Origin of the sequence: Bacteroides sp. OF03-11BH, assembly GCF_003604005.1 — a bacterium.
In the GTDB taxonomy this organism is placed as follows: Bacteria; Bacteroidota; Bacteroidia; order Bacteroidales; family Bacteroidaceae; genus Bacteroides; species Bacteroides ovatus.
Genome location: NZ_QTMW01000022.1, coordinates 57,672 through 101,366, shown reverse-complemented (window position 1 = coordinate 101,366; position 43,695 = coordinate 57,672). Strand labels below are relative to the sequence as shown.

The 43,695-nt window shown below is 46.5% G+C and carries 41 protein-coding genes and 1 pseudogene (1 of these 42 cut by a window edge); 25 read left to right on the top strand and 17 right to left on the bottom strand.

Annotation, left to right across the window (positions count from 1 at the left end; translation table 11 throughout):
- Positions 1 to 184: 184 nt before the first annotated feature.
- The 3 genes and pseudogenes from DXA54_RS16800 to DXA54_RS16790 form a co-directional block, all read left to right on the top strand.
- Positions 185 to 409: pseudogene (locus DXA54_RS16800) on the top strand (IS1380 family transposase); the annotation flags it as partial.
- Positions 408 to 1,229, top strand: coding sequence for a UvrD-helicase domain-containing protein (locus tag DXA54_RS16795; RefSeq protein ID WP_371682957.1), 822 nt, complete (start codon positions 408 to 410; stop codon positions 1,227 to 1,229). The pseudogene DXA54_RS16800 and the gene DXA54_RS16795, both read left to right, overlap by 2 nt.
- Before the next feature lie 81 nt (positions 1,230 to 1,310).
- Positions 1,311 to 1,523, top strand: a complete 213-nt coding sequence (locus DXA54_RS16790; RefSeq protein WP_005807174.1) for a hypothetical protein — start codon at positions 1,311 to 1,313, stop codon at positions 1,521 to 1,523.
- Positions 1,524 to 1,655: 132 nt separating this feature from the next.
- Here the strand turns inward: DXA54_RS16790 and DXA54_RS16785 are convergent, their stop codons facing one another.
- From DXA54_RS16785 to DXA54_RS16750, 8 genes are all read right to left on the bottom strand, one after another.
- Positions 1,656 to 6,641 carry an N-6 DNA methylase gene (locus DXA54_RS16785; protein WP_120080100.1) on the bottom strand — a complete coding sequence of 1,662 codons (4,986 nt, stop codon included), beginning with the start codon at positions 6,639 to 6,641 and terminating at the stop codon, positions 1,656 to 1,658.
- A 433-nt stretch (positions 6,642 to 7,074) separates the two neighbouring features.
- A complete protein-coding gene (locus tag DXA54_RS16775; protein ID WP_117775568.1) occupies positions 7,075 to 7,716 on the bottom strand; it encodes a hypothetical protein in 642 nt (213 codons plus the stop codon).
- An 81-nt stretch (positions 7,717 to 7,797) separates the two neighbouring features.
- Positions 7,798 to 8,010: a hypothetical protein gene (locus tag DXA54_RS28090; protein WP_133304692.1), complete on the bottom strand. Its 213-nt coding sequence runs from the start codon at positions 8,008 to 8,010 to the stop codon at positions 7,798 to 7,800.
- Positions 8,011 to 8,139: 129 nt separating this feature from the next.
- Entirely contained in the window at positions 8,140 to 8,364 is a 225-nt protein-coding gene (locus DXA54_RS16770) for a hypothetical protein (RefSeq protein WP_117775567.1), read from the bottom strand.
- A gap of 265 nt (positions 8,365 to 8,629) precedes the next feature.
- Positions 8,630 to 8,836, bottom strand: coding sequence for a winged helix-turn-helix domain-containing protein (locus DXA54_RS16765; RefSeq protein WP_117775564.1), 207 nt, complete (start codon positions 8,834 to 8,836; stop codon positions 8,630 to 8,632).
- On the bottom strand, positions 8,833 to 10,113 hold the full coding sequence (locus DXA54_RS16760; RefSeq protein WP_165863263.1) for a TolC family protein: 1,281 nt from the start codon (positions 10,111 to 10,113) through the stop codon (positions 8,833 to 8,835). Before DXA54_RS16760 ends, DXA54_RS16765 begins: the two co-directional genes overlap by 4 nt.
- Position 10,114: 1 nt before the next feature.
- Complete coding sequence (locus DXA54_RS16755) at positions 10,115 to 13,222, bottom strand: efflux RND transporter permease subunit (RefSeq protein WP_207903511.1); 3,108 nt, start codon at positions 13,220 to 13,222, stop codon at positions 10,115 to 10,117.
- Positions 13,219 to 14,265 carry an efflux RND transporter periplasmic adaptor subunit gene (locus tag DXA54_RS16750; RefSeq protein ID WP_057281939.1) on the bottom strand — a complete coding sequence of 349 codons (1,047 nt, stop codon included), beginning with the start codon at positions 14,263 to 14,265 and terminating at the stop codon, positions 13,219 to 13,221. The genes DXA54_RS16755 and DXA54_RS16750 overlap by 4 nt, the downstream gene beginning before the upstream one ends.
- 220 nt (positions 14,266 to 14,485) lie before the next feature.
- Between DXA54_RS16750 and DXA54_RS16745 the strand changes: the two genes are divergently transcribed.
- From DXA54_RS16745 to DXA54_RS16730, 4 genes are all read left to right on the top strand, one after another.
- Complete coding sequence (locus tag DXA54_RS16745) at positions 14,486 to 15,355, top strand: helix-turn-helix domain-containing protein (RefSeq protein WP_057281940.1); 870 nt, start codon at positions 14,486 to 14,488, stop codon at positions 15,353 to 15,355.
- Between the two features lie 491 nt (positions 15,356 to 15,846).
- Entirely contained in the window at positions 15,847 to 16,569 is a 723-nt protein-coding gene (locus DXA54_RS16740; protein WP_117707132.1) for a DUF6577 family protein, read from the top strand.
- A complete protein-coding gene (locus DXA54_RS16735) occupies positions 16,566 to 17,639 on the top strand; it encodes a nucleotidyl transferase AbiEii/AbiGii toxin family protein (protein WP_117707131.1) in 1,074 nt (357 codons plus the stop codon). The genes DXA54_RS16740 and DXA54_RS16735 overlap by 4 nt, the downstream gene beginning before the upstream one ends.
- A gap of 62 nt (positions 17,640 to 17,701) precedes the next feature.
- Complete coding sequence (locus DXA54_RS16730; RefSeq protein WP_371682956.1) at positions 17,702 to 18,544, top strand: phosphoribosyltransferase; 843 nt, start codon at positions 17,702 to 17,704, stop codon at positions 18,542 to 18,544.
- Here the strand turns inward: DXA54_RS16730 and DXA54_RS16725 are convergent.
- Positions 18,539 to 19,207, bottom strand: a complete 669-nt coding sequence (locus DXA54_RS16725; protein ID WP_008781607.1) for a M23 family metallopeptidase — start codon at positions 19,205 to 19,207, stop codon at positions 18,539 to 18,541. The two genes, DXA54_RS16730 and DXA54_RS16725, sit on opposite strands and share 6 nt — an antisense overlap.
- A gap of 218 nt (positions 19,208 to 19,425) precedes the next feature.
- Between DXA54_RS16725 and DXA54_RS16720 the strand changes: the two genes are divergently transcribed.
- The 16 genes from DXA54_RS16720 (at position 19,426) to DXA54_RS16645 (ending at position 35,157) form a co-directional block, all read left to right on the top strand.
- Positions 19,426 to 20,184, top strand: coding sequence for a DUF4099 domain-containing protein (locus DXA54_RS16720; protein ID WP_005816006.1), 759 nt, complete (start codon positions 19,426 to 19,428; stop codon positions 20,182 to 20,184).
- A gap of 12 nt (positions 20,185 to 20,196) precedes the next feature.
- A complete protein-coding gene (locus tag DXA54_RS16715; RefSeq protein ID WP_005807182.1) occupies positions 20,197 to 20,421 on the top strand; it encodes a hypothetical protein in 225 nt (74 codons plus the stop codon).
- A gap of 25 nt (positions 20,422 to 20,446) precedes the next feature.
- Entirely contained in the window at positions 20,447 to 21,946 is a 1,500-nt protein-coding gene (locus DXA54_RS16710) for a hypothetical protein (protein WP_117976835.1), read from the top strand.
- Positions 21,947 to 21,950: 4 nt separating this feature from the next.
- Entirely contained in the window at positions 21,951 to 23,102 is a 1,152-nt protein-coding gene (locus DXA54_RS16705) for a toprim domain-containing protein (protein ID WP_005807184.1), read from the top strand.
- Between the two features lie 12 nt (positions 23,103 to 23,114).
- On the top strand, positions 23,115 to 23,603 hold the full coding sequence (locus DXA54_RS16700) for a PH domain-containing protein (RefSeq protein WP_120080096.1): 489 nt from the start codon (positions 23,115 to 23,117) through the stop codon (positions 23,601 to 23,603).
- Positions 23,584 to 24,279, top strand: a complete 696-nt coding sequence (locus DXA54_RS16695) for a hypothetical protein (RefSeq protein WP_120080094.1) — start codon at positions 23,584 to 23,586, stop codon at positions 24,277 to 24,279. Before DXA54_RS16700 ends, DXA54_RS16695 begins: the two co-directional genes overlap by 20 nt.
- Before the next feature lie 11 nt (positions 24,280 to 24,290).
- The gene (locus DXA54_RS16690; RefSeq protein WP_120080092.1) at positions 24,291 to 24,974 is read left to right on the top strand and encodes a hypothetical protein; all 684 of its coding nucleotides are present in this window, start codon (positions 24,291 to 24,293) and stop codon (positions 24,972 to 24,974) included.
- Between the two features lie 12 nt (positions 24,975 to 24,986).
- On the top strand, positions 24,987 to 25,652 hold the full coding sequence (locus DXA54_RS16685) for a hypothetical protein (RefSeq protein ID WP_008781610.1): 666 nt from the start codon (positions 24,987 to 24,989) through the stop codon (positions 25,650 to 25,652).
- Positions 25,653 to 25,676: 24 nt separating this feature from the next.
- Positions 25,677 to 26,507, top strand: a complete 831-nt coding sequence (locus tag DXA54_RS16680; protein WP_071148960.1) for a M23 family metallopeptidase — start codon at positions 25,677 to 25,679, stop codon at positions 26,505 to 26,507.
- Between the two features lie 23 nt (positions 26,508 to 26,530).
- Entirely contained in the window at positions 26,531 to 26,815 is a 285-nt protein-coding gene (locus DXA54_RS16675) for a hypothetical protein (protein ID WP_025068803.1), read from the top strand.
- 7 nt (positions 26,816 to 26,822) lie between these two features.
- Positions 26,823 to 28,619, top strand: a complete 1,797-nt coding sequence (locus DXA54_RS16670) for a hypothetical protein (protein ID WP_005807190.1) — start codon at positions 26,823 to 26,825, stop codon at positions 28,617 to 28,619.
- Between the two features lie 25 nt (positions 28,620 to 28,644).
- Positions 28,645 to 31,029, top strand: a complete 2,385-nt coding sequence (locus DXA54_RS16665; RefSeq protein WP_005816000.1) for a zincin-like metallopeptidase domain-containing protein — start codon at positions 28,645 to 28,647, stop codon at positions 31,027 to 31,029.
- Positions 31,030 to 31,033: 4 nt separating this feature from the next.
- Complete coding sequence (locus DXA54_RS16660) at positions 31,034 to 32,584, top strand: glucosaminidase domain-containing protein (RefSeq protein WP_120080090.1); 1,551 nt, start codon at positions 31,034 to 31,036, stop codon at positions 32,582 to 32,584.
- Entirely contained in the window at positions 32,581 to 32,772 is a 192-nt protein-coding gene (locus DXA54_RS16655) for a hypothetical protein (RefSeq protein ID WP_005815998.1), read from the top strand. The genes DXA54_RS16660 and DXA54_RS16655 overlap by 4 nt, the downstream gene beginning before the upstream one ends.
- Before the next feature lie 79 nt (positions 32,773 to 32,851).
- Positions 32,852 to 33,463: a hypothetical protein gene (locus DXA54_RS16650; RefSeq protein WP_007215964.1), complete on the top strand. Its 612-nt coding sequence runs from the start codon at positions 32,852 to 32,854 to the stop codon at positions 33,461 to 33,463.
- Positions 33,464 to 33,468: 5 nt separating this feature from the next.
- Entirely contained in the window at positions 33,469 to 35,157 is a 1,689-nt protein-coding gene (locus DXA54_RS16645; protein WP_117707123.1) for a zincin-like metallopeptidase domain-containing protein, read from the top strand.
- Positions 35,158 to 35,277: 120 nt separating this feature from the next.
- Here DXA54_RS16645 and DXA54_RS16640 read toward each other — a convergent pair whose 3' ends face one another.
- The 6 genes from DXA54_RS16640 to DXA54_RS16610 all read right to left on the bottom strand — a co-directional run bounded on the left by DXA54_RS16640 (position 35,278) and on the right by DXA54_RS16610 (position 38,827).
- Positions 35,278 to 36,039, bottom strand: a complete 762-nt coding sequence (locus DXA54_RS16640) for a class I SAM-dependent methyltransferase (RefSeq protein WP_021891532.1) — start codon at positions 36,037 to 36,039, stop codon at positions 35,278 to 35,280.
- 41 nt (positions 36,040 to 36,080) lie between these two features.
- Complete coding sequence (locus DXA54_RS16635) at positions 36,081 to 36,518, bottom strand: DUF2867 domain-containing protein (RefSeq protein ID WP_068690227.1); 438 nt, start codon at positions 36,516 to 36,518, stop codon at positions 36,081 to 36,083.
- 192 nt (positions 36,519 to 36,710) lie between these two features.
- Positions 36,711 to 37,001 (bottom strand): hypothetical protein, encoded by a 291-nt coding sequence (locus tag DXA54_RS16630; protein WP_117991239.1) that lies wholly within the window; start codon positions 36,999 to 37,001, stop codon positions 36,711 to 36,713.
- Between the two features lie 52 nt (positions 37,002 to 37,053).
- Positions 37,054 to 37,248: a hypothetical protein gene (locus DXA54_RS16625; RefSeq protein ID WP_005815990.1), complete on the bottom strand. Its 195-nt coding sequence runs from the start codon at positions 37,246 to 37,248 to the stop codon at positions 37,054 to 37,056.
- Between the two features lie 85 nt (positions 37,249 to 37,333).
- Positions 37,334 to 37,819 (bottom strand): hypothetical protein, encoded by a 486-nt coding sequence (locus DXA54_RS16620; protein WP_005807200.1) that lies wholly within the window; start codon positions 37,817 to 37,819, stop codon positions 37,334 to 37,336.
- Between the two features lie 426 nt (positions 37,820 to 38,245).
- Positions 38,246 to 38,827, bottom strand: coding sequence for a hypothetical protein (locus DXA54_RS16610; RefSeq protein WP_005807206.1), 582 nt, complete (start codon positions 38,825 to 38,827; stop codon positions 38,246 to 38,248).
- Positions 38,828 to 39,237: 410 nt separating this feature from the next.
- On the opposite strand from DXA54_RS16610, the gene DXA54_RS16600 reads away from it, so the two are divergent.
- Positions 39,238 to 40,491, top strand: coding sequence for a pepsin/retropepsin-like aspartic protease family protein (locus DXA54_RS16600; protein WP_133304691.1), 1,254 nt, complete (start codon positions 39,238 to 39,240; stop codon positions 40,489 to 40,491).
- Between the two features lie 78 nt (positions 40,492 to 40,569).
- Positions 40,570 to 40,743, top strand: a complete 174-nt coding sequence (locus DXA54_RS16595) for a histone H1 (protein ID WP_005807207.1) — start codon at positions 40,570 to 40,572, stop codon at positions 40,741 to 40,743.
- A gap of 93 nt (positions 40,744 to 40,836) precedes the next feature.
- On the opposite strand, the gene DXA54_RS16590 is transcribed toward DXA54_RS16595, so the two are convergent.
- Both DXA54_RS16590 and mobV read right to left on the bottom strand, forming a co-directional pair.
- On the bottom strand, positions 40,837 to 42,261 hold the full coding sequence (locus DXA54_RS16590) for an OmpA family protein (RefSeq protein ID WP_120080086.1): 1,425 nt from the start codon (positions 42,259 to 42,261) through the stop codon (positions 40,837 to 40,839).
- Positions 42,262 to 42,313: 52 nt separating this feature from the next.
- Positions 42,314 to 43,695: the 3' portion of a MobV family relaxase gene (gene mobV / locus DXA54_RS16585; RefSeq protein WP_032529487.1), read on the bottom strand. 76 nt of this gene lie beyond the right edge of the window; only the last 1,382 of its 1,458 coding nucleotides appear in the window; its start codon lies off the right edge, out of view; the stop codon is at positions 42,314 to 42,316.

Below are 43,695 nucleotides of genomic sequence, written 5' to 3'. Positions count from 1 at the left end.
GTAAAGTGCTGACCCGTAAAACGAACGGGCAATTTCTTTTTTGTCATCCTTAATTCCGCAACACTATTATAAAATATTTTTTTTAAGTACCTGAGCAACAAAAAGTTGCTCAGGATTTTGCCATGTCAGAGGATTCACTTAACTTAGTGTTGCAAAAAAATAATCAAACAAAACCTCATCAGGCATGGCAAAAATACAAATAAAATCCGAGAAGCTCACTCCTTTTGGAGGAATATTTTCAATCATGGAGCAATTTGACTCCACATTGTCATCTGTAATCGACTCGACACTCGGTCTAAGGTGTAGCTCGTTCGGTTATCAGTACAGTGAAATCGTCCGTTCCCTCATGAGTATCTACTTCTGTGGTGGCTCATGCATTGAGGATGTCACTACTCATTTGATGAACCATTAAAAAAGACAATTATCGTAAAAAATATTTAACAACAGAAGAGCATAAAGTATTTAGTGATAAGTTATCTGAACTTGCAAATGAATTGTATCTTAAAAATCCCTCGGAACTTACTGAAAGGTTAAATTCGATTTTTGATTATTTGTATTTTGATGAGTGCCAAGATTTTGTCGGCTATGATTATGAAATTATAAAGTTGATACTAACAAGAACAGGTATAACTTGCGTATTTGCAGGAGATCCGCGCCAGCATACATATTCAACACATACATCATCTAAATACAAAAAGTACTCTGGCGACATAGCTTCATTTATCCAAGATTGTGTAAATAAAAAAAATAAGCGCTATGTTACTATAGACGAAACAACTCTTGTAAAATCACATAGATGTCCGAGATGTATATGTGATTTTGCAAGTTTGATTATGCCACAATATCCCGAAATGAAATCAGTAAAAGAAAATTCTCAACAAGAACATTGTCTATTAATTAAGAACTGTGATGTTGGGAACTATGTAGATAGATTTAATCCAGTTGCTCTAATTTGGAATAATAAAGCCTTGAAAAATATCCATCCAAATATTAAGCAGAGATATAACATGGGAGAAGTAAAAGGCTTGGATTTTCCTAATGTTATAGTTTATCCAACAGAAAACATGTTGACATGGATAAATAATACAACTAAACAATTGGCTGATGAAACACGCGCAAAACTATATGTTGCTGTAACAAGAGCTGAAATTACAATTGGGATAATTGTACCAGATGATTTTTGTTTACCTTCTGAATCTATACTTCAATTTTGGAGTAACCCTGATTGAAATGTAATAATTATAATTGATTGCTTTGTTATTTCACGACTATTATATTAAAGACTTATTGATAATAAATATATTTCTTAAATGAATGTGATAACGGCAACCGGACAAATCTGGCGACAGAAATACGCTTCTCCCCGAGAAGGAAGATTTCCGTCGGCCACCGCAGGCCGTGAGGATTTGCAAGGTGCAGCTGTTATCCGTTACTTTCGCGGAACAATAAGCCGGAAGGTCAGGACGGACTGCAAGGACAAAGATATAAAAGGATTGAAAGACAGATATAAAGGGAGGCGATAAAAAGGGAAAAGGAGGATAAAAAAGGCAGATGCCAGCCTACAAAAGCCAGCCGGCCCCGGCAGGACGAAACACAGGAAAACCTGCCCGATCATCACGACCGGACAGGCAAAAGGTTAAATCAATGAATCACGGTCAGGCAGCCCTGACAGTATTTTCTTCTTCGGGAACTTCGGACTGCGGACGCTCGGCTTCCTTGAGTGCCTCGTCAATCCGCTGCTGCAATTCCTTACATCCCTGTTTCAACCGCTCCAGTTCTTCCGCCTTGCTCCACTTCCGGGCGGTGATTTCCTGCAAGGTCGGTATTTCGTGCTGTAGCATGGCTATCTGCTTCTGCTGCTTCTCTATCAAAGACGGCATCCTTTCAAGTGCGGCCTGCGGGTATCGTGCCGATTCGGCAAATCCCAACGGCAGGGCTCCCGACACGCCACAGCGGTATTTCAGTCCGCTTACGCCCTCTACAAAGAAAGCGTTACGGTCGAACGAGCCGGAAAGGGTGTACTCGCTGCGGACAAGCAGATTCAGCCCCATATAGCTGCCAATGGTACGGTAAGCCTCGCCCCTGTATGTCTTGGCTATGCGGTGCAGTTCACGGCCTGTCTCTTCCCGGGTAGCCTGCTGCAGATTGAGCAACAGCGTTTCCCTGTTGCCGCTATAGGATGCGATATACTCCATATCCTGCTCGACCTGCGCCACGATGCGCTCTGCCTTGCCGACAGCTTCCGTGTTGGCCGCAATCTTACGCTCCGCACGGATGCGCTCTTTCTTGAATATGGCCTGTTCTTTCTCCAGCTGCATGATTTTGTTGTCGAGCTTGGCCTTGTTCAAAAGGTCAGTATTTCCTGAAAGGATAGCCACGAACTCGGCAAAGTTCATTCCGCTGTCCTCGTCCATGCAGTCCTCGTCGATGCGGCGCACGGCAATAGTGCCGTTGTTTATCTGGTTGATAAACATCTGCTTGTTTTTGAGCAGGTTGAACTTGTAGGCATCCAAAGTCTTCTCTGTTCCATAGATGATTATGTCCACCACGTTACCGCCCCAGAGTTTCACGGTGTTGCCCTTGCGTACCGCACGACCGTTGCGCTGCTCCATGTCGGCAGGTCTCCACGGTATCTCCAGATGATGCACCGCCACAGCCCGCTGCTGGGCGTTGACCCCAGTACCGAGCATCGACGTAGAGCCGAAGAGGACACGTACCCTGCCGCTGTTCATGTCTTCAAAGAGGCGTTTCCTTGCCCTCTCCGTGGTGGCGCACTGGATAAACTGGATTTCATCAGCCGGGATGCCGAGGCGTACCAGCTTCTCCTTGATGTCGGTATAGATGTTCCACTCGTTCGGCTTGTAAGTGGAAAGGTCACTGAAGACAAACTGCGTACCCTTATTGGCCGCCGAGCGTACATAATAGTCATAGATGGTTCGGGCGCAGATGGAAGCCTTGTTACCTGCATCATCGCTGAACTTCTCACCCAAAAGGCGCATGTCGAGAGCCATCTTGCGTGCCACATTGGTAGCAATGAGCATCTTTGCCTTGTCGAGGTTGTCCGGCTCGATCGTATCAAGCCCGAGGTCTTCCCAGTTTCCACTACCGGCAAAGGAAACGAGGCGTCCGATCATTTCTTCCTGCTCGATTGTCGGCGCATGAGAGAGGAAGCGGACATTTTTCTCCGGCACATCAAGATGTATCATGTCGGCTGTACGGTAGTCGGTGATTTCACGCAGGAACATCGCCAGTTCGGGCACTTTGATATAAGTGCGGAAACGCTCCTTGCGCTTGATTGCCCCTGTCACGTTCAGCTCATAGTCGGCTGTCTTTTTGGTAAATATGGCCGCCCAGGCATCGAAACAGCTAATCTGCTGACGCTTGAGTTCACGTGGGCGCAAATACTTGAACATCACATAAAGCTCTGTCAGCGCATTTACCACCACCGTACCGGACAAAAAAGTCGCCCCAAGGTCACGGCCCGTTCGGTGCTGGATGTCACGGATGGCAAACAGCAGGTTCATCGCCCTTTGCGAGCCTTTTGTATTGCCGATACCTGCTACCCTGTTGTGGCGTGTCTGGAACATGAGGTTCTTGAACATGTGGCATTCATCGACAAAGATGTGGTCTATACCCATTGAATGAAAGTCCACGGTATCATCCTTGCGGTCGTCCAGCTTTTTACGAAGCTCTGACAGCTTCGCCTTCAAATTTTCCTGTCTCACTTCCAGCCCTTTCTGCATCTTGCGGCTACGGTAGCGCATGGTGGACTGTTCCAACACTTCAAGGCTTCGCTCCACATCGTAAAGCTCTTCTGTGAATATCTCTATCATGGTTTCCTCGGACTGCGGTATCTTGGCGAACTGGTCGTGCGTCAGGATGATGCAATCCCAGTTGTTGTTCTTGATTTTGGAAAACACCTCTTTGCGGTTGGCCGGTGTGAAATCTTCCTTGCCCGGGTACAGGACTTTTGCGTTCGGGTATGCCTTGCGGAACGTGTCGGCAATTTCGTGTACATTCGCTTTCAGGCCGATAATCAGAGGCTTCTGTACCAATCCCAGACGCTTCATTTCATAGGCCGAGACGCACATAATCATGGTTTTGCCTGTGCCTACTTCGTGCCAGCAGATGCCGCCGCCGTTCTGCTTAATCATCCAGATTGCGTCTTTCTGCGACGGGTAGAGTTCGTTGTACGGGAACTGCTCAAAGGAAAGCTGCGGAAAGGTCTGTGCCGAACCGTCATAGGCCGGACGGACATAGCAGTTGAAACGCTCGTTGTATGTGCGTACCAGTTCATCCCTGACTTCCAGAGGACGGGCATCGAGCCACTGGTTGAAATTGCTGCGGATTTCCTGTATCTTGGTGGCCGCTTCCTGAATGGCTTCCTCGTCGGGCACACGTACCTTGTCGCCGTTGCGATACACTTCTTTGGTTATCTCCGGCACTGTGTCATGCAAGGCATGGACAAACAGGTCTTCACCGTTGAAATTACGCACGGAATAGGTGTTGTATGCTGCCGGGGAGTAACCTTTCAGACGCACTACATAGGTATCGTTGACATCAAAGTACATCACTTCGGCTTCCACCCCGAAAAGTTCTGCCGCAAAGTCGGCGTAAAGCTGCGGGTCAATCCAACGCTCGCCCATATTGATATCCAACTCTTCATAAGGTATCGGTTCGGGCGTTGCGTTCTCCAGTGCCTTGACGGATATTTCCGTCCATTGCTGCTGCCTTTCCGAAAGGTCGGGAATGCAGGAAACAAATTCCGTGCATTTAGCTATCACGTTGCCTGCAATGAACTTGCCTTTGTGTTCCCATTCATCCGTAACAGGATTGTAGAATATCTCGCCCTGCAACGCTGCGATTACATCTTCATCAGACAGGCCGGTAGAGCGCATGATGTAGTCCATTTCCACCTTGCCGTAGAAATTGAGGCTGCTTGCCAGTGCTTCCGACGGCTGTAAAATACGGTCGGTCGTAATCTTCGTGAAAGCCACAGGCTCACGCATGATGTCGGCCTTGACTATATCGCCGCCAAGCTGCATTTCGATAGTGAACACCTCGACACCGAGGCTGTCAAGCATGATAAACTCCTTGTTGTCGTTCTCATGGAAAAATCCCCATTTGGCTACAAAGGCATCATACAGCGTGTTCAGCCGCTCACGTATGGCCGTCTGTTCGGTCTGCAGATCCCTTTCCCTGACAGAAAGCATGAAATACGCTTCACGGACAGGGAAATAGTCGGCTGCACGCTCCATATTGACCTTTCCCTCGTCCACCGGAACGAAATCCACGGCCACATCGGCATAGTGGCTTGATTTGCGGAACACGACCGTACCAATCTGCCCCTCGAACATTACCAATGTACCGCTTTTCATCCAGTCCTCGAGTTTTTCCGTGTAGGCTCTCCGTCCTCTGTTTACGGAGAGTGCGGTCGTCTCCTGCATCCCGAACAGCGACATCTGCACGGACGCTTCGCCCTGCTGTCCGAAAAGGTTTTTACGGAAATACCGGTCAAAGTCGTATTTCAGAAGTGCGGAAAGGTATTGTGCCATGGCCGCATCAGAGCCGAGCCACTGGTGTTTGCGTACATATTTGCCGTGCTGGTTCATCACAATACGGCTGTCGGTCGCCAGTACGGTCTTCGGCATGGAAAACAGCCTGTTGGCATTTTCGGTCATCGTTCCGTTCATGTCGTACATTTCTTTGCCCACCTGCAAAAACATCTGTTCACGTGCGGAGAGTGCCGCCTTATTGGTATGTTTCTGGAATATGAGCAGGTCGCTGCCCACCTCGATACCGCTTGTCTGCATGAAAAGAGCGTCAGGCAAACGTACTGCGCTGACAAGGTCGGCATGGTTCACCAGATACTCACGTACAAACTTATTTCCTGCCGTGTCGGCCACACCTCTTGAAGTGACAAAGGCAAGCAGACCGCCCTCGGAAAGCAGTTCCATAGCTTTGACAAAAAAATAGTTATGAATGGTCTTTGTGGCCTGTTCGTAGATACCGCCCTTTTTCCACAGGTCGGCATCGAAGACACGGAAGTTGCCGAAAGGAATGTTTGAAGCAATGACATCGAATTTCCGATGCTCCAGCTCCTGTGTGCCTATCGTTTCAAACCCTGCCGTTACGGCGGTTGCGTCCTCATGCAGCAGCGAAAGTACAAGCCCTGTAATGGTGTCTTTCTCAAAAGCATAGCTGCGTGTGCTGGGCATGGCTACAGGCAGGAAACCGCCGATGCCTGCGCTCGGTTCAAGAAAACTTTGCATCTGCAAGCCGTTGGCAGAAAATGTCTTGTGTATCTGTGCCGCCACTGCGTCAATCAGGAATTGCGGCGTATAGAACGCTGTCAATACAGATGACTTGATGCTTTCAACAAGTGAACGGCAAGCTGCCTCGTCACCCCCTGCAAGTGTCCTTAACGCATCCAGCAGACGGTTCAAAAGCCCGGCAACCCCTTTGTCAAGCGGCTTGTCCGTACCCAAGTCCAGTACATCCTTGATACCGCCGAAACCTGAATACTGCGCCAATACCTGTTTTTCCTCTTGCGTGGCTGTCCTGCCCTGCGAGTGGATAGCTACTGCTGTCTCTATGGCCTTGATGTTGGCCGATAATGATGTCAATTTGTTGTAACCCATGATTTAACCTATTTTTTTTATTTCCCTTTTTTCGGCCCGTTTGCGGCCGCAGGGATTATTTTTCTGCCTTGAAAGGTGGCGGTGGACATCCGCCATGGCCGGTAAGGAAAAATACGCTCGACAGCCGGAGAGGAAGATTTTTCCGAGACCCCACGGGCAGAATGCCGGCATTGGCAGGAATGGAAACCGGCGGTTACCTTTGCTGAAAAATCCAATCCCCCGAGGTCGCACGGCGGAGAACGGAAGAGCAGCTACAAGAGGGATGGATAGAAAAGGATTGAAAACAGGCGGATGGAAAAATAGAAAAGGAAGATCTGAGGTAAAAAAGGAACGGTGCATGGCAATGCCGTCGATAAAAAGGGACTTTGCCGTCGGCAGACCGAAGCCGGAACAGACCCTGCCGGGGCCCCCGGTAAGGTCTGTCCGTGGATTATCAGTCAATATCGTAACCAATCATGAACTCGTCATTGATTAGCAGATAGTAATAGCCGTTGCCGCAATTCCGGTACTCCTTGCTGAATCCGGCAGCCATGTCACCATTGTCCCGCGGCTCGCACCAAAGCGTACCGTCATAACCGCAAAAGTCGAAACGAAGCGTCGAGAATTTCTCCTTATTCTTCATGGCCTGGCGGAACCGCTGCATGTCCCAGCTTCCGCAATACTTCTCAATCGTGGAGAGTCGGATGCACTTTCCGTCAATAGCCGTTCCCGTGGTGATACGGTTTTCGTACAGGGACTTCTCAAGGTCTGCTGCTGCAATCTTGCGGAGCCAGTCGTTGGTATGCGTGGCAAGGCGTGCGAGCTTCTGGTATTTGAGAATCATTTTCCTGTCCATATCCTTTTCGTCTTCCTTTTCCTGTGACGGATAATAGATTTTTTCGATATGGCTCCAATCTGAAAAAATGTAGCCATGCTTGCGTTTGCCTTTCGCAATAATACCGACGACGTTCTCTCTGCCTCGGTTGATAAACAATTTCCTGCGCTCCCCGTAAATTCTGACATACAAGACCGGTGGGTTCTGTTCGTTACGGAGATATTCTTCTGCCGGATGCATTGTTGCTGCTGTTGTGTCCATACCTGTATTTTTTTTAGTTGTTAATTTCCCTTGGTTCGAGCCGCTTCGGACTCTCATGCCGGGATTGGAATTTTCGAGCAATCAAGACTGGAAAAGCGGACGACAAAAGCAGGTAAAGCGGCTGCGGATTTTATGGAATACCCAAATCTCCGATTTGCGGAAGGCTGCCGTCAAATCCGTACCCGATTGGCATAGCGGTATCTGCGATTCGGACCGGCCAGTAGATTCGCGAAGAAAATCAATGCCGGTGATGAGTACCGTATGTGAGGCGTAACAGGAAATGAATCGGAACATGTGACGGTACAAAAGGGAACCGCCCTGCCGGGAAAAAAGGGAAAATGCGGTAACTCATGAATATAAAAGTGATACGGAGCTAAAAAAAACAGACGGATATGCTGTCTGCATATCCGTCCTGACTGCTGTTCAGGGTTCGGGAAGTGTTCCTGTCCTGACTTTCTTTCCATCGCAATAGAATTCGATTGTACCCGGTCTGAATCCCATTTCGCCGAAGGCTATGTTTCTGACATAGTCTCGGTACTCCTTTCCGGAAAAGTTCTTTCCACTCAGATTATTGAAAAACATACGGATGCTGTATCCGTCTTCGCTTGACAGTATTGTCCTGCCGTCCTGTCTGATTTCTTCTTTCATTTCTTTCCGTTTTAATTGTTTGAAAATCTGTTTTTTATTTCCCTCTTTTTGAACTGAGGGCTGGATATTCAACTTTTTGAGGCATAAGGAGGATGAAGCAGCTGGTATCATAAGCCAAATCCGGATAGAAAACCGATTGTGCAGCAGTCTGTTTTCGTCATCCGAATGGAATGCGGTTTGGCATTGATACGTTTCGTCCTATATTCGCCGACGAAAAGAGAACGGAAGCCCCATAGGAAAAAGGATAAGTATCCACTAATTAAAATCAGAAATAAAATGTTTTATACTCAATAATCATATACTGCTCATTAAAGTATATACTGTCCTCACGTAAAAGATAACCTATTGCGATAAGTACCATGTCATGAGGATAATGAATTGTTTTCATTATATCATTAATACTTATCCTGTTTTCTTTATATAGAAGCCTTTTTATTTCAGCTGTTATTGTTTCAATTGAATCTGATTTCATAAGCCACCAATAGAATTTAAGTATTTAGATTTTGCAATATGGTAATTGGTTTTTGCAGATATAACCTCAAAATATGCTTTCTGCCAACTGGCTTGTGCTTCCAGAAAATTAGCCAATGTTTCCATACCTGTTTCAAAGCTTTTGCTGCTTTCCTGCAAATTCTCCTCTGCATAACTGAAAGCATTTTCAGTAAGTTCGACCTCCAGTTCAGCTTCATTCAGAATATTATAGTTTCTTGTAACTTCCAATTGCATCTTTTCAATCATTTCATCCCGCATGACCTCTGCTTTCTGCAATTCAATTTTTGCAGATTTTATTTTTCTGTGTCCTTCTCCCCAATGGAAAAGAGGAATCTTTACAGCCAACATTACAGAAAATATGTCATCTTTCAGAAACTTATGTCCGTTCATTCTAACTCCATCTATATAATTATATCCGGCTACAAGTCCTATTCTTGGCAAATAATCACTTCTTACAGACTTTATCTGCTCTCTCTTCAGATTGATATTTTCAGACAACAACTTATATTCAGAACGGTTTTCTATTATGAATTCATCATTTCGGAATACTGCCGGTTCAAATTCTATGGTTCCTGAGATTTCAATATCATCACTCAGAGGAATTCCCATTATATGACATAAAGCCATTTTCGACAGTCTGATTGCATTTTCGCTTCTTTTCATGGAAAGATTGGCTTCGTTCAGTTTCACCTGTACTTTGAGCAATTCATTTCTGGGTGACATACCAGTTTTATTCATCTTTTCAATATTATTAAAGAGCTCTTCCACAAGGTTCTTGTATTTGATTGAAACCTCATATAGTTCCTTGGCCTTAATTACATTCCAGTATGCTTCTTCCGTTTCTATACGGATTTCGGAATCGTTCTTTTTCCGGTTCAGTACAGCCATATTTGTGCCAATTTCCGACATATTCCTTGCCGCAATAATTTTGCCACCCATATAAACTGGCTGTTCAAGCTGTACACCTGCAAAATAAGTATTGCTTATATCAAGGGCCGCAGATAAAGAAGGGGCAAGTTCCATCGAAAAATCCTTATTGGCATAAAGATAGCCTCCCGATGCGGACAGTTTCGGAAGAAAACCTGCTACCACATTCTTTTCTTGAAGTTCTGCCTGCTTTATCGAAAAATCTGACAGTTTCATCTTTTTATTGTTCTCTACCGCAATCCTGCAACAGTCATCAAGAGTGAATACTCTTTGAGCATAACTGAACGATGATAGCAGGATTATAAATATGCCTGATAAAAGTCTTTTCATTTTAATCACATTTAATATTGAAGAATAAAGCATAGAATACAGGAATAATCATTAATGTAATGATTGTACCAACAAGAAGGCCTCCCATAATGGCTACAGCCATAGGACCAAACATAGCATCTGAAATCAGAGGTATCATACCAAGGATAGTAGTTCCTGAAGCCATCATTACCGGTCTTAATCTGGATGAAGAGGCTGACAACAGGGCTTCAACAGGCTCAACGCCAGTCTTGATCTGAGCAGCTATCTCATCTATAAGTACAACTCCATTTTTTATCATCATACCTATCAATCCCAAAGCTCCTACAACAGCAACAAAACTGAAAGGCTTTCCACTGACGAAAATGCCCATTACAATACCTATGTATGCAAGCGGAAGACACAGAAAAATAATTAACGGTTTCTTGAAATCCCTGAATAGAAATACCAAAACCGCAAACATGAATATGACCGCTATGGGCAGACTTCTGAAAAGATACTTGTTAGAATCTGTACTTGCCTTATACTCACCCAGCCATTTCATGGAATAGCCGTCAGGGAAGTCAATTCGTTCATTAATTTTCTTTTCAAGAGCAAGGCGTGTATCTTCAGCGGTAAATCCGTAGGCATTATTACACTGGACTATGACAGCACGCTGTCCGTTATAACGGTAGGCGACTGGATCTTTCCATTCAAAGCTGATACTGTCCGATATTTCTTTAACAGGCCTTCCGGATGTCAACCTGTCTATCAACAACTGTTTCCGTTCAGGGTCCATAAGCATTCGCTGGATACTTTCCTCTTCTGTCACAGCAGTAATATTAGGCAGCATAGAATTGACAGTAACATCTTCGAGACTGTTATATCCTATGTTCTTCAGGTAAATATTTTTTAATATACTGCCATCATATAAAGAACCTACAGGAATACCCTCTGTTACTGAGAGCAATGACAATCCAATATCTGTTTTTCCAAGTCCTGCTCTTCGGGCATTATGCTGGTTGAAGTTAATGTCCATGTTGATGACTGGATCATCCCAATTATCTGTAATAAGCATTGCAGAAGGTTCCTCCCGCATAATATCCTGAATTTTGTTTCTCAATTCCTTCAGAACTCCCGGATCTGGGCCGGAGACCAGAATTTCTATAGGAAATTCCATATACATAGTGTTATATTTCTTTAGCCGGATAAAGGCATCAGGATAATGACGGTTCATATATTCCTGTAAATCCTGCATACAGTTGTCTATGTCCTTATGGCTTTTGAAATCGATAATCAATTCTCCGTATCGAAGACTTGGATCAGCTACTGAACGTACAAGGTTGTATCTCGCCGGCGTGCCTCCGAGAGATGTGGTTACGTGCGTTATGGCCGGATTTGTCTTGAGATACCTCTCTATTTCTTCCAGATCTTTTTCAACCTTCTCGATACGTGTTCCCTCCGGCATCTTATATTCCATATAAATCTGGTTGTATGTCAGATCCGGGAAAAATGTCTGTGGTAAAAAACTGAAACAGCAAACACTGACAATTAACAGCAGTACAATTCCGATAATAGTCCCGGCTTTATGATGCAGCAGGAAAGTAAGCATACCGCGAAATTTTCTGTATAATGGTGTATTGAAAATATTTGTATTGTCATCTGCCGTCTTAATCTTCAAATAATGTTCTGAATGAATCGGGACATGTACCAGTGCCAGAATCCAGCTGAGAAGCAGAGATACGGCCAATACGATAAATAAGTCGCGGGCATATTCTCCGGCCATATCCGGGGACAGCGAAACCGGCATAAAAGCTATGATAGCAATAAGGGTAGCTCCCAAAAGCGGACGTGCCGTGATATTAGCCGTGTGAACAAGTGACTGAGGCTTTTTCATACCACGCGCACTGTCAACCAAAATACCATCCACAACCACTATTGCGTTATCCACAAGCATACCCATGGCAACTATAAATGCCCCTAAAGACACTCTCTGAAGAGTTCCATCAAAGAAATATAGGACTACAAAAGATCCCAAAACTGTAATTACCAGTCCTGTTCCTATGATGACACCACTTCTGAATCCCATGGTAAGCATAAGAATAACTATAACGATAAGTACTGATTCTATAAGATTTACAATAAATGTATCAATGGCATCACTTACACGCTCAGGCTGGTAAAAAACCTTGTTGAACTTGAACCCTGACGGAAGTCCGTTTTCCAGCTCTTCAATCTTTTCGGTTACAGTATTTCCGATTTTTAGAATATCATAGCCTGATTCCATGGCTATTGCAATACCATAAGCCCTTTTACCGTCATATTTCATTTTGTTACGCTGCGGTTTCTCATAGTCCTCCTCGATATCAGCTATATTTCCAAGAGTGAACGTATTACCGTCATGACCTTTCAGAACCAGATTTCTAATATCTTCCAGATCTCGAAAGTTTCCGGGTACCATAACCTTCATACGCTCATCGCCACTATTAAAGAAGCCACTATATACTGTCCTGTTCTGATCTTGCAGTGTCATCAGTATTTCAATTGGAGAAATTCCCAGACGGGCCATTTCTTTACTATCTATATTGATATTTATACAAGGTGTTGCAGTTCCATATATCTGGACATTTCTTATACCTTCTATGTTAATAAGTTCACGCTGAATGAAATTTGTGTATCGTATCATATCACTGTCTGAAAAACCATCAGCCGTTAACGTATAGAACATTCCATAGACAGCACTGAAGTCATCAAGTACCATTGGTACTGAGGCACCGGTAGGCAATTGGGTATGAACATCGACAATCTTTTTTCTCAATATATCCCATTTTTGTTCCAATTCGCCATTGGGTACAGTTGTTTTCAGAACTACCTTTATAAGAGACAGGTCGTTCAGTGATTTTGATTCAATATAGTCTATATCTCCCATCTGACGTATTGCCTTTTCCAGCTTGTCAGACACTTCAAGTTCAACCTGATGCGCAGTTGCACCAGGATACACAGTCATGACCAAAGCCTGTTTGACCGTTATTTCCGGATCTTCCATTTTGCTCATGGAGTAGAAAGACCATAGACCGCCGATAACGAGGAAAGCTATAAACAGCTTGATCAGGGCCTTGTTTTCCAAGGCATATTCCGCCATACTTTTCATAGCATTCCTCCTATATTGGTTGATGACACTTCTTTCATTTCTTCCACGGTCTGCCCTTCAGACAAACTATGGATTCCGGTTATGGCTATTCTGTCGTGAGGTTCCAACCCTCTTACAAATGCCGTTTCTCTTTCTATCCGTATTAATTTAACGGGTGTACAAGCAGCCTTCCCATTATTGATCTTCCATACGCATGTGTTCCCTTTATCCTGAAATAAAGCCGATGCAGGCAATGATAATGATGGGGTTGTGCTTGAATATGCTAATCTTATATCTACATTCATACCGACTGACAGGACTTTGGAAAATTCTGATGGTATGTCAAAGGAAACATTGTATAGTTGTCCGTTTGATGCATTGCGGTTTTGGGCTTTTAATGTTATTGCGGTAGATAGATTACCGCACACAAGTTCTGCATATATAAGATTTTTCAATCTGTTATAATCTTTTAATGCCATACTTATGTCCGCCTTGTACCCACCTTCCTGTTTCAGAAGCAAAACGGGCATTCCGGCAGAAACTATCTCTCCGCTGTTTTTGAAAATATCTGATATAAAGCAGTCAAATGGAGCTTTTATTTCCGTGTATCTCAAAGCATCTTCAGCAGCATTGAACTTGGCCTCTGCCACTTTGTTTGCAGCAATGACTTTCTCATAATCGTTTGGAGAGACTGTGTTATTCTCAAACAAGGCTTGTATGCGTTTCGTCTCTTTTTCCGATTGTTCGAATACAGCTTTTGCAGCATTATACTGGACTTCAAAATCATGCTTGTCCAATGTTGCTATAATACTGCCTTTACGGAAACTCATTCCTTCATTTTCAGGTAAGAATGCAATCTGGCCATTGACCTTAAAAGCTATGGTCACTTCTTTCTCCGAATTTATAACTCCAGAGTATTTGACATACTCAACGCTGTCTTTATTTCCTACTGTTAATGTTTTAACCAGTACAGAAGAGCTTTCTTTTCTTCCTGAATCTGTTTTACAGGAGGCTGATGCAAGAATAATAATTCCCGCACTCAAATACATAAATAATCTTTTCATTGTCTTAAACTTTAGCTTTTGCAAATTTCATCAAACCCAATGAGAAACACGTTTCCATTTACACATGCGGAATGTTCTAAAACCCTTTTTTACTATGTGGTTTAGAATAGTAGTTGCTGGATAAGGGAATATTATATTCGTTTTTCCATCAAAAATGTTCTATTAGTAAGAAATTCTTTGATGGAAATATGGATACAATTATATTTGTAATAAAAAAAATATGAACCAATTTAAGAACCTGGATATAAGAATAGCAAAGAATCTTATAGGCGATATAGATTATGTAGATAACGATTTTATTGTACTAGATGATCTCTCTAAATTCAATATTCCCAATGATTCACCCATCAGACTTGGTGCATTTACAATAAGTTTGTGTCTTAACGGACATATAACTACTGATATCAACATGATAAGGTACGACGTACAGCCGGGAGATATGGTAATAACACTTCCTAAAGATATAATAGAACACAAGGATGTTTCGTCTGATATCAGAGGAATTTTCTTTATTGTTTCACAGCGTTTTATTGAAGAAGCTTTTCCGAAAATAGGAGAAATACTTCCAATTTTTCTTTATATCCAAAAATACCCTAAAATTGAATTGACAGCAAATCAATGTTTCAATATACAGCAGTTTTATGATTTCTTTATCCAAAGACTTAAAGACCAGTCAGTATATAGGGATAAAATGATAAGTTCTATACTGCAGGCTCTGATTTATTATATCGCCGGATTATTGATAAACTCTGATAAACGGGAAAAAAAGGAGAGAAAAGAAGAATTACTGAGTAAATTTATTCAGTTGATAATAAAACACTACAAGGAAAACAGGACACTGGATTTCTATGCAGAAAAACTGTTTATTTCAACAAAATATATGTCAGATATTATAAAGAAGACCAGCGGACTGACGGCTCATGACTGGATAGACAGATATACCATTCTGGAAGCTAAGATTTTGTTACGGTCAACCAATAAGACAATACAGGAAATATCCAATGAGCTGAATTTCCCTAATCATTCGTTCTTTTCAAAATACTTTAAGCATCACATGGGTATGACTCCTAAGGCTTATAGACAATCATAAGCTCAAAATACTTTGAAATGAAAATTATATCTGGGAGAAATCAAGCATATTGTTTCTGAGTACCGTAACGGCAGGAAAGTAAATTCGTGTTATTCCCGTAAAATTTAAGGCCAATATCTTCAGATTTGTGGAAAAATCATACTTACCCAAATGGTTTGCGGTACTACCGACCGCTTCACGTAGTCGAATGATTCTGTTTCCACTATCCTAATAACGATGTCATATGGTAATTATGCACTTAGAAAAACACCATTCAATCATATAATAGCGAAATACCATCTGCAAATTATCGGCACTATCTCGGATTAGTGCCGATAATTTGTCAATAACAACCTTATAAATGACAGTGAAATTTGTTTTATTAATGTATAATAAACCAAAAAAACAGATAAATCAAAGCAAAAATACACATATATCAGTTACAAATTATCGGCACTATTTCATATTAGTGCCGATAATTTGTTATATTTGCGACATAAAACGAATATGATATGAGTAACGAAACAACATCAGCCATACTGAGTTTTGCCGAAAAACATCATGACTTTAATATAGAAGATTTGTCTGAGAGTCTCTGCAAGAGCATGGACATCAACAGATCTTCCCTGCTGTGGCATTTGTTCAAACTCGTAAATAGCAACGTGCTTATCAGAACAGGCCGAGGAATGTATGCCAAAGTGACGAAACCGATATTCTCGCCCCAACCAGCAGACGATATAATAGAGGTATTCAATCTGTTGCAGTCCAATTTCCCGTTTGCCAAGTTTTGTATCTACCAAGGTGAAATCATTTCCCCCCTGCAACACCATCTTTCATCCAACCGCATAATTTATGTGGAAACCGAGAGGGATTCGGCCGAAACCATTTTTGATTTTCTAAAAGGCGAAGGCCGACCGGTTTTTCTGCGTCCCGGTAAAGATATAGTATATCGCTACGTGGATATGGACAGCAGGACCATCTTCGTGAAGAACCTTGTTTCAGAAGCTCCGTTGCAGGAAGTATCCGGCATTCCAATGCCCACGTTGGAAAAACTTATGGTAGATATTCTGAGAGATTCTGATTTCTTCTACCTGCAAGGGAGTGAAAGCGAACACATCATAGAGAATGCCTTCAGAATGTATTCCGTTAACCGCAGCCGTCTGTTCAGATATTCCAACAGAAGAAAAGTCAAAGATGAATTATTGTCCATCCTGAATAACTTGAATTTACAATGATAAAAAAAGAGTGCTTTACGAAAGAATGGATTGACCATGTGTCCACTGAACTGCATTACAATGACAAGAACCTGATTGAAAAAGTCATCCGTGCGTTGTCTTTGCTTGAGATGCTGGTCAAAGCAGGATGTCCTCTGATTTTCAAGGGAGGCACATCATTAATGCTGATAATCGGCAAGTCTGTCCACCGTCTGTCCATAGACATTGATGTAATCTGTCCTCCAGGAACAAACATAGAAGATTATCTGAAAGAATTCGTCGATTTCGGATTCATCGATCTGGAGCTTGTAGAACGCAAACAGAGGAATGATGCAAATATTCCCAAGAGCCACTCCAAGTTCTTCTATAAAATAGCATACCGGAATGATACGGAAGCCCAGTCGTATATCCTGTTGGATGTACTGTATGAAGACATCCATTATTGCCGGACCCAGCTGGTAGCCATAGACAGTCCCTTTATATCTCTTGACGGCGATCCGTTAATGGTAACTGTTCCGTCGGCAGATGATATTCTCGGCGACAAATTGACGGCTTTTGCCCCAAACACAACCGGAATACCTTACTATAAAAACGACAAGTCCTGCTCTATGGAGATAGCCAAGCAACTGTTTGATATTGGCAGACTGTTTGAAAATGTCACCGACTTGCAGATAACCTCGACTGCATTCCATCGGATTGCACAAGTAGAATTGTCATACCGATCTTTGGGTACCGATGTAGGACAAGTTTTCAACGACATCCGACAGACCGCACTCTGTATATCTACACGCGGTAAAGCCGGAGAAGGAGATTTCGGTTTGATACAGGACGGTATTATACGGGTAAAATCATTCATGTACAAACAGCGTTATACGATTGAGAATGCCATTGTCGATTCTGCGAGGGCGGCCTATCTGGCCACACTGATTGAAAAAGGGATTTCACAAATTGAACCTTATTCAAATAATCCTGCTGACGTAAAAGATATGGTAATCAGACCTTCATTAAGCAACAAACTAAATAAGTTGAAAGCCAATTCACCGGAAGCGTTTTACTATTGGGCAAAAACAAGTGAGATTTTAGGTGGGTGAAAGTAAATAAATAATTCCATATCCTTTCCAGATGAATTGTAACAATTCTGTAGAATAAAAGCATGGTGGGTGAAAGGTTTGTATTCGTGTCACTGATCATCCTTACAGTAGGACTGCTGCATGTCATCGCTTTCTGGCGGCGGAAAGCCGGGGAAGCGGCGTATGCAGCCGCACGAAGCACAGGCCGGGAAGACGAAAGGGAACGCTATTGCCGTATGGCGGTGATGGCCGGACATCGAGACGCCTGCCGTATGTTCTGCTGCATGTATCCCGACCGGTTCGACGACAGGCATCCGCTCAAACCGTTCAAGTTCCGTGGAATCCGGATTGCATTTTACGGCTATTACTATCCGTCCCGGTACAATGATTTTCTCAATGAAGCACAACGGACATTCTGCCGTTCCATCTACCGGTTCAAGCAGGGAGAGATACACGGCATCGAGTTTTTCAAGGCATGTATGACCGCCATACAGGCGGACGGCAAGCCTTATCATATCATGTTCATGCCGTGCAGCAACTGGATAAAGTATGAACAGCGGTTCAAGCGGCTGAACTGGTATATGGGCAAGCACAGGCCGGATCTGACATCAGGACTGTACGATACGGTGATCTGCGATGCCCGGGAAAGCCTACATGAAGCGGACGGAGCGGACAGCCGTGTCCTTGAGCGGAATTACGAGATTACCGGTGATATAAAGGGAAAAGAAATCATTATCATTGACGATGTGCTGACGACCGGACAGAGTGTGTCCGACTACAAGGAGGAAATAGAAAGGCACGGCGGCAAGGTGGTGGCCGCCATTTTCTATGGAAAGACGTTTTCCATGCCGCCGATGTCCGTCGTCCGGATGTCGGTATGGGGCGACAGTATCAGCCATGCAATCAAAGGGAGAAAAAAGTCATAGTTCGGCCAGTGCCGAAACACATTCCTGCTGTACTCTCCTGACATGTTCAAAAAGGATTGCGGGATCGACACTCTTGCCATTGAGGCGGCAGGTGATATGCAGGTGTTCTCCCGTGCTGCGTCCTGTAGAGCCGGTAATACCGACCGCATCACGCGGCCGGACGGCTGTTCCCCTGGCTACGAGAATCTTTGAAAGGTGGCAATAGCTGATCATGCAGTTCCCGTGCTGCAGCGTAACATACTTGCCGGAAGTCTTGTCCTGCCCGACCTTTACGACAGTTCCCGCCATCATCGCCAGCACCTTGTCGCCACGTGCCTGCAAATCGATTCCCCCATGAAATTTACGCTTGCCGGTAAAGGGGTCTTTCCTGTAACCGTATGGAGAAGTTACCTTGATTCTCGGTAACGGATAACTGACACTCAGGTAACGCTCAACCACCATCTGCCTTTGCACATCGCCGCGAGCTCCGGATTTGCCGGTGTTTTCCGATACACCTTTCCCGGAACCCGTATTGTCTGAAGCTGTTTCCTTGTCCTTGGTGGCCGCCTGCACACTTTCCTCCCGATAGTAATCGGAAGCGGAGGAAACTGTATTGAATTGTGCCATTGCCGGTATCAGACTGAGCGAAATGCCTGATATAATCATCCATAAAATTTTTCTCATGCTGCAAAATTAGCATGGTCTGTCTATGTTCGACATGAACGGCCATACATTCTGCTATTAGTTTGCATATTTTATCGCAATTAGTACGATTATTCAAAGAAAATCGTACTAATGTTATAAAAATGGTATATTATAATCATTTATATATCTGTGTTTTTGTTTGAATTTACAAGGTCATACTATATTTGCCGAACATAATTTTACAAACTTGATATAGTATGAAAAAGGCGCATTTTGAATTTGAAGAGATTCCCTTTTCGACGCTTGCCCGATTCGGGCTCACGCAGGAGATGATCGAGGATCTGCCGATGCACGTCCTTGATGATATTTACAACGGACGCCATTCGCCCGTTCTTCCCGTGCGTGTCACCGACGAGCACGGAGAAACGGTGGAAAGCCGTACCCGATTCGCTCTTATCCGCATGGAAGGTGGCCAGACGGACGTGGTCTTCTATCCGGCATTGAAATCTTCGCCGCTGGAACGCTTTGACGAAACGCAGCAGAAACAGTTGCTTGAGGGCAAGGCCATCATCGCGGATGTGGAAACCGCTGACGGCAGGCACAACAAGGCTTTCGTCCAGATTGACACGGGGACGAAGCAGGTCATGTATGTTCCCACGCCCATCATCGGGCGCAATCTGCAGGTGCTGGCCGAGGAGCTGCATCTCGGTGCAACAGAGGTGAACGGAATGCAGCACGGAGATCCGCTGACGCTGGTCGTGGACGATGAGCCCGTCACGGTAGGTATTGACCTTCATTCCAAGACCGGTATCCGTTTCTGTTCCGGCGACGAGCAGCGATGGAGGGAACAGTCCAAGCGTGAATGGGACAAATACACGTTCGGCTGTTACGGTTGCTGGGTCATGGATGATGACGGAAACCTCGACTATGTTCCGGAAGAGGAATATACCGAAGAGTTGTGGAACGAACAGAAAAAAGCCGGGGAACGCAACCGCTCGGCAGCTATTCACAAATAAAAACCGATTGATATGGCACAGCACCAGTATTATCCCGAAGAGGTATTGATAGAGAAAATGCAGAGCGGCGAATACGGCTGGCTCGACTATGTGAACCATTTTTCCGCGGAGTGGCAGGAGGAATATGCCCGTTACTGTGAGGAACGCAACCTCGTTATCGGGAATGATTCTGCCGCCGAATTTGTCCGCTACAAGGACGAACAGCTGGAAGCGGCGATGGAGGAAGGAAACGCATAGCGGATAACAATCATAACATCAGACTATGGCAATACGAACCAATACAAACCCCAGAGCGATGGACTTGCAGCCTGAAATGCGCGACATACTGATGCGCAACGGGCTTCAAGCCCATATCGCATTTGACGGTGGCGGCTACAAGCTGATCGTACAGGGACACGATTCGCCGCTGCTGACCTATCCGATTACCGAGAAACAACTGTTGGCGCTTACGGACTGGGGAACGAACACCGCCAACAAGAAAGCCTACAATGTGCTCACGAGCATCCTTGCAAAGGATTTCTATCTGCCCAAGAACTTTGTCCATGCCCGCAATGCTAACGGACGTGTGGCGATGGGTCTGCACGGCTACCGTATCGGAATGGGTGAATACGGGCGTACAGGCCGTTGGGGGCTGTTTCCTCCCATACTCGGATGGACACCGCGCCAGCAGGGCGGTTTTCATCTGCGCAGGGTCGGCGGACAGCTCTTTTTCCCCGGAGCGCCCATTGTCCCCGAACGTCCTGACGGACGCATGAAGCCCGGCGAGCTGCAGTCCGGAGGCTACGGCTTTTATTACAAGGGAGGACAGCCGGAACAACCCGTACAACCCCGTGATGTCCTGCAGGACTTGCAGGCTGCCATTACACCGATGGTCAGCCGTCCCCGCAGCCAGGAACCTGCCCGCCCGTACAGGGAGCTTGTCGCTTCGCCAGTCTATTTCTCGAACGAAAAATGGTCGGAGTGCCTTGCTTCGCACGGGCTTATTGTCGATGCGGAGAACAGAACCCTGACCGTGCAGTCCGAGAATGTCAACGCGGACATGGTCTATGACCTGACGGAAGAGGAAATCAAAACGCTTACATCGAATTCTCTTGAAGAGCATTCCATTGAGCAACGTCTGGAGCTCCTGAACGGGGTCATTGCCGGAGATTTCGCGGATAAAGTGACCTTGGATGATCTGAACAGTGACAAGCATATCGCCATCGGCCTCCATCCTGAAGTGCACGAGGAACTGGCCGCAAGGCATTACCAGGAATACGCACAGGCGAACGGGCAGACGGAAGACTATGGCAACAGCCTGCAGCTGTCGGATGAGATCGGCGGGCATGGAACCGAGATAAGCCGGATTGCCGTGGAACCCGGACCGGAAGAAGGAAAGTACAGGATGACCGCCGTCATCGACGGGCAGACCTACAGCCACGAGATTACCCAGAAGGAATACGACAAGTTTCTCGCCACGGACGATTACCATCGGACGAAACTTTTCGCGAAGATCTTCAGCGAGGCAGACCTGCGCCCCCGTCCGGAAACAAGCAAAGGACTGGGCATAAAGATTCTTGCGGCCCTTTCAGCAGGTGCCGTGGTGGTTTCCGAGGTCGTGCATAATCTCAGATGCCATCACGGGCCGGAGTGTTATGAGGAACATTACCTTGGGCCGCGTCCTTATTTCAAACCCGGTGTTGACACTCCGAGGGATGTTGCCATCCGGAATTTCGAGGCACAGATGAACCGGGAAATCGGTGATATGAGAATGGGGAGGTAAACTTATGAGGAACGGAGACCTTACATACGATGATTTTCTACAGAGACTGAACATTCAGGACATACTCATTGACGCGGGCTATCATCTGAACAAGCGTGACGGTCTGCGTTATCCGTCGTATGTGCGGATGGACAGCGAAGGCCGTCGTATCCGTGGCGACAAGTTCATCGTGATGCCGAACGGCAAGTGCTGTTTCAAGGCACAGGAACAGAAAGTCTATAACATCATATCCTTCATCAAGGAATACCCGCAGTTTTTTGCGGAATACCGGGCAGGAGTATCTCCGGACCGGCTTGTCAATCTCGTGTGCAACCGGTTGCTGAACCATCCCATCGAGGAACGCAGTACACGGATTATCCAGCCGAAACGGGACGTGAAACCGTTCGACATAACGGATTACGAGATTCACAGGTTCAACCCTCAGGACAGGGATACGCAGAAGAAGTTCTATCCTTTCTTCAAACACCGTGGAATCGACCTCTACACGCAGTATGCCTTCCACCGTGATTTCTACCTGGCGACAAAAGTCCGTGAAGACGGGACCCGATACACGAACCTTGCCTTTCCGATGTCTTTGCCCAAAGACCCGGGGACGGTTGTCGGCCTTGAGGAACGAGGCCGCCCGCGTCCGGACGGCAGCGGCAGTTACAAGGGCAAGGCTGAGGGCAGCAATTCGAGCGAGGGGCTGTGGATAGCCAACCTTAAGGGTGACCTGGATTCCGTCGGCGGAGTGGCATGGTTTGAAAGTGCCTATGACGCGATGGCCTTCTATCAGCTCAACCGGGAACAGATCAAGAGCAACCCGGACCTATCCAGGAAGAGCGTGTATGTATCTACCGGCGGTACCCCTACAGAGGGTCAGATCAAGGGTATGCTTGCCGCCACACCGGAGGCACACCATTACCTCTGTTTCGACAATGATGCCGCCGGACGGCTGTTCGTGGAAAAGTTCAAGGCAATAGCCGGACAGATGAACATTTCCCCGGAAAATATCAGAGAATTTCCCATTCTGCCTTGCTACAAGGACTGGAACGATGCGTTGCTTGGCAAGACCAATCCCGAGTACCTCAAAGAGACCGAGGGGCTGGTCAATCCGATTGAAGTACGGCATTCAGGACAGGACGAGGAAGAACGGCAGACCAGTTATCACAGATAAAACGAAAACATCATGCAGACAGACCGTTTATTCCGCACTCATGTGTTTGTGCCCCACACCGGACAGTTCGTCATCAACGAGCTGCCCTTTCTTGTGTTATGCTGTGCAGGATGGGTCTTTGGCGGAATTGACGGCTTGCCGTTCACGACTCTGTCCATGTGGGTCGCCCTTCTGCTTTCCCTGTTCCTGGTGTACAGGTTCATCTATCTACGACGCATACGCTATCGCATCGGGTCCGAACAGCTCGTGTGCGAGCATGGCATCATCTGGCGTAAGACAGATTATATGGAATTATACCGTATCGTGGACTTCACGGAAAATCAAAGCCTGCTGCAGCAGCTTTGCGGGCTGAAGACGGTGAGCATTTTCTCGATGGACCGGAATACCCCCAGGCTTGATCTGACCGGTATCCGGCGCAGGGATGACATAGTAACACTTGTCCGCGAACGGGTGGAATACAACAAAAGAAAAAAGGGAATATATGAGATCACGAATCATTAACTGGAGTCTGGCCCTCGTTGCCGTCCTGCTTCTGCCGCAGGTGTCCAAAGCCCAGATAGCGGCTTCCAATCCGCTGGAGTGGATTGCTCTGGCGGAGGGCAACGAGCTGATAAACGGCCAGATTGAAAAACAGATCAAGGGACAGACGCAGACGGCACTCCTGCAGAACAGCATCGCCGCCGAATTCAACCGCATCCATGAATGGCAGAAACAGTACAACGGCTACCTGAAGACGGTGAACGGATACGCTTCGTCACTGAAAGCCTGTACGCATCTCTATAACGACGGGGTCCGGATCTTCCTGACTCTGGGTAAACTGGGCAAAGCGATAAAGGACAACCCGCAGGGTATCGTTGCCAGTATGGGCATGAACAACCTTTATATCGAGACGGCCACGGAACTGGTCTCCGTATATACACTGCTGAACGATGCCGTTGCCAAAGGCGGTGAAGAGAATATGCTGACCGGTGCGGAGCGCGGCACTACGCTATGGGCGCTGAATGACAGGCTGTCGGCTTTCAGCCGGAAGCTGCATCTGCTCTACCTGAGCATCCGGTACTATACTTTCAATGATGTATGGAGAAATGTGACGGCAGGTATGCTTGACCGCAACAACGGTGAAGTGGCCCGCATGGCCATGTCACGCTGGCGCCGGGCAGCCTCCCTGACACGATAAAGAATGACGCGATGAAACGGACGATTTTGATAGTTATGCTGCTGACGGGCATCTGTATCGGCAAGATACAGGCACAGAACGATCCGGTTCTGGCCGGAATGATACTGCTCTACACGGACAAGGCGCAGAAAGAGCTGAAAAACCAGGAGAAGGTGATGATGCTGCAGACTACCGGACATATATGGACGAAAGAGGAAGTACAGGCTACGGCCGACCTGCAAAGGGAGTTCAACAAGTATCTGGATTCTTTCCGGTCCATCGTCTGCTACGCCGCACAGATTTATGGCTTTTATCACGAAATCTCAAGGCTGACAGACAATATGGAAGATTTTACCAGGCAGGTTAGCCGGAGCACGACCAACGCATTGGCAGTAGCCCTTTCCACGGAGCGCAACAGGATTTACCGGGAGCTGATGCTTGGCAGTGTGGAAATAGTAAATGACATACGAATGGCCTGTCTTGCGGAAAACAAGATGACGGAAAGGGAACGCATGGAGATAGTCTTCGGGATCAGGCCGAAGCTCAAGCTGATGAACACCAAGCTGCAACGGCTGACCAAGGCCGTGAAATATACGACTATGAGTGACATCTGGTATGAAATCGACGAAGGCGCACGCCCTGTTGCGGACAAACGCGACATTGTGGAAGCCGCCAAACGAAGATGGAAGCAGATCGGAAGAAATGTAAGACCTTAAAAAGAACGAGATATGGGAGTATGGAGTACAATATTGAAGTATGGCGGCAAGGCGGCCAAAGGTACCGGCAAGGCTGTTTTGGCAACCGGGAAAAACGTGGGTGAAGCGGCACTTCATCCGTCGCAGACGTTACGGGGCGCCGGACAAGCCGTCAAGACTGCCGCCGTCGGAGGTGCGATCGGTTATGTCGGCTGGGAAAAGCTGACGACAGACAAGAGCGTGGTGCGCATCGTGAGCGATGCGGTCATCGGAGAACCGGCCACGGATGCCTTGGCAGATACCGCCGAGGATGTACGGGGACTGACGGACAAGGCCGGAGAAGCCGTCGGCACGTTAAGCGGAGCTGTGGCGGGAATAGATTCCAAACTTGACGGGGTATCCAATTTCCTGCGGCAGGCTTCGAGTGGCGGAGGCATGAACATGCTCGGCAATTTTGTCCGTAACCTCGGCCATGGCAACGTATCTGGATTGAGTATCGCGGGCCTTATAGCCGCCGCTTTTCTCATTTTCGGACGTTTCGGGTGGTTGGGCAAGATCGCCGGGGCTTTCCTCGGCATGATGCTCATCGGTAACAATGCCGGCGTCTTCCGTGACACGAACACGGAGAGCGTGGCAAGGACACAGGCTTCCCCCGGCCAGAGCGAGGAACAGACCTATAACGGAGGAATGAGAAGATAACATTATGAACCAATACAGAACGAAATGAAATATACAGAAGAAATGATACTTCACTCCGAGAGCGGCTACTGTATGCCTTTCGAGGAGCCCCAGGGCAAGGAGGTGGAAATGACTCTCGGTTACGGCGAACAGACCGACCCGGGAACGGGCAAGCCGTTTTTCCACCATGGCATTGACTTCAACGCCCGATATTACAGGCTGTCTGCCGTCGCGAGCGGAATCGTGTCAGGGGTCGGCAATGATCCGGTACACGGGATATGCCAGACTATCCGGTACGGGGAATATGAGGTGACATACGGACACCTGTCAAATGTCTTTGCGCAGTTCGGGCAACGCGTGAAAGCCGGTCAGACTGTGGCCTTGAGCGGTGACAGGCTGCACATCGAAGCCCGGTTCAAGGGAGAGGAACTGAACCCGCTGGAGTTCCTGACCATGCTTTACGGCAACATCCGTGCGCTTCGTCAGGCGGGAGGACATGAAACGGCGGCATTCCCGGATCTGGAAATGACCGTGAAGACCGATTACGACAAGGACAAACGGGAAATAGAGGAACTGATGCTGCGTTTCCTGCCGTACTACATGGAGGATCTGCAACGCGGAGCCTACGTGTTGCCCGAGCACACGGAGCAGTCCCTGCGCCACATCTTCACCATGGGGGCGATGAGAGAATATTTCTACGAGAACATGCCGAGCATGGCCAATCCTCTCGGACTGGGACATAAATCCATCCCGCTGGTCAGCAAGGTACAGAACCTGCTCATCGCTGATTTCCTGCATTACCTGGCCCTGCGTCACAACGTGTACCTCTCCACCATGAGCGGAGACATAAAAAAAAACTCCATGACGAAGCCGTAAGCTACAGCGGCATCATAGATCCGCTGGCTGAACTCGACATCGACATCCAGAGCTTCGACATACCGCGTATCGTGTCGGTATATCCGGACCGGGCCGGTGTCCGCTGGTGGACAAAGGCATGGTTCAACAACCGGGAGGAAGGTGAAGCCTCCGTGGAGATAGAGCGTGAACAGGCGATACGCTTCATCCATGACAACATCGAGAAAGACGCATGGCTGGAGGAGTTCTTCCCCAAACAGATGGAAGTGTACCACAATGCGATTGAACAGACAAAAGAACAACTGTTGAAACAGATAAATATGATATAGGATACTTATGGACGGAACTATAAAACAAAGCAGACGATTCGCGGAACTGGAACGTCTTTCGGATGACTATTTCCGTTACCACCTTGCTTCCGTCATGGATGAGACAAGAGATTATCTTGCCCGGAAACAAGGTGAGGAAATGAAGGAATATTCCACCTCCCTTGGCGGGGTTCTCAGCATGATGGCTTCTTCAGCCCAACCTTTGAACGACCCGTACCAGCTGCTCAAAGTTACCGGCGAATGGAACTCCAAGACAACGGAAGATTATGTAGAGATGTGCAAGGAGAAAATCGCCGCTTCGGAAGACATACAGCACGACCTTGCGTATATGGCCGGGCAATGGCGTGATGCAGTCGTGAAGGAAATCGGCCGCGAACGGTACGACGAACTGTCGGAACAGCTTGGCGGCGATCTCGCCTATGCCTACATGGACTATCGTCTGGAACAGCAGATGATAGACAAACTGGTGAAAGACCGTATGCCCAAGTCTTCGGCTGATTATATCATCCGCAAGGCCGCGGAATCAAGCCTGTTCGGCCTGCCGCAGATGTTGAGCCGTTCCCCGCTTGCCGAGGAGATCGAGAAGCGTGGCGAGGCCGCTTACCGGCCGAGCAAGGTCGAGCAGGGTGCGGGATGGCTGTTGGGTGCCTCGGCGGATACCGTCATGCTGGGCGGTGCCGGTTCGTGGGCGGCATTCGCCAGATTCATCGGCGTGGATGCTGCCGTCTCCGCCACCATGGCACATTTGGAGCCGGAAGACCCCAAGTCGATTTCAGTCGAACAATGTATCAGCCAGGGTGTATTCGGCAGCGAACACAATGTGTTTGAAGATTTCCGGCGTGAAGCAGCCACCATGACCGCAGACAAGGACAGTTTCACAGCGACCGCCAATGAGCAGCTGAAGAAACAGATACCGGTCTGCAATTTCAACTTTACGGACTGGATGAAGAAGCAGCAACCGTTCCCGTTCCTGAAAGGCTTGCAGGACAAGCTGAAACAGGAACGGCCGGAACGCTACAAGGATGTGCCGCTGGTCGTCGCACCGGGGCAGGAAGAAGCCTACCTGAAAAGTCTGGAGGAAAAGAAACAAACGGATGCGGAAGAGCCGGAACAGGTACATCAGGAAACGGTACAACCGGAAAAAGAGCCGGAGGTCATGCAGGAAACAGGGGTACATCCCGTGAATGACCTGTCTGAAACGCCGGCATCCAACGGCAACACGGGCGGATGGGAAGATCTGCTCGGCACCCTTGGACTGAGCGGCATGGGAGACATTGCCGGCAATCTCGGTTATGTGATGGCGATGCTGCCGGATATTCTGCTGGGAGTATTTACAGGCAAGACACAGTCCCTGAACATCAAGGACAACCTGCTGCCTATAGCCAGCATAGTGGCCGGTATGTTTGTGCGGAATCCGCTGCTGAAGATGCTCCTTATCGGTCTCGGCGGGGCGAACCTGCTGAACAAGGCCGGGCATGAAGTGCTGCGTGAACGGTCAGAAGGCGAAATGAACACGGCCAATAGAGGCGCAGCCCAATACCGCCATTATCCTGACGAACCGCTCAATCCTCGCATCACGAATCCCGTACTTCAAGGCAACATGCTTGTCGCGACAATTGACCGTGTACCCTGTACTATCCAATTATCGCAGACCGTGACTGACGCTTACCGGGCCGGAGCCTTACCGCTCAACACGCTGGCAAACGCCGTACTCGCCAGAAGCGAACAGCTCCGTCAAAGGGCCTCGGACAATTACGACAACGGACAACAGGAGACTATCGTGCGTACACGAGGTATCCAGTAGCATATAACCCCAAAACATATACTGTATGAAAGAAAAATCCAAAATAGAGAAAAATGCAGAGGAAAGGCAAATCAGTCTGCTTTCCACTGCTTTGGGAGAGGCTTCGAAGGCCAATGGTTACTGGCTCAACGCTTCTGGAAAGAGGTATCCGAGGCTGTACCCGCACGGCGTGTCGGCCAGCCCGTTCAATGCACTGTTCATGGCATTGCATTCCGATCGGAACGGATGCAATACGAACCTGTTCACCTTGTTCAGTGATGCCAAGGCCCGCGGCACGTCGGTACGTGAGCATGAACAGGGTGTGCCGTTCCTGTACTATAACTGGAACAAATATGTCCACAGGAACAATCCTGAAGAGTTCATCAACCGGGGAACCTACCTCACATTGGACGATGAGCAGAAGAAACAATATAAGGGAGTACATAACAGAGAGATACGCACTCTGTTCAATATAGACCAGACGACATTTCCCCATGTGGACGAAGAGGCTTACAGGGCCGTTCTGCAACAGGATGGGAATGCCATGGAACGAGGATATTCGGAGGCAGACACACGGCGTATGCATATCCGGTTCAATGATTTCTTGCTGAAAATGCGTGACAACCTTGTGCCGGTCCGTTACGATGGCAGCGGAATGCCCCATTATGAAACGGACAAAGATGCCGTCTATATGCCCCGCCAAAAGAACTTTGACCATTACAACGATTATGTGCAGGAAACCCTGCGCCAGATAGTGAGTGCAACCGGACATCAGCAGCGGCTTGCCCGCGAGGGAATGGTGATGAAAAACGGTATGCCGCCTTCTGACGATGCCGTCAAACAGGAACGGCTGGTCGTGGAAATAGCATCGGGAATCAAGATGCTGGAGCTGGGACTGCCTGCCCGCTTGTCCGACGAAAGTCTCAGTTTGGTGGAATATTGGGACCGGGAACTCAAAGAGAACCCGAATATGATAGATGCCCTCGAGAGTGACGTGAACAATGCTCTCGAAGTTATCCGTAAAGCGGAACGTGGAGAGAAAATCGAATATGCCACCTTGCGGAACAGGAAACAGACATCTGACATGCAGGACCAGCTGCCCAAGCATTATTTCGTGGCCGATGAGTTACGGAAACGTCCGGACAAGGACAAGAAAACCATTGTCCTTGTCATAGATCCCGTATCAAAGTCGGCTGATGTGATCCTTCCCGCCGGGGCATCACCGGAGGTGGACAACGAGATTCCCGGCATGAACAAAGCCCGTATCGGACGTGCTTTACGTCGGGAAGGCATCGAGACTGTGCGTTTCTTCAATCCGGACGGAGCCTTGGGCTACAGACCTGATGACAAGTATTTTGCCGAGAAGCAGGTCTCTCTGGCACGGTTGAACAACTGGGCCCTGGAAGTGCTTTCGACCCTGAACGTGAGCCCTGCAGTAAAACGGGCCAACGAAGTAGGATTTGACAAGATCCAGATGATTCAGGACGACAAGAACCGATGGGCTCTCTATATAAAGCCGGAGCATCAGAGAGGTTATAGCATATACCCCGACAAGGAAGACATAAACCGCTTCTTTTCCACACTCAAGCAGTCCATGGATAACATAGACAAGGTCCGCATGGAACTGGCTCATAAATATTACGCGCTTGCTGAAATCAAGCCCGACCTGAAAGTCGATCTGTTCAACAGCGGGACACAGGACGTGGACCTGAACCGGATACAGCGTGTGTCCGTGTTCAAAACCAAGCAGGACGGTGTACTGTGTGCCGTAACGATTGACGGGCAGAAACTGCAGCCGCGCAGTGTATCACCGCAACAATGGCAGCGCATGTGGGTGGCGGAAGACCGTGACAGCTACAAACGGCACCTGGCTGCCTCGCTGTTTGCCGATATACTGCAAAAGGGACAGTCGCAGGAGGAACACGCCGGGGAAAAGCAGGAGAAGGAAACCGAGATACGGCAGGGAGAAGCTGTCAGCCGACAGAATGGAGAAGAGCGTACCGTTGAATCCGTCAGTCCGCAGAGAGAGGCTTGGGACAAGATAAAGGCCAAACACCCGGACGCTATCCAGTTTGTAAGAACCGGTGACAACTATACGGCTTATAACGAGGATGCCGTCAAGGTAACGGAAACGCTTGCCTTGAAAATGGAGAAGCACGAGGCTGACATGAAAAAAGGCTTTACGGCTTCCGTGACATTCCCAGTCAGCCAACTCGATACTTTCCTTCAGAAACTTGCGAGAAGCGGTGCAAGAGTGGTGATACGGGATGCAGAAGGACTCGCGGATGCCCGGAACAGAACAACGGGCATAACAGAAAGGACAGCCGGAAACGGCCAGACACGGACTCTCTTTGATACGGCACAGGAGAAACAGTCCGAACGCAGGATTGAGCCGGAGGAAAATGAACAGCGTTCAAGCATGAGGAGGTAATGATATGGCAGGAAAAAATAAAGAATATGCAGACAAGTATGCGGAGTACGCCATGGAGCAGATGCGCCGGTATGGCATCCCCGCTTCGGTAACACTTGCACAAGGAATCCTTGAGAGTTCCAACGGACAGAGTGAACTGGCCCGCAAGGAAAACAATCATTTCGGCATCAAGGCCACACAGTCATGGATTGCGGAAGGCGGCCGGTACAGCCTGTATTCGGATGACAAGCCGAACGAGAAATTCTGCAGCTATGATAACGTAGGAGACTCCTATGAACACCATTCGAGGTTCCTTAAGGAGAACAGCCGCTACGCGGAATGTTTCAATCTCCGTCCCGATGACTACAAAGGATGGACGGAAGGTATAGCCAAAGCCGGTTACGCGACCGGGGGCAACTATGCCGGGACTCTGCAGAAGATCATCGAGCAGAACGGCCTGGACAAATACGACCGTCAGGTCATGCAGGAAATGGCCGCGCAGGGCAAGCAGTTCGGTCTGGAAAGCAATCCTCTCCAGGAGAAAGAAAAGGCAGAAGCCTATTCATTTCCGGTGGAACGCAAGGAATTTCTCTTTGTCACTTCCGCTTTCGGAATGCGTCAGGACCCGATGGACAAAGAAAAGCAGCAGATGCACAAGGGGCTTGACATACGATGCAAAGGCGATGCGGTGCTGGCCACGGAAAACGGCGGAAAGGTCGTTTCGGTAAACGGCAATGCCAACTCTGCCGGAGGCAAGAGTGTAACCGTCGAATACAGCCGCCCGGATGGAAGCAAGGTGCAGTGTACCTATATGCACCTTGGCGATATCGCAGTCAAGGCGGGAGACAGTGTCAAGGCAGGACAACGCCTTGGAACCTCGGGCAACACGGGGACACGGACCACGGGAGAGCACCTGCATTTCGGGGTGGTGAACATCCATTCGGACGGGACGCGCCGTGACATCGACCCGGCTGCATATCTGGCCGAGATTGCGCAGAAAGGCAATATCAAGCAGCAGGTGCTGTACAACGGCAATGACCTGCTCGCGAAATACCGTAGTACGGAAGAACCGAAAATCGAGAAACCTCTTTCTACCGAAGACTGGATGAAAAAGCTGCTGTCCTCGGAGGACAGTGGCGTCGGCTTGTCCGGATGCAATGACCCTGTCATGGAGATGGCCATGACGGCCTTTACCTCACTGATGGTGCTGGCCGTTCAGATTGACAGCAAGAACGAGGAAGAGCAGAAAGCCGCCGTTTCGGGGGCCATGGATAGCGGAAAGATCGACTTGAAACCACTGCTGCCTGACATGAAAAGCTGTAGTCTGACCATGAAAGAGAACGGGAAAGCCGTCCTTCAGGCGGATAACGGCGAACAGCATATATCGCGCGAGTTGAGTTCCGCAGAATTGAGCCGGCTGTCGGCCGTGCTGAACAACAGTAGCCTTACGGATGAAGCCAAGCGGATGCGCGTGACGGGATTGCTGAATACTGCCATCCTTTCGGAAATGGCTTCACAGAATTTCGAACAGGGCATGTCCGAGCAGCGAGGACAAACGGAAAATCTGAAAAGATGAAGCATGGCGATATGATAAAATGCGTGATGATACAGCTATGCAAGTATCTGGCAGGATTATCCTACCTGGCTTTGTATGTCCTGTCCTGCTACAAGCTGTTTGGCTTGACGGCAACATTCCTTATCGTGGGAGTGCAGCTGCTCGTTGCCGGATGGCTTGTCTGGGCGATGATCCGTGCGCCCGATTAGAATATGCTCTCAGACCTTCAACATCAATATAACCAGCATTTGCCGGATGATATGTACCATTCTAAAAACAAAACGAGTTATGATTAAATGTAATGTTACTGTATGCGGTATTATCAACCGCGATGCTACTACACGCACAAACAAGGAGGGAAAACCGTTTTTTACGTTCCCTCTCCAGATAATGGTTCCTGCAACTGACGGTCAGGAAAAGCCTGTCGAGATCGATGTGAGCAAAGATGGCGGTCAGGAGGAAGCCTCCTGCTACAGGAAAGGCTCACGTGTCGAGATTGACGGTACGATGTACCTGAAGCACAGGGGCGACAGGACCTATTTCAACCTTTTCGCAAACGAGATCCGCGATGTGGCTGCCGATGCGGCCAATACTCTCAAAGGAGAGATGGTTTTCTGTGGAAAGGTCGGAAAGAACATCGAGGAAAAGAAGGACAAGAAAGACCAGTCCTACACGATGTTCTCGGCATTCAGCACGGAGAAAGTCGCTGACGGCTTTGAGTACCAATGGGTACGTTTCTTCTGCTTCAACAGGCAGCGTGAAGAATGGCTCCAGCCTGGTGTGAAGATCGATGCCAAGGGCGAGATGGGCCTGACTGTCCATAACGGTAAGCCTAATGTATCCTGCCGTGTAGAGGAACTTACACAATGTGTCGCAGATTCGTCTAACTCCAATCAGTAACGGTTATGGCAGGCTACAGGAGACAAAATACAGATGGGCCGAACAGCGAAGACAAGGCTCTCGACCTCTTTGCGGAAATGATGATTGAAAAGCTGGAGACTATCAGCAAGGACTGGAAGAAGCCCTGGTTCACCGAGGGCAGCCTTCAGTGGCCACGCAATCTGTCCGGACGCGAATACAACGGTATGAATGCGCTTATGCTCATGCTGCACTGCGAAAAGGAAGGATACACTATTCCGAGATTCTGCACATTTGATTGCGTGCAGAGACTGAACAAACCGGGCAAGAACGGCGAGGAACTGCCGAGGGTATCGGTACTGAAAGGCGAGAAATCGTTTCCCGTCATGCTGACCACATTTACCTGCATCCACAAGGAGACCAAGGAGAAGATCAAGTATGACGATTACAAAAACTTGTCCGAGGACGAAAAGAAAGAGTATAACGTGTATCCCAAGATGCAGGTATTCCGCGTGTTCAACGTCGCCCAGACGAATCTGAAAGAGGCTCGTCCTGAACTGTGGGAGAAGCTGGAAAAGGAAAACGGCCGTCCATTCGTCCATGAAGGTGAAATGTTCAGCTTCGAACCGGTGGAGAGGATGATACGCGACAATCTATGGATATGTCCCATCAACGTGAAACATCAGGATGATGCCTTTTATTCGATTAGCAAGAATGAAATCACCGTACCGGAGAAGGTGCAGTTCAAGGACGGGGAAGCATTCTACGGAACACTGTTCCATGAGATGGGACATTCGACTGGAGCGGAAGGTGTGCTAAACCGTTTCCAACCGACCTCTTTCGGTTCAAAGGAGTATAGCGATGAAGAACTTGTGGCCGAATTGTGCGGTGCATTGATCTCCCAACGCTACGGAATGGCCAAACATATAAAAGAGGACAGTTGTCCGTATCTGAAATCGTGGCTGGATAACCTGAAGGAGTCACCCCAGTACATTAAGACCGTACTTATGGACGTGAAGAAGGCATCATCCATGATCACGCAGAAAATAGACCAGATAGCCAGGGATATAGAAAGGGAAAAGACCGAAAATCAGGAACGGACGGAAACCCCGAAGGAAAAGGTATATTATGCTTCTGTAGCCTATCTGCAAATGGCGGACGATACCAACCGACTTGACGCACTGAAAGACAAAGGGGACTACAACGGGCTGCTCACTCTTGCGAAAGAGTATTACGACGGGAACGGAATGGATGAACAGTACACCTATGCCTCTCCTTTGCAGAACCGTGGCGATGACCTGCTGATTGAAGACCAGCATTTCGCTGTCGTGTATAACGGTAGTGTAGGAGGAACTTATGACGTGATGCTGAAATACACCGAACAGGAAGTACGAGACCATATCCGAAGATATGGAGTTGACAGGGCCAGCGAGGATGTGAAGGCATTGGCGAGGGAGATGGCTGCAGAACAGTTTGCGGAAATGACGCGGCACAAGATGCCGGTCTTCGAAATGCCGAACGGTGACGTGCTGCATGTCAATTACAACAGGGACAGGGACTCGCTGGATGTGGGGACGATGACCAACGCGGGCATGACCGTGAAGCATCATTACCCTTATGACCACAACATGACACTGGATGCCAATCTCCAGGGCGTGAATGAGCAACTGAACGACCTGGAAGAATACAGGGAGGAACAGCAGGAGGCCGAATATAGCGGTGGAATGCGACGATGAATGAAAAGGATTTGGGGCTGGTGTGAATGCCAGCCCCTTTGCTATACAATAATCATTTTCAGGTTACGACATACGTAACAGTGCAGGTTAATTTAGATGATATAATTCTATTGCTCATCACTACTTCTTGAGTTCCAGTATATATATTTGTTTTTCCGAATTGTCATTAAACTCACACTCTGTAAAATCACCGAATTTATGGACAACATTAAATCCCGCTTGATGAAGATATGAATTTAACTCTTGTGGAAAGAACAGTCTCATGTCCATATTCTGGACTGAGTGAAATGCACCGTCAATAAAATACTGCCACTTTATACGATTGATTTGAGATGCACTTTCGTAATGCATACTTTGTCTTATCAATACACTTCTTCCATCATTTGTAGTATATTCAGCCATAACATGTTGTTCCCGTTCGTTTTCGACAATATATTGGATATTGGGATTGAAGCAGTCCAATAAAAACAAACCGTTATCTTTCAGGTGTTTTTTTACAGTGTTCAACGCCTCAAACAAATCTTCATTTTTATACAGATGATGAATAGAATTGAAAGGAATAAAAATAAGATCGAATTTCTCTCCCAAGTTTAGTTCTCTTATATCCGCTTCAATGAAATCTATTTTTAATCCGGCTTGAAGCGCTTTTTCCTTTGCCCGTTCAAGCATGGATGAAGTATAATCAACGCCCTTAATGTCATAGCCATCCTTTGCTATTGGAATCGTAAGTCTTCCCGTTCCACAGCAAAGTTCAAGTATTTTGGCCTCTTTATTTTTGGGTAACCATTTTTTGTAAAACTCTAAATCGGACAGAAATTTATTCAGTCCATCATAAATATCTGCATCATAGATAAAATCTCCGACTTTATAATCTGTATTCATATTCCTTGATTTCTTTATTGATTGCAGGTGCATTATAATGCTTATCTGCAAACAGATTTTTCAATGTTGTTTTTTGCTCGTAGCAAGAGTGTTTTGCAAATTAAATTGTGGAACGGTTTGATTATGGCAAAATAACATTTTCCAAAACGATTATGGAATCTGACTTTTGTACTTACAGATATGCGTTGACTGTCACATTCCACACGCCCAGTCATAAAAGCAATTTCCAAATCAAGATGCTTGTCATTTTTGCTTATAGTTGCCAAATTCTCAGTCTCAATATGCACCAAATCCGATAAATCTTTTCCTCTTTTTAGTCCAAAAGGCTTCATAATGGCATTACGAATTTTCATCAATAGGGTTATCCACTTTGGTGCAGAAAAGAACAGCCCAGACAACTCTGCAGCATTTATAAATCTTGCAGTATGGACTATATCACTAAACTCATCTGTATAATTGTAACTCTTATTGTTTCTCATAATTCATTATCTCAACAGTTTACATTTTTGATTTTCACCGTTTAATTACAAAGTTCGCTATAATTTATGATATTGCGTCCTTTTTGAGGGACAATTAACAAGATAAGCAATATAGAAAAGCCAAGAAAAAGCTATAAGAGGAATACAACGATTGAGAAAAGGATTTGGGGCTGGTGTGATGCCAGCCCCTTGTCATTGTTCGCTATGTTGGAAATATTCTTTCCAGTTTTCTTCATCTATTGTCAATTTCCCCATTTCCCAATCATATTCCACTTCCGGCATGTTGGAGTAAGGGAAATGCACGGTGTAGCCGATTTGGCCATAGGAACAGTGCAATGGTGTAACGCAAATCTCCTGACCGAAATAAGTCTGAGGCGTACAGTATCTCCGCCAGTTAAAACGTCCGGCAGCTATATTACGGCAAAGCAATTTAAGAACCGCTGTGCTTTTCCTGCCTTGAAAATCTTTTCTGCAAGTCTTCATGTTACTATTTTACTTATTTACTATTCTACTATTTTACTACTTTACTAAAATACTAATGTGCTACTTTGTAGTATATTTCAGGGGCACTTGACACATTGTAAATATAACTGCCACAACGCACAAGCAGGGCGTCCCGTCCATAATAGGCTTTTTTCATTCCACTGATGCTTCCTGACTTGTGAAAATTGGGAAAACTGCTGATGCCAACTTTTTTTGCATCCTGACTATGGAGTGTTTTTGTCTTCATTGTAATACTTTCGATTGCTGTACTTCATTAAATGAGTTGGGTGAAACCACCCGCATGGTAGCGGGTGGCTATACGACATATACCGTCAGAAGTGATAATCAATGACGCCTCCGACATAGAGCAAAGTGCCGGGTTCAAGAGAGCTGACAAACAGCATGAACTCAAAGGATGGCTCGGCAAATGACTGGCATCCGTCTCCATTCAGATAAAAATGATAGCCGGTATCCAGCGGATTATCTATTGCCTGCTTGAGGTAATATGTAGAACTCCACTCAAACATATTTTCGACAGTAATGGCGTCCGCTTTCTTCCGGATTTCTGCAACATACTTCTCTTTCCATTGTTCCATGCCATCACCTGTATAACGTATCGTGTCTTCCGATACAAGTTCGAACATTCCTTTCGGCAGGATGGAATTGACTAAATTGGTTATCTCTTCCTTGCGCTCTTCATCGCTGATGTCGGCACAATAATCGTAAAAACTGTTGTCGCCCTGATTGAGGGTGTCTTCGTTCAGATAGTTTTCCTTGTCTATCTGCGTTGTTGAAATTTGAAAAACTCTGCTGTGCATAATTCTGAATTTTAAGTTGTTGTTTTTATTTCCCTTTTCTTGAAGCCTTTCGGCCTTCTTGTCAGGGAATGATTTTTATGCAGGACAGACAGCGAGCATAGGACGAACAAGACAAGTAAACAGTGGACAGGATAAAGCGGAATACCCAAATCTATGATTTGCGGAAGGCTGCCGTGAATATCCGGGAACCGTTAGCATAGCGGTACTTGGCGACCGTCCGTCGCTGTACCTTCGCATATAAAATCTCTCCGACAAGAAAGTGCCGGCAGGTAGGAAATCATATATTTCTTACAAGAGGAATAACCTGGCCGAATATAAAGGGTATGCACCTCCAGCGCAGTTTTGTAAAACAGGCTGTCTATAAAAGCATAGAAAAGACTCCCGAACAAATAATGCTCGGGAATCATTTGCTGATGTCGGATTGAATTAGTTTACTATTTGAAATTCATGCAGGTAGCAGAAGGCATCTTCGCTCTTGCTTTGCCAGCGTTCGTCAAGTGCCTTGACATCCTCTGCTGACTTTATCGGCTCTCCGCATTTTTCTTCAAGCCAAGCGAACGCATCTTCTTGGGTCTCGAAATATTCACTGAGATACTCTTCCTCTGGGGAACATGCGTCCAAGAAGAACCTGTCACTGAAATATGTACCAAATTCATCGTTTGTTTCATATACTTCCATGCCTGGCTCTTCCGCCTGAAAGTAATAGCGAAGATTGGGGAACGCTTCCCTCACAAGGTCAAATGTCTCACTGCATGGGGCCCACGCTGTTTCTGTTGAAAACTTCAATACATCACCGTCCATTTCAAGTCCGTTCCAAGAGCCACGGCAACGTACATCGTTCCAATCCTTACCCAAAGCATCCACGAGACATCCCAGCCAAGTAGTCCCAAATCCGTTTTCTACTGAAGGTGTCTTACGTTCTTCCAGTCCTTTCATCAACTCATACAGTTGCTTCACTTCTTTTGCGTCGCCATCTATCACATACGCAGTACTGCACCAATTCGGCATAATCGTAATAATTTAATTGTTGAACATTGTTTTTGTTTTCCCTCTTATCGAAGCTCTTCCGGCTTCTTGTAGGGGAATGATTTTTATGCAGGACAGACAGCGAGCATAGGACGAACAAGACAAGTAAACAGTGACAGGATAAAGCGGAATACCCAAATCTTCGATTTGTGGAAGGCTGCCGTGAAGATCCGGGAGCCGTTAGCACAGCGGTACTTGGCGACCGTCCGTCGCTGTACCTTTGCATATGAAATCTCTCCGGCAAGGAAAGCCGGTGATGAGAGAGAATATCAATTTATTGAATATAGAAAAGGCAATATATATGACAATATGCCGTTAAATTATAATTGAATACTGTTACAACTGTAGAAATATTTATATATTCGCATATAAACACATATAAACAGAATATTATGAAATATTTTATTGCTCTTATCTTTACATTTTTTTCTATATATACCGTTTCAGCACAGGATAGCCAGCGGTGTATGGAAATAGTTAACATTGCTGTTGACGCTGTCAACAATCACTCGGTTGAAAATCTGCATGAACATCTTGCACCGGATTTCGTCTGTGCAGGTCAGAGCGGTCCAATCGCTATCCAAGTTTTAGCGCAAATAATAACACAAATAGACGAACATATCTCTAATATAAATAAAATAGACGAACGGCAAGCAGATGCGACTTTGACTTTAGTATATGACTTCAATTACAGCAAACGACTGGGGCATAAAGAAGCAACCTTTATCTTTAATAGTGACAATCAGATAAAACAGATGGATCTGCTACCCGTACAAGTTAAAAAGGTAGATATGAAAAAAGATTTTGAAACTCCATCCGATGATGTTATTACAGTACCAATGGAAATATCTGACGGACTTATTTTTGTTAAGGCAGAATTGAATGGTATTGAACGTGATTTTATCTTAGATAGTGGTGCGCCGAGTCTTTACCTGAACAGTAAATATTTTTCCAACACTAATGATACAGTAAACTCAATAAGCAGTGCACAAGGCGTAAGTTCTGGAATTTCGGGTCAAGATGTTTTTCGTGTCAACACTTTCAATTTTCATGGGATTCGTGCTGAAAATACAGACTTTGTAATGTCAGACATTTCTCACTTGTCAAAAGATCGAGAAATATATGGATTAATTGGTTATCAAGTGCTAAAGGACTACGATTGGCTATTCGATTATGAAGGGAAAACATTGACATTAATCAAGAGTGATAAAACAGAAAATTATATAAAGGAAATGAGATATAAGACCTATGAGGTTCCGATGCAGATGACCTCTGAAAAGTCGCACATTCCTTTTATCGAGACAAAGATTGGTGATATTACTCTCATGATGGGTATTGATTGTGGTGCTGCCGTTAACCTGATTGATGACTCAATGTTTAGTAAACTGGAAAAACGAATGTCAAATATTTCCACTACGGAATTGAATGGAGCATCAAAAGAATCAACTACAGTAAAAAACGGTGATATAAAATCTTTGAATATTGGCAAAAAACGCTTTAAGCACCTGCCAACAGTATTTAGTGATATCAGTCATCTAAACGCTCGTTGGACAAACAAGATTGATGGACTTTTGGGTTATGAAATTCTATCACGACAAAAACTTATAATGAGCATCAACAACAAGAAACTTATTTTTATCGAATAATTTTTATATCATTATCATACATCAAGACATTCCGCTATTATCTTTGTTGCAATAATATATAATTAAAAGTACAAAGTAATGGAAAATTCATTTGCTCAGATCAGCGAATTGTTCGCTCAGTTTTCAGAGAATGCCAAACTTCAGATTGAAAAAGGCAATAAGGCAGCAGGAATGCGTGCCCGTAAAGCGTCACTTGAACTTGAAAAGCTTCTGAAACAGTTCAGAAAAGAATCACTGGAAGCCTCCAAATGATTCCTTTCGGAATACGTACATACCAGGTATCAAGTAAAAAGCCTCTGCGCTTCACAGCGGAGAGGCTTTTGGTTAATAATAGATTCTCTATGGCTAAAACAGTTCAACTTTCGTGTGTCTGTTGGCTTCGGTCGGCAGATGGTCGGCAATTCCACCTCTGCTGATTTTTGTGATCCTTTCTGCAGGAATGCCGCGCTGTTTCAGTTCCGAAACGATAAAGTCCGCTCTTGACTGGCTCAATGAATCATTGATGCCGGATGTCCCTGTAGAACTGTCCGCAGCCCCGGTAACTCTTACATGCAAGTCATATTTCTTTGCGACCCTTGCCAATTCATCCAGATTGAGTTTCTGTGAAACATCTGTCAGGCGGGCCGTGTTAAGAGTGAAAAAGAAATATACAGGAGCTCCGATACAGCTATCCGAGACATGATTCACAACCATGGGATTGTGCCCTTCAGCCGTTATGAATTTATTCGATACCAGGGAATCCGGATTCTGTTTGTCCTTGTTGTTATTGTTGTTATGAATGAATGCCGTATCGAGAGGGGATATTCCGTCCCAATGTCTGTGTTTCAGTCTTGCACGCAATGAGTTCAACCCACTATAATTGTTTACAGGATATCCTTGTTGTCCATTCTTCTCATCTTCCAGCAAGTGCCCGTAGGTATCAAGCAGACCTTCGATTTCCAGAATCTTCTTCAGTTCAGCAAGCGTTCGTTTGTCGCGGTCATGTTGTCCGGCATAGCGGCTGTTCTTCTCGGACAAGGCACGGGAATAATCGATGAGCTGTTCATTCCTGTGGATGTAATGCGTGACATCAGCAGCTCGTTTCCAACCTATTTTCCCGAGATGGAAGGTGAATCCGGCTGTCAGTGATACCATATGATCACCCAGGCGGTTCGTTCGGCCATAGCCATCAAATTTTTGTGAGGTTGTTGTCCCCGAGAACTCCAGTACTGCACTTACCCGTTTTGAAATCCGATATTGTCCCTGAATACCGTATGAGAAGGCGAAAGGAGAAGTCTTGTCGGAGGAATTGTGTATCAGTCCGACTCCGACAAATGGGGCAAGTCCCCAGCGTGTCTGCTCCTGTCCGGAATACCGATAACCAAGCAGGTTCCATAGCAGGTCTGCATGGACGCTATGGTAATTTTTCGTGGATAACCCGGCATCTTTGAATTGCAAACCGCTGTAATGTATGCGGGCGCCAACGGCAGGAGTAAACCATTTTCCGACGGCAAGGTTGTACGAGGGTTTCACACGTCCGAACAGATCTTCGCAGCCAAGAGGCGTTCCGAGAAAAGCGGTTGCACCTCCGGTGACACTGACAAACCAATTGCCACTCCCGGTCCTTGGCACTACCACACCGTCAAGATAGACCGGTTGGAGGGGTTGGAACAGTTCTGTGGCATCATGGAAGAACTCATGTTGTACAGTATCTCTTTCTGTATATCGTGAATTTGCCTGTACCTGCACGGAGCAGAGAACGGCAAAGATAAGAATGATTTGTTTTGTCATATTCAAATGATTTTTATTTGTTATAACTTTGATTGTAATACATTTCTGCCATTTATCGTTTGGCTTTTTTGCCACTGGAAGGACGCATCATGCGACTTGCCATCTTCATGCACCGGAGAGCCCAGGCACGGTTGTCCTCGTCTTCATCACGTCCCCACTTGAGGTCATTTCCGCCACCTCCGCCGCCATGTGTTTCGGCAAATGTTGTGGCATCATCGACCATTCCAAGAAACAGCATTGTCGCACAGCGCATGACTTCCGTCCCCCGTTCCGCCACGGAACACAGGAGCGTGTCATCGAACTGTTGCCGTTCGGAAGGCTTCATCTGTGCCGACATTTCCCGCCACTCATTGACCATATTCTCCAACATGGCATCCTTGAGCAGACTGTCCACTTTGGAATGGACATCACGCGAGTATTTGTATGCTTCTTCCTTCAGTTCTTCTGTCCGCTCCTGAATGGCATCCATATTTTCCTTGAGCTCGGAAAGTTGTCGGTCAGCGGTCTGTAGCTTCTCCTGTTTGTCTGCCAATTTATTCTGGATAGCGGCCAGCTCATTTTCGAGCTTTTCTTTCTCGGCAGATAAAGTCTGTGCATCACCTTTCCGGGCTTCCATATCATTTTTGAGTGCCGACAATTGGGCTTCTTTTTCGGCCTGCTCCTTTTTCAAGTTTTCCACCATTGAAGTCAAGCCCTTGACCCTGCGCTCTGCCATCCGGATGTCCGAATGGAGAGAGGAAAGGACTTGCTGATGGCGGCTGATATTCTCTTCTATTGTAGAGCATTCCTCTGACAGCATACGACGGTATTCTTCTGTACTGCGATGCTTCTTTCCCGTTTCGGAAACACTTGAGCCTCTGGACATGCCCCATTTGCTATTGACTTCTGCATAAAAGTCCGTATGAAGCTGTTTCATGCGCTCGCTGAATTCATATTTGTCCTTACCGGCAAATATCTCCTTGTACGCAAACTTCCCATCTTTGATTGGCAGCAAAGTACAATGCACATGTGGATTCAACTCATCCAGATGTACAATGAATGCGGCAATATTCTGTTCACCATATCTGCCGCAGACAAATGAATAGACATCCTTTGCCCAACGTTCAATCTCACTCTTCCTTTTTATGTGTCTATTGTCCGCACCTTTTTCAAAATCGACTTCCTGCTTGCCAAATGCGAGTTCCTGCATCCGTGTGCGAGAGCCCCCAAAAATGATATTTACGACTGTACGGAATCTCGGTTCTTCCAAACCTTCATTGGGATCCTTTATGCCTCGTTTATGCAACAGTTCAGCCATTCGCTCAGGAATGCTCCGGCCTTTGTCGATAGGACGGATCTTACCTCCTGATACGACTTCAAAATTCAGGTGTTCACGTGTCGGGTCATAATTACCAAGGTCAGTTGCCCTTTTCCAACCTTTCTCTGTCCAATTGC

Coding starts and splice junctions, on each gene's coding strand:
- DXA54_RS16765 (WP_117775564.1), bottom strand. CDS start 8,836: ATGAAATCAGATTCAATTGAAACAATAACAGCTGAAATAAAAAGGCTT.
- DXA54_RS16645 (WP_117707123.1), top strand. CDS start 33,469: ATGGCAGGCTACAGGAGACAAAATACAGATGGGCCGAACAGCGAAGAC.
- DXA54_RS16610 (WP_005807206.1), bottom strand. CDS start 38,827: ATGCCGAATTGGTGCAGTACTGCGTATGTGATAGATGGCGACGCAAAA.
- DXA54_RS16715 (WP_005807182.1), top strand. CDS start 20,197: ATGGCACAGCACCAGTATTATCCCGAAGAGGTATTGATAGAGAAAATG.
- DXA54_RS16760 (WP_165863263.1), bottom strand. CDS start 10,113: ATGAAAAGACTTTTATCAGGCATATTTATAATCCTGCTATCATCGTTC.
- DXA54_RS16775 (WP_117775568.1), bottom strand. CDS start 7,716: ATGGACACAACAGCAGCAACAATGCATCCGGCAGAAGAATATCTCCGT.
- DXA54_RS16630 (WP_117991239.1), bottom strand. CDS start 37,001: ATGAAGACTTGCAGAAAAGATTTTCAAGGCAGGAAAAGCACAGCGGTT.
- DXA54_RS16660 (WP_120080090.1), top strand. CDS start 31,034: ATGGCAGGAAAAAATAAAGAATATGCAGACAAGTATGCGGAGTACGCC.
- DXA54_RS16690 (WP_120080092.1), top strand. CDS start 24,291: ATGAAACGGACGATTTTGATAGTTATGCTGCTGACGGGCATCTGTATC.
- DXA54_RS16685 (WP_008781610.1), top strand. CDS start 24,987: ATGGGAGTATGGAGTACAATATTGAAGTATGGCGGCAAGGCGGCCAAA.
- DXA54_RS16770 (WP_117775567.1), bottom strand. CDS start 8,364: ATGAAAGAAGAAATCAGACAGGACGGCAGGACAATACTGTCAAGCGAA.
- DXA54_RS16640 (WP_021891532.1), bottom strand. CDS start 36,039: ATGAATACAGATTATAAAGTCGGAGATTTTATCTATGATGCAGATATT.
- DXA54_RS16695 (WP_120080094.1), top strand. CDS start 23,584: ATGAGATCACGAATCATTAACTGGAGTCTGGCCCTCGTTGCCGTCCTG.
- DXA54_RS16600 (WP_133304691.1), top strand. CDS start 39,238: ATGAAATATTTTATTGCTCTTATCTTTACATTTTTTTCTATATATACC.
- DXA54_RS16735 (WP_117707131.1), top strand. CDS start 16,566: ATGATAAAAAAAGAGTGCTTTACGAAAGAATGGATTGACCATGTGTCC.
- DXA54_RS16665 (WP_005816000.1), top strand. CDS start 28,645: ATGAAAGAAAAATCCAAAATAGAGAAAAATGCAGAGGAAAGGCAAATC.
- DXA54_RS16625 (WP_005815990.1), bottom strand. CDS start 37,248: ATGAAGACAAAAACACTCCATAGTCAGGATGCAAAAAAAGTTGGCATC.
- DXA54_RS16590 (WP_120080086.1), bottom strand. CDS start 42,261: ATGACAAAACAAATCATTCTTATCTTTGCCGTTCTCTGCTCCGTGCAG.
- DXA54_RS16680 (WP_071148960.1), top strand. CDS start 25,677: ATGAAATATACAGAAGAAATGATACTTCACTCCGAGAGCGGCTACTGT.
- DXA54_RS16710 (WP_117976835.1), top strand. CDS start 20,447: ATGGCAATACGAACCAATACAAACCCCAGAGCGATGGACTTGCAGCCT.
- DXA54_RS16740 (WP_117707132.1), top strand. CDS start 15,847: ATGAGTAACGAAACAACATCAGCCATACTGAGTTTTGCCGAAAAACAT.
- DXA54_RS16700 (WP_120080096.1), top strand. CDS start 23,115: ATGCAGACAGACCGTTTATTCCGCACTCATGTGTTTGTGCCCCACACC.
- DXA54_RS16755 (WP_207903511.1), bottom strand. CDS start 13,222: ATGAAAAGTATGGCGGAATATGCCTTGGAAAACAAGGCCCTGATCAAG.
- DXA54_RS16745 (WP_057281940.1), top strand. CDS start 14,486: ATGAACCAATTTAAGAACCTGGATATAAGAATAGCAAAGAATCTTATA.
- DXA54_RS16785 (WP_120080100.1), bottom strand. CDS start 6,641: ATGGGTTACAACAAATTGACATCATTATCGGCCAACATCAAGGCCATA.
- DXA54_RS16720 (WP_005816006.1), top strand. CDS start 19,426: ATGAAAAAGGCGCATTTTGAATTTGAAGAGATTCCCTTTTCGACGCTT.
- DXA54_RS16650 (WP_007215964.1), top strand. CDS start 32,852: ATGATTAAATGTAATGTTACTGTATGCGGTATTATCAACCGCGATGCT.
- DXA54_RS16790 (WP_005807174.1), top strand. CDS start 1,311: ATGAATGTGATAACGGCAACCGGACAAATCTGGCGACAGAAATACGCT.
- DXA54_RS16635 (WP_068690227.1), bottom strand. CDS start 36,518: ATGAGAAACAATAAGAGTTACAATTATACAGATGAGTTTAGTGATATA.
- DXA54_RS16670 (WP_005807190.1), top strand. CDS start 26,823: ATGGACGGAACTATAAAACAAAGCAGACGATTCGCGGAACTGGAACGT.
- DXA54_RS28090 (WP_133304692.1), bottom strand. CDS start 8,010: ATGTTCCGATTCATTTCCTGTTACGCCTCACATACGGTACTCATCACC.
- DXA54_RS16730 (WP_371682956.1), top strand. CDS start 17,702: ATGGTGGGTGAAAGGTTTGTATTCGTGTCACTGATCATCCTTACAGTA.
- DXA54_RS16655 (WP_005815998.1), top strand. CDS start 32,581: ATGAAGCATGGCGATATGATAAAATGCGTGATGATACAGCTATGCAAG.
- DXA54_RS16725 (WP_008781607.1), bottom strand. CDS start 19,207: ATGAGAAAAATTTTATGGATGATTATATCAGGCATTTCGCTCAGTCTG.
- DXA54_RS16620 (WP_005807200.1), bottom strand. CDS start 37,819: ATGCACAGCAGAGTTTTTCAAATTTCAACAACGCAGATAGACAAGGAA.
- DXA54_RS16750 (WP_057281939.1), bottom strand. CDS start 14,265: ATGAAAAGATTATTTATGTATTTGAGTGCGGGAATTATTATTCTTGCA.
- DXA54_RS16705 (WP_005807184.1), top strand. CDS start 21,951: ATGAGGAACGGAGACCTTACATACGATGATTTTCTACAGAGACTGAAC.
- DXA54_RS16595 (WP_005807207.1), top strand. CDS start 40,570: ATGGAAAATTCATTTGCTCAGATCAGCGAATTGTTCGCTCAGTTTTCA.